52 protein-coding genes, 1 tRNA gene and 1 riboswitch (2 of these 54 running past the window's edge) are annotated in these 57671 nt (G+C 65.2%); of the genes, 28 read left to right on the top strand and 25 right to left on the bottom strand.

All coding sequences use genetic code 11. From position 1 onward, the window contains the following. The 5 genes from C7453_RS05865 to C7453_RS05845 all read left to right on the top strand — a co-directional run. On the top strand, positions 1–235 hold the final stretch of the coding sequence (locus C7453_RS05865; RefSeq protein ID WP_114726565.1) for a hypothetical protein. 818 nt of this gene lie to the left of the window's left edge; the window shows 235 of its 1053 coding nt (coding positions 819–1053); its start codon lies beyond the left edge, outside the window; its stop codon occupies positions 233–235. Positions 236–358: 123 nt separating this feature from the next. Continuing rightward, the gene (locus tag C7453_RS05860) at positions 359–1492 is read left to right on the top strand and encodes an MlaE family ABC transporter permease (protein WP_245948831.1); all 1134 of its coding nucleotides are present in this window, start codon (positions 359–361) and stop codon (positions 1490–1492) included. Position 1493: 1 nt separating this feature from the next. Next, positions 1494–2291 (top strand): ABC transporter ATP-binding protein, encoded by a 798-nt coding sequence (locus C7453_RS05855; protein WP_114726563.1) that lies wholly within the window; start codon positions 1494–1496, stop codon positions 2289–2291. A gap of 3 nt (positions 2292–2294) precedes the next feature. Then, positions 2295–3269, top strand: coding sequence for an MlaD family protein (locus tag C7453_RS05850; RefSeq protein ID WP_114726562.1), 975 nt, complete (start codon positions 2295–2297; stop codon positions 3267–3269). Further along, on the top strand, positions 3266–4018 hold the full coding sequence (locus C7453_RS05845) for a PqiC family protein (protein ID WP_245948829.1): 753 nt from the start codon (positions 3266–3268) through the stop codon (positions 4016–4018). The genes C7453_RS05850 and C7453_RS05845 overlap by 4 nt, the downstream gene beginning before the upstream one ends. Positions 4019–4022: 4 nt before the next feature. On the opposite strand, the gene C7453_RS05840 is transcribed toward C7453_RS05845, so the two are convergent. The 3 genes from C7453_RS05840 to C7453_RS05830 form a co-directional block, all read right to left on the bottom strand. Next, complete coding sequence (locus tag C7453_RS05840) at positions 4023–5075, bottom strand: purine nucleoside permease (protein ID WP_114726694.1); 1053 nt, start codon at positions 5073–5075, stop codon at positions 4023–4025. A gap of 62 nt (positions 5076–5137) precedes the next feature. Beyond that, entirely contained in the window at positions 5138–6739 is a 1602-nt protein-coding gene (locus tag C7453_RS05835) for an adenosine deaminase family protein (protein ID WP_114726560.1), read from the bottom strand. A gap of 48 nt (positions 6740–6787) precedes the next feature. After that, the gene (locus C7453_RS05830; RefSeq protein WP_114726559.1) at positions 6788–7006 is read right to left on the bottom strand and encodes a DUF1653 domain-containing protein; all 219 of its coding nucleotides are present in this window, start codon (positions 7004–7006) and stop codon (positions 6788–6790) included. A gap of 96 nt (positions 7007–7102) precedes the next feature. On the opposite strand from C7453_RS05830, the gene C7453_RS05825 reads away from it, so the two are divergent. Beyond that, positions 7103–7678: a hypothetical protein gene (locus C7453_RS05825; protein ID WP_114726558.1), complete on the top strand. Its 576-nt coding sequence runs from the start codon at positions 7103–7105 to the stop codon at positions 7676–7678. A 33-nt stretch (positions 7679–7711) separates the two neighbouring features. Here the strand turns inward: C7453_RS05825 and C7453_RS05820 are convergent, their stop codons facing one another. Both C7453_RS05820 and C7453_RS05815 read right to left on the bottom strand, forming a co-directional pair. Continuing rightward, positions 7712–8407, bottom strand: coding sequence for a creatininase family protein (locus C7453_RS05820; RefSeq protein ID WP_114726557.1), 696 nt, complete (start codon positions 8405–8407; stop codon positions 7712–7714). A 24-nt stretch (positions 8408–8431) separates the two neighbouring features. Beyond that, on the bottom strand, positions 8432–9493 hold the full coding sequence (locus C7453_RS05815) for a GntR family transcriptional regulator (RefSeq protein ID WP_170143138.1): 1062 nt from the start codon (positions 9491–9493) through the stop codon (positions 8432–8434). Between the two features lie 228 nt (positions 9494–9721). Here C7453_RS05815 and C7453_RS05810 point away from each other — a divergent pair, with 228 nt between their 5' ends. Genes C7453_RS05810 through C7453_RS05795 form a run of 4 tightly spaced genes read left to right on the top strand, consistent with a single transcriptional unit; the run spans position 9722 to position 15372 of the window. After that, complete coding sequence (locus tag C7453_RS05810) at positions 9722–12046, top strand: TonB-dependent receptor domain-containing protein (RefSeq protein WP_245948828.1); 2325 nt, start codon at positions 9722–9724, stop codon at positions 12044–12046. A gap of 4 nt (positions 12047–12050) precedes the next feature. Beyond that, positions 12051–13520, top strand: coding sequence for a peptide MFS transporter (locus C7453_RS05805; RefSeq protein ID WP_114726555.1), 1470 nt, complete (start codon positions 12051–12053; stop codon positions 13518–13520). Further along, the gene (locus C7453_RS05800; RefSeq protein ID WP_114726554.1) at positions 13517–14434 is read left to right on the top strand and encodes a polysaccharide deacetylase family protein; all 918 of its coding nucleotides are present in this window, start codon (positions 13517–13519) and stop codon (positions 14432–14434) included. Before C7453_RS05805 ends, C7453_RS05800 begins: the two co-directional genes overlap by 4 nt. Further along, positions 14431–15372, top strand: coding sequence for an isoaspartyl peptidase/L-asparaginase family protein (locus C7453_RS05795; protein ID WP_114726553.1), 942 nt, complete (start codon positions 14431–14433; stop codon positions 15370–15372). Before C7453_RS05800 ends, C7453_RS05795 begins: the two co-directional genes overlap by 4 nt. Before the next feature lie 96 nt (positions 15373–15468). Here the strand turns inward: C7453_RS05795 and C7453_RS05790 are convergent. Further along, a tRNA-Gly gene (locus C7453_RS05790) sits at positions 15469–15542 on the bottom strand. Between the two features lie 122 nt (positions 15543–15664). Continuing rightward, positions 15665–15745, top strand: a riboswitch (SAM riboswitch). A 122-nt stretch (positions 15746–15867) separates the two neighbouring features. On the opposite strand from C7453_RS05790, the gene metZ reads away from it, so the two are divergent. The 4 genes from metZ (at position 15868) to C7453_RS05770 (ending at position 19134) form a co-directional block, all read left to right on the top strand. Beyond that, positions 15868–17061 (top strand): O-succinylhomoserine sulfhydrylase, encoded by a 1194-nt coding sequence (metZ, locus tag C7453_RS05785; RefSeq protein WP_114726692.1) that lies wholly within the window; start codon positions 15868–15870, stop codon positions 17059–17061. Positions 17062–17142: 81 nt separating this feature from the next. Next, positions 17143–17553: a Co2+/Mg2+ efflux protein ApaG gene (apaG, locus tag C7453_RS05780; RefSeq protein ID WP_114726691.1), complete on the top strand. Its 411-nt coding sequence runs from the start codon at positions 17143–17145 to the stop codon at positions 17551–17553. A gap of 44 nt (positions 17554–17597) precedes the next feature. After that, positions 17598–18206, top strand: a complete 609-nt coding sequence (folE, locus tag C7453_RS05775) for a GTP cyclohydrolase I FolE (RefSeq protein ID WP_114726690.1) — start codon at positions 17598–17600, stop codon at positions 18204–18206. Positions 18207–18234: 28 nt separating this feature from the next. Then, positions 18235–19134, top strand: coding sequence for a dihydrodipicolinate synthase family protein (locus C7453_RS05770; protein ID WP_114726552.1), 900 nt, complete (start codon positions 18235–18237; stop codon positions 19132–19134). A gap of 24 nt (positions 19135–19158) precedes the next feature. Here C7453_RS05770 and C7453_RS05765 read toward each other — a convergent pair whose 3' ends face one another. Then, positions 19159–21489, bottom strand: coding sequence for a TonB-dependent receptor (locus C7453_RS05765; RefSeq protein WP_245948824.1), 2331 nt, complete (start codon positions 21487–21489; stop codon positions 19159–19161). 332 nt (positions 21490–21821) lie between these two features. Between C7453_RS05765 and C7453_RS05760 the strand changes: the two genes are divergently transcribed. Next, complete coding sequence (locus C7453_RS05760) at positions 21822–23945, top strand: M3 family metallopeptidase (protein WP_114726551.1); 2124 nt, start codon at positions 21822–21824, stop codon at positions 23943–23945. Between the two features lie 119 nt (positions 23946–24064). Here C7453_RS05760 and C7453_RS05755 read toward each other — a convergent pair whose 3' ends face one another. The 5 genes from C7453_RS05755 to C7453_RS19600 all read right to left on the bottom strand — a co-directional run bounded on the left by C7453_RS05755 (position 24065) and on the right by C7453_RS19600 (position 30779). Then, positions 24065–25006 carry a metallophosphoesterase family protein gene (locus tag C7453_RS05755; RefSeq protein ID WP_114726550.1) on the bottom strand — a complete coding sequence of 314 codons (942 nt, stop codon included), beginning with the start codon at positions 25004–25006 and terminating at the stop codon, positions 24065–24067. Between the two features lie 216 nt (positions 25007–25222). Further along, a complete protein-coding gene (locus C7453_RS05750) occupies positions 25223–25834 on the bottom strand; it encodes a POTRA domain-containing protein (RefSeq protein WP_114726549.1) in 612 nt (203 codons plus the stop codon). Positions 25835–25949: 115 nt separating this feature from the next. After that, positions 25950–26525 carry a DJ-1/PfpI family protein gene (locus C7453_RS05745; RefSeq protein ID WP_114726548.1) on the bottom strand — a complete coding sequence of 192 codons (576 nt, stop codon included), beginning with the start codon at positions 26523–26525 and terminating at the stop codon, positions 25950–25952. A 34-nt stretch (positions 26526–26559) separates the two neighbouring features. Next, entirely contained in the window at positions 26560–27108 is a 549-nt protein-coding gene (gene moaB / locus C7453_RS05740) for a molybdenum cofactor biosynthesis protein B (protein ID WP_114726689.1), read from the bottom strand. Positions 27109–27140: 32 nt separating this feature from the next. Further along, a complete protein-coding gene (locus C7453_RS19600) occupies positions 27141–30779 on the bottom strand; it encodes a metallophosphoesterase (protein ID WP_114726547.1) in 3639 nt (1212 codons plus the stop codon). Positions 30780–31041: 262 nt separating this feature from the next. Between C7453_RS19600 and C7453_RS05730 the strand changes: the two genes are divergently transcribed. From C7453_RS05730 to C7453_RS05715, 4 genes are read left to right on the top strand one after another with little or no spacing between them, the layout of a single operon-like run. Continuing rightward, a complete protein-coding gene (locus C7453_RS05730; protein WP_114726546.1) occupies positions 31042–33120 on the top strand; it encodes an FUSC family protein in 2079 nt (692 codons plus the stop codon). Further along, positions 33117–33311 carry a DUF1656 domain-containing protein gene (locus C7453_RS05725; protein WP_114726545.1) on the top strand — a complete coding sequence of 65 codons (195 nt, stop codon included), beginning with the start codon at positions 33117–33119 and terminating at the stop codon, positions 33309–33311. Before C7453_RS05730 ends, C7453_RS05725 begins: the two co-directional genes overlap by 4 nt. Positions 33312–33323: 12 nt before the next feature. Continuing rightward, positions 33324–34328, top strand: coding sequence for a biotin/lipoyl-binding protein (locus tag C7453_RS05720; RefSeq protein ID WP_174787912.1), 1005 nt, complete (start codon positions 33324–33326; stop codon positions 34326–34328). Positions 34329–34366: 38 nt separating this feature from the next. After that, entirely contained in the window at positions 34367–34723 is a 357-nt protein-coding gene (locus C7453_RS05715) for a hypothetical protein (protein WP_114726543.1), read from the top strand. Between the two features lie 104 nt (positions 34724–34827). Here the strand turns inward: C7453_RS05715 and C7453_RS05710 are convergent, their stop codons facing one another. Together C7453_RS05710 and C7453_RS05705 are read right to left on the bottom strand one after the other, a co-directional pair. Then, entirely contained in the window at positions 34828–35166 is a 339-nt protein-coding gene (locus tag C7453_RS05710; RefSeq protein WP_114726542.1) for a chaperone modulator CbpM, read from the bottom strand. Further along, the gene (locus tag C7453_RS05705) at positions 35163–36083 is read right to left on the bottom strand and encodes a DnaJ C-terminal domain-containing protein (protein WP_114726541.1); all 921 of its coding nucleotides are present in this window, start codon (positions 36081–36083) and stop codon (positions 35163–35165) included. The genes C7453_RS05710 and C7453_RS05705 overlap by 4 nt, the downstream gene beginning before the upstream one ends. Before the next feature lie 240 nt (positions 36084–36323). Here C7453_RS05705 and C7453_RS05700 point away from each other — a divergent pair, with 240 nt between their 5' ends. The 4 genes from C7453_RS05700 to C7453_RS05685 all read left to right on the top strand — a co-directional run bounded on the left by C7453_RS05700 (position 36324) and on the right by C7453_RS05685 (position 39582). Beyond that, positions 36324–36683 (top strand): hypothetical protein, encoded by a 360-nt coding sequence (locus C7453_RS05700; protein WP_114726540.1) that lies wholly within the window; start codon positions 36324–36326, stop codon positions 36681–36683. A gap of 147 nt (positions 36684–36830) precedes the next feature. After that, positions 36831–37574: a (Fe-S)-binding protein gene (locus C7453_RS05695; protein ID WP_114726688.1), complete on the top strand. Its 744-nt coding sequence runs from the start codon at positions 36831–36833 to the stop codon at positions 37572–37574. Continuing rightward, positions 37571–38995 carry a lactate utilization protein B gene (locus C7453_RS05690; RefSeq protein ID WP_114726539.1) on the top strand — a complete coding sequence of 475 codons (1425 nt, stop codon included), beginning with the start codon at positions 37571–37573 and terminating at the stop codon, positions 38993–38995. The genes C7453_RS05695 and C7453_RS05690 overlap by 4 nt, the downstream gene beginning before the upstream one ends. Further along, on the top strand, positions 38992–39582 hold the full coding sequence (locus C7453_RS05685) for a LutC/YkgG family protein (RefSeq protein WP_114726538.1): 591 nt from the start codon (positions 38992–38994) through the stop codon (positions 39580–39582). The genes C7453_RS05690 and C7453_RS05685 overlap by 4 nt, the downstream gene beginning before the upstream one ends. A 288-nt stretch (positions 39583–39870) precedes the next feature. Here the strand turns inward: C7453_RS05685 and C7453_RS19315 are convergent, their stop codons facing one another. Beyond that, positions 39871–40017 carry a hypothetical protein gene (locus C7453_RS19315; protein WP_245948823.1) on the bottom strand — a complete coding sequence of 49 codons (147 nt, stop codon included), beginning with the start codon at positions 40015–40017 and terminating at the stop codon, positions 39871–39873. On the opposite strand from C7453_RS19315, the gene C7453_RS05680 reads away from it, so the two are divergent. Genes C7453_RS05680 through C7453_RS05675 form a run of 3 tightly spaced genes read left to right on the top strand, consistent with a single transcriptional unit; the run spans position 40006 to position 42006 of the window. Next, a complete protein-coding gene (locus C7453_RS05680; protein WP_245948821.1) occupies positions 40006–40617 on the top strand; it encodes a winged helix-turn-helix domain-containing protein in 612 nt (203 codons plus the stop codon). The genes C7453_RS19315 and C7453_RS05680 overlap by 12 nt on opposite strands. A gap of 1 nt (position 40618) precedes the next feature. Next, positions 40619–41026: a hypothetical protein gene (locus tag C7453_RS19310; protein ID WP_245948820.1), complete on the top strand. Its 408-nt coding sequence runs from the start codon at positions 40619–40621 to the stop codon at positions 41024–41026. Then, positions 41023–42006, top strand: coding sequence for a sensor histidine kinase (locus C7453_RS05675; RefSeq protein WP_245948819.1), 984 nt, complete (start codon positions 41023–41025; stop codon positions 42004–42006). The genes C7453_RS19310 and C7453_RS05675 overlap by 4 nt, the downstream gene beginning before the upstream one ends. Here the strand turns inward: C7453_RS05675 and C7453_RS05670 are convergent. After that, positions 41996–44278: a TonB-dependent receptor gene (locus tag C7453_RS05670; protein ID WP_114726537.1), complete on the bottom strand. Its 2283-nt coding sequence runs from the start codon at positions 44276–44278 to the stop codon at positions 41996–41998. The genes C7453_RS05675 and C7453_RS05670 overlap by 11 nt on opposite strands. Positions 44279–44688: 410 nt before the next feature. Here C7453_RS05670 and C7453_RS05665 point away from each other — a divergent pair, with 410 nt between their 5' ends. Next, positions 44689–45123, top strand: coding sequence for a Fur family transcriptional regulator (locus tag C7453_RS05665; RefSeq protein WP_245948817.1), 435 nt, complete (start codon positions 44689–44691; stop codon positions 45121–45123). A gap of 35 nt (positions 45124–45158) precedes the next feature. Here the strand turns inward: C7453_RS05665 and C7453_RS05660 are convergent, their stop codons facing one another. After that, positions 45159–46142, bottom strand: coding sequence for an aldo/keto reductase (locus C7453_RS05660; RefSeq protein ID WP_114726535.1), 984 nt, complete (start codon positions 46140–46142; stop codon positions 45159–45161). 328 nt (positions 46143–46470) lie between these two features. Between C7453_RS05660 and C7453_RS05655 the strand changes: the two genes are divergently transcribed. Next, entirely contained in the window at positions 46471–47388 is a 918-nt protein-coding gene (locus tag C7453_RS05655; protein ID WP_174787909.1) for a DUF2272 domain-containing protein, read from the top strand. 50 nt (positions 47389–47438) lie between these two features. Here the strand turns inward: C7453_RS05655 and C7453_RS05650 are convergent, their stop codons facing one another. The 8 genes from C7453_RS05650 to C7453_RS05615 form a co-directional block, all read right to left on the bottom strand. After that, entirely contained in the window at positions 47439–47882 is a 444-nt protein-coding gene (locus C7453_RS05650; RefSeq protein WP_114726534.1) for a SufE family protein, read from the bottom strand. Between the two features lie 250 nt (positions 47883–48132). After that, the gene (hslU, locus tag C7453_RS05645) at positions 48133–49449 is read right to left on the bottom strand and encodes an ATP-dependent protease ATPase subunit HslU (protein WP_114726533.1); all 1317 of its coding nucleotides are present in this window, start codon (positions 49447–49449) and stop codon (positions 48133–48135) included. After that, positions 49449–50039, bottom strand: coding sequence for an ATP-dependent protease subunit HslV (gene hslV / locus C7453_RS05640; protein ID WP_114726532.1), 591 nt, complete (start codon positions 50037–50039; stop codon positions 49449–49451). The genes hslU and hslV overlap by 1 nt, the downstream gene beginning before the upstream one ends. Before the next feature lie 47 nt (positions 50040–50086). Further along, the gene (locus C7453_RS05635) at positions 50087–52024 is read right to left on the bottom strand and encodes a response regulator (RefSeq protein WP_114726531.1); all 1938 of its coding nucleotides are present in this window, start codon (positions 52022–52024) and stop codon (positions 50087–50089) included. Next, complete coding sequence (locus C7453_RS05630) at positions 52021–53904, bottom strand: response regulator (RefSeq protein WP_114726530.1); 1884 nt, start codon at positions 53902–53904, stop codon at positions 52021–52023. Before C7453_RS05630 ends, C7453_RS05635 begins: the two co-directional genes overlap by 4 nt. Further along, positions 53904–54992: a chemotaxis protein CheB gene (locus C7453_RS05625; protein ID WP_114726529.1), complete on the bottom strand. Its 1089-nt coding sequence runs from the start codon at positions 54990–54992 to the stop codon at positions 53904–53906. The genes C7453_RS05630 and C7453_RS05625 overlap by 1 nt, the downstream gene beginning before the upstream one ends. Beyond that, positions 54989–57088 (bottom strand): hybrid sensor histidine kinase/response regulator, encoded by a 2100-nt coding sequence (locus tag C7453_RS05620; RefSeq protein ID WP_114726528.1) that lies wholly within the window; start codon positions 57086–57088, stop codon positions 54989–54991. Before C7453_RS05620 ends, C7453_RS05625 begins: the two co-directional genes overlap by 4 nt. 9 nt (positions 57089–57097) lie before the next feature. Then, a protein-coding gene (locus C7453_RS05615; protein WP_114726527.1) for a methyl-accepting chemotaxis protein crosses the window boundary here: on the bottom strand, positions 57098–57671 show its 3' end. 1109 nt of this gene lie beyond the right edge of the window; only the last 574 of its 1683 coding nucleotides appear in the window; its start codon lies off the right edge, out of view; it ends in the stop codon at positions 57098–57100.

Raw genomic sequence — 57671 nt, 5'->3', positions numbered from 1 at the left:
AACCCGCGCCGCCTGCCGCACCGCCATGGCCGCCATCGCCCGCACGACCCCGCACACCATGGCGGTCGATTTCGAAATCCCCGGCCCCATCGCCAACAGCCGCGCCAGCTTCTGGGATCCGATCCATTACCGCCAGGCGGTCGCCCACATGGTGATGGACGACCTGGCGGCCGCCGCCATGGGTCGAGACGTGCCCTCCACGCAGGGCAGGGTTCTGGTGCCGCCCCATCCGTGAGGCCGCCCCCCTTGCCGGACGGCTTCCATCTGATAAGGAGACAGAACCCGTCCACGGGCGCTCCGTCGCCTGCCCACCTTTTTCCAGCCCCCATCTCGGGACATGCTGCGATATGGAGAGGCTGTGAACAGTACCGATCGCGGTCCGGAATGGTCCCTGCAGACCAGTGACAATACCAACGTGATCGTCCTGTCCGGCGACTGGATCGCCCAGCAGGGTCACGTCCCCGATTTTCCGTCCGACGGGCTTCGCCAGGCGCAGCCGGACCTGAAACTGACCTTCCGCACAGACGGGCTGGGCCGCTGGGATACAGGGCTGATCGGCTTCCTGTGGGCGCTCAAGCAGGCTGCGGCGCAGGCCCATCTCGAGATGGACGCCGACACCCTGCCCGACGCGGCACATAAACTGCTCGACCTGCTGCCCGACAGGCCGGCCCCCGCGCCCCCCATCCCCCGCCGTCGCTTCGCACCCCTCTCCACGATCGGCAGCCTGACGATCGACAGCCTGACCGAAATCGGCACCGTCACCGAGCTGGGCCTCGAGACCGCAAAAGGCGGCGTCGCCAGCCTGACCGGGCGCGGCCGGATGCGCCTGACCGACCTGATGTCGAACATCCGCGACGCCGGCCCCTCGGCGCTGCTGATCGTCAGCGTCGTGAACTTTCTCGTCGGCGCGATCCTGGCCTTCGTCGGCGCGGTACAGTTGCGCAAATTCGCGGCTGATATCTACGTCGCCAGCCTGGTCGGCATCGCAATGGTGCGCGAGATGTCGGCCGTGATGACGGCGATCATCATGGCCGGCCGTACCGGCGGTGCGTATGCCGCGCGTATCGCCACCATGCAGGGCAACGAGGAAATCGACGCGCTGACCGTCTTCGGCATCCCGGTCTCCAGCTATATCATCCTGCCGTCCATCCTCAGCCTCACCGCCACCATGCCGTTCCTGTATCTGTACGGCTCGCTGGTCGGCATGCTGGGCGGCTTCACGGTGGCGATCGGCATGCTGTCCGTCACCGGGGCCGGCTATTTCCACCAGACGCTCAATGCCGTGGCGCTGAACCAGTTCGGGTTCGGGTTCGTCAAGAGCATCTTCTTCGCCATCCTGATCGGGCTGACCAGTTGCCGCATCGGCCTGCAGGCCGGCCGCAGCGCCGCCGATGTCGGCGTGGCGGCAACCCGCGCGGTGGTGGTTGGCATCGTGGGCGTCATCGCGCTGGACGCGATCTTCGCCGTCATCGCGACGACGATCGGACTCTGACATGGCGCCCCAAACCCCCGACACCGACAGCCGCGAAACCCTGATGTCCCTCCAGGACGTCACCCTCGCATTCGGGCCGAAAGTGATCCAGAAGGGCATCTCCTTCGACATCAAGCGCGGCAGCATCTTCGCCGTCATGGGCGGATCGGGCTGCGGCAAGAGCACCGTCCTCAAAAGCATGATCGGCCTGCTGAAGCCCGCCGCCGGTCATTACCTGGTCGATGGCGAGGATTACTGGACATCCGACCCGGCCCACCGCCAGACGGTCAGCCGGCGCTTCGGCGTGCTGTTCCAGAGCGCAGCGTTGTGGAGTTCGCTCACCGTCGGCGAAAACGTCGCCCTGCCGATGCAAATGCTCACGAAAATGGACGCCGCCACCATCCGCAACCAGGTGGAACTCAAGCTGGGGCTGGTCGGCATGCTGCATGCCATCGACCAGTACCCGTCGGAAGTCAGCGGCGGCATGAAAAAGCGCGCCGGTCTGGCCCGCGCCATGGCGCTGGACCCGGACATCCTGTTCTTCGACGAACCCTCTGCCGGGCTCGACCCGATCACCTCTGCCCGGCTCGACGACCTGATCCTGAACCTGCGCGACGGGCTGGGTGCCACCATCGTCATCGTCAGCCACGAACTGCCCAGCCTGTTCAAGATCGCCGATGACGGGATCTTCCTCGACGCCAAGACCAAGACCCCGATCGCCCATGGCGCACCGTCCTGGCTCCACGATCACTGCGACGAACCGCAGGTCCACGCCTTCATGCACCGCGAACGCGAAACCGAGTCCGGGAGGACCGACTGACCCATGGCAAATCGAGAAACGATCGTTGGCGCCTTTGTCGTCGGAGGCGTGGCCCTGGGCATGGGGGCCCTGGTCTTCTTCGGCAATTTCAATCTCTTCTCGCCCACGCGGGAAGCGACCGTGGTCTTTCAGGGCTCGACGTCGGGCCTGAGCATCGGCGCGCCGGTCACGTTCCGCGGGGTCCGGGTCGGCGCGGTCGATGCTATCTCGATCACCTATGATGCCCGGACCCACGCCGCCTATATCCCCGTGTCGGTCCAGCTCCAGCCCAACAACATCTCCATCGCCGGCGCCTCGGGCACGCACCGCAGCCTGAGCCTGCAGAACATGATCGACCACGGGCTGCGCGCCTCGCTCAACATGCAGAGCTTCGTCACCGGCCAGTCCGAAATCGATCTCGATTTCGACCCCTCAGCTCCCGCCGTGCTGCACCCCGATATCGTGACCGGCAAGGATATCGAAATTCCCACCCGCCAGTCCGCGATCCAGAAGGTGCAGGAAACCCTGACCCAACTGCCTCTGAAGGAACTGGCCGACAACGCCCAGGCCGCTCTGGCCAGCATCAAGCAATTGAGCGAACGACTGGATCAGGACCTGCCCCCGCTGGTCGACAGCATAAAAGAGACGTCCGACCATTCACGCATCGCCGTCGACAGCGCGACCCACGCCATCCAGAGTCTGGAGCAGCGGCTGGACACGACGCTGACGGCCATCGACCGCCTGGCCAACACCGGCACCCAGCAGCTCGACGCCCGAGGCGCCGACCTGCACCAATTGCTACATAGCGCCAACGATACGGTGATCCAGGCCCGCGACAGTCTGTCCGCCCTGCATGACATGACGTCACCCCGCTCGGCCGATCGCGCGAACATCGACTCCACCCTGCGCGACCTGTCCGCCGCCGCCGCCGCCCTGCGTGGCTTCGCCAGCGACGTCGAGCGTAATCCGCAACTCCTCCTAATGGGACGCCGCCCATGAAAAACCGCTCTGCCAGCCGGGCTGCCGGCGATCCGACGCGCGTCCGCTGCGCTTCGCTGCTCACGGCCATCAAGGCCGCTCCGCTGCGATGCTCGCGGACACACGCTGGGCGTGCCGCTACGCGGGACTCTCGCTCGGCAGCCCGGCTGGCAGAGCGGTTTTTGTCACCTCATGCTTCAGCGCGCCTGCTCGCCCTGCTGCTACCGGCCATGCTCGCGGCGTGCGCTTCTCCGCCGGTGCGGTTCTACACGCTGGGCGCGCCGGCCATCGCCACGGGCGCGGTGCCGGTCGGCAGCGTCACCCCGACGACGCCGGTGGTCACGGTCGCCCGCGTCACCCTGCCCGATTATCTCGATGGCCAGGACCTGATCGCCCGCGACGGCAACCGGATCGAACGCAGCGCCACCGGCCGCTGGGCCAGCCGCCTGTCGCTCGGCGCCACCGACCTGATTACCGCGCGACTGGCCGAGAGCCGCACCGACCTGTTCGTGACCGACCAGCCGCAGGTTCTACCCGCGGCCTGGCGCCTGGCAGTGAATATCAGCCGGCTCGACATCGCACATGACGGCACGGCGTCACTGGCTGCCGACTGGTCGATCATCCCACGGGACGAACACCAGCCCCTGCTGCACCAGCGCGCCGTCCTCACCCGCCAGGGCTCGGCCGCCACCGACGATCAGGTCGCGGCCCTCACCCAGGCGATCCTCGACGACCTGGCAGCCCACATCGCAGCGGGCTGGCCGCAATAAGGGGCTATTTGCCCTGCGCGACCGGCGTCCCCGGCACATGGTCGGCATAGCGGTCCCAATGCAGCGCCAGCTCGCGCACCACGACGCTGCCCACCTGATAGGCGGCGGCGATCGAGGGCAGATAGCCTGAATATCCGCCCTCGCTGGCCTCGGATTTCAGCAGTTCGGCTGCACTTTCCCCCGGCGGCGGCATATCGAAATTGCTGCCCGTCCGCAGCACCAGCACCCGGTCGGGGTCCACGCGCCCGGCCTGCGCCTGTAGCGTCAGCGCCTGCATCAGGCCGATTTCCTCCTCGGCGGTCGTCGCAAAGGTGCCCTTGCCCTGCGTCCAGTAGCCGACCCACCGCTCAGCCCAGCGATTCATCCGCTCGCCGACCCAGAACGTCTCGCTGGAGAGCGTATCGCCCATCAGCACGGCAGGCGGCTTCTGCGCCTGCGGGTACCCCACATAACGCCCCCGGATCGCCTTCAGCCCCGCCGAATCCGGCAGCTTCAGCGAGCGCGTCAGATTATAGGCCCAGCTCACCAGCGCGGGATTGAGCGTATAGGCCATGTCGCCCGAGAGCGAATGCAAAGGAGGTACCGGGCTGTCGGTCGGCGTGCTGCCTTGCACCGGCGTGTATCCGTCCGGCCAATCGGCAGGAATCTCCCGCGCATCGACTGCATGCGCCAGTCCGCCATTGATAACGCGCGGTGCCCACACCGCCCCGCCGATCGACGCGACATTTGGATTGATTCCGGCGATCCCGGCCAGCACGAAGTAAGCACGCCGCAGATCAAAACGCGGGTCCAGCACCAGGGCAGTGATGGCCGATGCCATGTGCTCCGGCCCCTCACCGGCGGAAATACCCAGCACCTGGAGGTCCGGATTGTAGCGCATCACCCCATGGTAAGTGCCCGGTGCCGCCAGTTCCTGCTTCAGCGGCAGTTTCTCCACCCAGGTCTGGAACTCGCCCGGCACGTCACCGGTATCCTTGCCGATCTCGAAGGTGGTCACCACGACCACACGCACGGGAATCTGCTCGGCATGGGCAGCAGCCCCGCCGCCGGCAACCATCCCGGCCAGCAGACAGGCCCCCGCCAGCCGCAGCGCCGATCGTTTCCGCAACATGTGTGTCCTCATGCCGGTCCATGCCCTTTCGCACGCGCGGCTGTGGGCGACGCACCCAGTCCCGCCGCGCGGATCATCGTGGTTTCGAAATCATGCAGACGCGCTTCCAGCGTCCATTGCAGCCGCGCCTTCTCGCTCGTAGCCAGAAAATCATGGCACGCCCCCGCTTCAGGCACCGCCCCTGCCGGGACAGGGGCACAGGCCGCGACCATGCGGAACGGCGTCACCCCGCGCCACAGACTGTCACCGGGGACGAAGGCATATTCCAGCCCGGAACGTGAAAGGTCGCGCAACGCGGCATAATCCAGCGCATAGACCGTCGCCGCCCGTGCATATTCATGCGTCAGGTCGATGCGCGACACGCCCTCGTCATCGGTCGACAGCGCCACCGGCACCCCCGCCGCGCGATAGGCGTTGAACGGATGCCCCGCCCCGGCAATGCCGAGAATGACGTCATTGCTGGTCAGGTTGATCTCCACCATCACCCGGCGCCGCGCCATTTCCGCCATCAGCCCGTCCGGATCGTCTTCATGCAGAATATCGACCCCATGCCCGATCCGCCGCGCGCCCGCGATCTCCACCGCCTGCCGGATATGGTCCCGCAACCCTTCGGGCGGCACCAGCCCCGGCGCCAGTTCCCCGGCATGAAGCGACAGCTTCACCCCCGGATCACGCGCCGCCAGCCAACCGAACATCCGCATGTGCAGGCCATAATCCCGCATCGCCACCGCATCGTCCTCCGGCGCCACGATATTCACGCCGACAAAGCGCGGATCGGCCTTGACCAAGGCGTAGCCGAAATCAAGCTGCGGAAAGACCATGGCCGGCGGCATGGTGCGGATGGTCTGGTACAGATAGCGCACCGCCACCCCGCATCCCGGCGCGGCCTGCGCGGTCCCGCAATGCAGCACGGCCCGCATCCGCGCCTCCATCGCATCGACCTCCTGCTGCGCCGCCCCGACCAGCGCCGGCAATTCGGCGACAATGGCGCGATCGGCCTCGGCAAAAGCCTCCCCCTGCAAGGGGTGCCGCACTCCCAGCCCCGCCACCGGGCCAAGCTGGGGCGAGATCATCAATTCCAGATACAGCACATGATCGCCGGCCGCGTGCGTCACCGCTTCGGCCAGCATGTCGCCGCCATGGGTCGCCTGCACGGCCGTGAAACGCCCGAAGGTCGCGAAGAAATGGTCATGGCCCGACCGGTCCGAGGCCGTCGGCACGAAATCACGCATCGACAGCGCATCGATCATGTCGGCCCGCACATCCGGCTTGCCGGCAAGTTCGGCGGCCCGAACCCGCCCGGTATCACCCGGCGCACAGGCGCCCTTGAGAATCCGCCCCTGCGCGGGCGACACGCACAGCCCATCCTGCGCCGCCCAATCCAGCATGTTCTCGGCATAAATCGCGCCGGCCAGATGATTATGCAGGTCCGCCCCCTTGGGCATGGCGCGCAGCAATTCTTCCAGCCGGGCCGGATCGCGATCCAGCAGCACGAACGCGCGCGACGCGGCATCGGACGAGGGCGCGGCGGCAGCGGCGGCAGCGGCGGCGGCCGCACCAGACACAAGCAGGCCGGCGGCCAGACCAGAGACAATGAAGAATCGTGACATCAGGCGATGGTGCGGCGATCGATTCCAAAACGCAACAGGCCGCACCCGTCAGCCTTCCACACCATGAACGGGGCTGAAACGGGGTACTCCCGCCACATCCTCAACCCACATGGCCAGCGGCCGTACCCAGTAATCGCCGCGCGCCTCGCTGCGGTAGGTCACCAGCCATTCCTCGGTCTCGGAATGACGGCCGACACAGATCAGGGTGTATAGTCCGCCCTTATAATGACGGTACAGGCCCGGCCGTGTCCTTTCGGTCTCGTTCATGCGTTACTACCCTCACGGGGCTCCGGATCGCGGTCCGGAGCCAGCCTCTCCCCAGGCAGCCCACAAGGCCGCCCGCGAACCGACGGACCTCATCGCATGATTCGCCCACCCCGTCATACCCGCCTCCTCGCCCCGCTGGCCGCCGCCATGGCGCTGGCCCACGCGCCCGCTGCCCTCTCGGCCCCCCGCCACCAGCCATCCGGCACAACCGAAAGCGGCGACCCGGTCATCCTGGCCCAGCAACCCGGCGGCGCGCTGGACCAGACCGCCCGCACCCTGAACCAGTCCGACCTCGCGGCGGCGGTAAAGAAGGGCGATACCCCCGTAGTCCTGGTCGGCTCCGCCCCGCTCTCGACCCACGCCGGAGACACGGCATTGTTCGTGCAATTGCAATCGGCCAATCTCTGCGGCTCGGCCGGCTGCGCCACCTCGGTCTATCTGCGGCGCGAACGGAAGGACTGGGTCAAGGTGCTGGATTCGGTCAGCGGCCCGATCGCCCTGTCCCACCGCAGCCACGGCGGCATGCGCGACCTGATCGTGGACAGTACCGACCGCTGGGTCTGGAACGGTACCACCTACCACGACACGATGCCCGCCGCCCCCGATGCCGGCCTGCGCCAGTCGATCGAACGTTTCCAGGCCCGGCATCACGAGCAAACGCCGCAACAATAGTTTTGCCGCGGTGGCACCGATGCTGGCCGACGTTCAGACCGCAGCAACGATCCGCCGCGTCTCCTCGACCGCAACGCTCCATATGGCGTGCATTTCAGCGTCCGCACGCTCGTAACGCCCGCCAAAATTACCGTCACCGAGGCAGTCCCGGACCATTTCCGGCGTCGCGTCATGCAATTGCTCCGGCTTGATGGCCGGTTTTTCGCCGTCGGGCTGGGCAATGCCGGCAATACGCGTCCACGGAAAATTCTCCATCCAGGACGCATGCATCGCCACCGGATCGGTCTCCATGACGAGACGCCAGGTTTCTGAAGACCGCCACCAGTCATGAAACAAAGCTCTGCAATCATGCTTTTCTTCAAACCACAAGGAAAGCGTCGACCAGATTGGGGTATTGCCGCCATGACCATTCACGAACACGAAACGCCGGAATCCCTGGCCATACAGACTGGCAAGCAGGTCCTCAAGGAGAGCAAGGTAGGTTTCGCTGCGAAGGGAAATCGTACCGGGATAAGCCAGAAAGCGCGGTGTCATGCCATACGGAACGACAGGGCAGACCGGTACGCCCAGTGGCGCACACGCTTCAAGCGCCACACGCTCGGCCAAGATCGCATCCGTGAACAGGCTTAGATAAGCATGCTGCTCGGTCGAACCGAGCGGAACAACGATGCGGTCATCCTCCTCCAGATAGGCCTCGACCTGCATCCAGTTCATCTCGCGTAAATTCATGATTTTTCCTGTAACAGGCGCCCTTCATGGCAGCCGTGTGGTCAACTCAGCGATCAGGCGGCTGACATCATGGGGGTTAGGCGTGTGCTGATACTCGAAATAGACCGATTCATCGGGAAATTTCAGCCCGAGATCATCCGCGCCTGTCGCATAGACAATCACGTCGGCATTCTTCATCAGGTCCTGGCATTCCGGCGCATCAATCAGGACGACGGCAGGCTCCGTGATATGGGGAGCGAACTGCTCGACGCCCGCTTTCATCGACCCAGCAAATTCCGGATTGATGACGACGAGAACAACGCGACTCCCGGGATCGATCTGTGCCAACTTCATCCGAGTCTCCATTGACGGAATGAAGGTAATGACCGCCACACCCAACCCGGGCAGCATACGCGCGACTTCCGCACGCCGGTGAGCAAATGTCACAGCCATCTGACACAAGTCAACACGTTGCCGTTCCGAAGGATTAGTCTGCAACTGGGTGACGGTCGTCGGCAGAAAACGCACTTTTCCTTCGCTTAGCCGTTCCATCTGCCGACAATAGGCAATCGTGGTCTGCATGAAATTGCCGACGACCATCACCGATGGTGGCGGCACGCCCAAGCCACCGCCCTCCATCCGCGCGCTGACCAGGCCCAGAACCTCGCTCGTACTCAACCCCAGCGCTCGGGCACGGGTTACCAGCGCATCGATGGATGACTGAATCTCCGAACCACGCCCACCGCGCGTGGGCCATCCGGCCATCAGGTCGGCAACGAAAGTCCCCGCCCCCGTCCGTCCGCGCAACACACCGCCACGCTTGAGTTCGGCATAGACCTGCCCCACCGTCACCGGGGAAATGCCCAGCCGCTCGGCCAGCTCACGTACCGGAGGCAACCTCTGGCCCGGCCGGATGACGCCCAGGCCGATGCCATATTCGATCTGCCCCTTGAGCTGCGTTCCAATGGGCAACTCGAGTGTCCTGTCGATCCGGAAAAGGGTCACGTCCAGACGTTCGAGTTTTTCCTGCCCTCGCGCGTCGAGGTTGGCGCTGTCCTGTCGAATGACCCGATCCTCCCCGTTGCCGGCCGACAACCGGGCCGTCACGACGGCATTCCGGCAGGGCCCGATCTGCACGAACATATTAGAATGGAAATTTGTTACATACAATGATGCTAAAATCGCCAATTTTGGTCATCTTGTATCATTGAAGAGTAACATATTGTGTGCTTAATCCGATAACGGTTCGTTCCGGTCAATAAATGACCAGCCAGCGGACCCGACGACCCGACATGACGCAACGGAGACGCAGGCACGCATATGTTCACCAGAAAGATGAACCCCCTTAGCGCCGCAGCCTTCATGCTGCTGTCCTCGACCGCCCTGGCCGCAACGCCACCGGATGCCCACCCCCGCCAGAAGCCGCATGCCGGCCCGGAGCATCCGCACGCCGCTTCCGCAGCAAAGAACGAAAGCGTTATGGTCACCGCCGCCCTGCGGGCCGCCCACAGCGCAATCACCGACGTGTCCCGCAAAGACATGGAAAGATTCGTCGCCGGCACCAGCCCACTCAAGATTCTTGGTAGCCTGACGGGTGCGAACTTCGTGTCGAACGATCCGCTCGGACTCGATATCTATTCCAAATCGTTCTACGTACGAGGCTTCAACCAGAGCCAGCTCGGCGCCACCCTCGATGGCATTCCACTCGGCGATCAGTCGTACAACAAATATAACGGCCTCGACGTCAACTCGGCGATCACGCAGGACAATATCGCCCGCATGAATCTCAGCCAGGGCGGCGGAGACGTCACGCTTCCATCGACCAGTGAACTCGGCGGCGCGATGGAATTCTACTCCGCCGATCCGGCCGACAAGGCTGGCGGCGCCATTTCTCAGATGTTCGGCAGCTACAACAGCTATCGCACTTATGTAAAAGGCGATACCGGCACATTCACCCGTTTCGGCACGAAGGCCTACATCTCCTACATGCGCGTCGATGGCGACAAGTGGAAGGGCTACGGCGATCAGTTCACCCAGCAGGTCAACGCCAAGATCGTCCAGCCGATCGGCGACAACAGCAGCATCAAGGCCTTTTTCAACTGGAGCGACCTCGCACAGTACGAGTATCAGGACCTGTCGCTCGAACTGCTGCACAAGGTCGGCCAACGTCTGGACAATTACGCACCCGACTATCGCACCGCCTACCTGGCCGCCCAGGGTATCTATCCTTCGTCCTTCGCGTCGCTGTCCGATCCCGCCGATGCCGCCTATTACAATGGCGGACAGGCCGAACGCGACTATCTGGGCGGCCTGACGCTCGATTTCGACATGGGCCACCATATCCGCTGGAAGACCCTGTTCTATGGCCATGGCAGCCAGGAATATTCGACCTGGGCCAACCCTTACGTCGCCTCACCGACTGGCGCTCCGCTGTCGTTCATGGCCATCCCCGAGCAGGTCCGGCGCCTCGGCTTCACAACCGAGATGACACACACTTACGGAAACAACGTTCTGCGCACAGGCGTATGGTTCGAGAACAACGCATACAATATCGGTAAATATTATTATTCCGAGCCCGTTCTGGGTCAGGGTGCCCCGATCGGTGCCATCGGTCCGTTCAACACCTATGGTGGCCCGTTCGCCCAAGTCTGGGGAATGGGTTTCAACACCAACACGGTCCAGTATCACCTCACCGACACATATCACGTCCTGCCCGGCCTCGCGATCACGGGTGGTTTCAAATCACTGATCGTCACAACAGCCGGCGGCGCGAACGAAAACAACACCACCTATACCCACGTCGATCAGTTGCCGAACGGCAGCGTCACCTCGTCGGCTGCATTCCTGCCGCACGTCAACATCGACTGGCATTTTCTCAAGAATCACGAAATCTATTTCGACGTTGCGGAAAATATGCGCGCCTTCACTTACGAAGGCTACCAATCAGGCAGCGTGCCCTCGCTATGGGGCGTCAAGAACCAGGCGGCATTCGACGTCGCGCGCCGGACACTGCATCCTGAACGGAACTGGACTTACGTCGTCGGCTATCATTATTACGGCAAGGTCGTATCGGCCTCGGTCGACGCCTACCGCTCCAACTTTACCAACCGCCTGGGTCTTATGGCCTCCGGCTCGCTGGTCAATCCAACCTCGACCGTCGGCAATCTCGGCGGCGTGACCATGAACGGCGTAGATGCCGACGTCGTGATCCGTCCGATCCGCCACCTCGCGATCGACAACAGCATCAGTTATAATCACTCGACCTACGACAACAACATCACCTCCGCGGGCGTGCTCTATCACCTGCAAAGCAAGAAAGTTCCCGCCTATCCCCAGTTCATGTATAAAACGAGCCTGATCTACAGCTCCCAGGGGCTCTCCGCGCATTTTGATGCAAACTACATCTCGCGGCGCTATCTCAGTTACACGAACGACACCAGCGTACCCGGCTTCTGGATGACCAATATCGGCGCACGCTACAGCTTCGGCCAGCAGAGCATTTTCCACGACCTCTCAGTCTCGTTCGATGTCTACAACCTACTGAACACACCATACATCTCCACGGTGGGCGAACAGGGCTTCCCCCTGGAGGGCGACCGCCAATCCCTGCTGGCAGGCTCCCCCCGCCAGTTTTTCGGCTCCGTCAGCGCCAAGTTCTGACGTGATGGAATCCCGCCGACGCATTTTCCTGCGGATCGCGACACTCGAACTGTGCGAACGGTTCGGTTTCTATGGCCTGCAAAGTGTCTCGGTCCTGTATTTCGTCAAGACCATGGGCCTATCGGAACAGGGCGCCATCATGCTGTGGGGCGCGTTCAGCGCCCTCATGTTCGGCGTACCCGTTCTGGGCGGCTGGCTCGGCGACAGGATCCTGGGCGCCCGGCGCACCGTCGCGGTGGCGCTCGCGCTTCTGGCCACCGGTTATACGGGGCTAGCCAGCGGCATGGGTGGCGCGGCTGGCATCTCCCTCGTATTGGCCGTCCTGGTCTGCGGCGGCGGCATCTTCAAGCCCAACATCACCAGCCTGCTGCGTCATGCCTTCAGCGACGGCGACGACCGGCTCGATATCGTGTTCACCATCTATTACATGTCCATCAATATCGGGGCGACGATCGCAGCTCTCGCCATCCCCTTCCTCGCCGTGCACATCGGCTGGCGGGCGAGCTTCGGCGTCTCCGCCGCCGTGCTCTGGGCAGGCTTCGCCGTCTCGCTGACACTGCCGGCCACTACGCCCGCGCCGGCCGGCGCAACAGATCGCCGCCTGTGGCTGCTGCTCGCCGCCGGCATCGGCGCCGCGTTCACGCTGCTGCATTACCCGACCCTGGCCAGAACCTGCATCTGGATCGCCGCCACCGCCATTCTTCTGATCTGGATCGTACTTTACCGGCGCTCGGCACCGGCCTGGCGCGCGGGTCTCAAGCTGTCCTTTGCCCTCCAGGCCGAAGCCATCCTGTTCTTCCTGTTCAATCAGCAGATCGCAACGTCCCTGACCGGCTTCGCGCGCGACCATGTCGCAGGCACCATCCACATGGCGGGCATGGACTGGATCGTGCAGCCCGGCCAGTTCCAGTCGCTGAACAATCTCTGGATCCTCATCTTCGCCCCCTGCCTTGCTGCGCTGTACCATAGCGCGGCGCGAAAAGGGCGCCCTATTTCCGTTCCCATCCGCTTCCTGTGCGGCTTCGTGCTGCTGACGGGCTCTTTCATCCTGTGGCGCACGGCCGCCCTGGCAGGAGCGGCTGGCCCGGTCTCTCCCTGGTGGATGGTTGCGGGATATGCGCTGTTCTCTCTGGGCGAACTCCTGATCGCGGCCCTCGGCCTCGCCGTCATCGCCCGCTACGCGCCACCCGATGCGGTCGGTCGACTGATGGGCTGCTTTTCCGTCCTCGGCGGTCTTGCAAGCTATCTCGGCAGCCTCGTCGCCACCGATGCCACCTACGGAGCAGCGGGCACCGGCACAGCTTCAACCGCCGGCTATGCCCACCTGTTCGGAAATCTCGCCGCACTCGCGGCCATCGTCGCGCTCGCCTCCGCGCTGTTCATCCCCTTCGCCCGCAGGATGGACGCATATTGGCGCCGTGCCCTTCTCACCTCCCCCTCCACCGACGAAACGCCTCCGGAAATCCTGCCATGACAACACCTCCCGAGGTGCCCCTCCCTCCCTGGCGATGGCCCGAAAGCCGCTGGCGCGCGGCCGTCGGGCGTGCCCGGGCCGGGCGCTCACTGCATCCCACGACATGGCCGGGCGGCGCACGTTGCGCCTTCGCCATCTCTTTCGATGCGGACCACGACACGATCCCCCTCCGCGATGGCGACGAAAGCCCGATGAGGATCAGCCAGGGCCATTACGGCAACCGTCGCGGCGTGCCACGCATCCGAGCGATGCTGCAACGCCACGGCGTTCCGGCAACTTTTTTCTACCCGGCCGTTTCAGCCCTCCTCTACCCCGAGGAATTGCGCGGCATCGTCGCCGACGGGCATGAAATCGGTATCCATTCATGGATTCACGAGCGCAATACCCACCTAGATGCCGAAACCGAGATGGATCTGACATCCCGCGCGCGTGATGTACTGCAGGATATCAGCCGCAGCCCGGTCGTCGGCATCCGCACGGCAAGCTGGGATTTCTCGGTCGCTACCCTATCCATCATCCGTCAGATGGGCCTGCTGTACGACAGCAGCCTGATGGCCGATGACGATCCATACGAACTGCTGCAGGACGGAGAAGCCACCGGCATCGTCGAACTGCCGCCCGAATGGATCAGGGACGACGCCGTCTATTTCAATTTCGACCGCTTCTCGGCCTTACGTCCATACACGGCCCCTCGCGATGTGCTGGACATCTTCATGGCCGAATTCCAGGGCGCTCATGATGAGGGCGGCCTGTTTCTGCTGACGCTGCACCCACACATCAGCGGTCACCGTAGCCGCATAGGCGTCATCGCCTCCTTGCTCGAAGCCGCCCGGCGGAAAGGCGACGTCTGGTTCGCCACGCACGAACAAGTGGCCACCTGGTGCGTGGCCCAATCGAACGGAAAGACATCATGACCACGACATCACCCAGTCGCCCCGTCATCGCCCTCCATGGCGGGTGCGGCGTCATGTCCCGCGCCCTCCTGTCCGAGGCGGAATGGGCCAACGCACGCGCAGACATCCGCAAGGCTCTTGAAGTCGGATACACGATTCTGTCCGAAGGCGGCTCCGCCGTCTCGGCCGTCGAGGCCTGCGTGACGGTCCTGGAGGATTCCCCGCATTTCAACGCCGGACACGGCGCCGCGCTGAACGCCGCTGGACAACATGAACTGGACGCTTCGATCATGGACGGGGCAACTGCTCAGGCAGGCGCCGTCGCGGGCGCCCAGGCGGTACGAAACCCTGTGCGTCTGGCCCGACAACTCATGGAGCAGAACATTCCCATGATGCTCGCCGGCCCGGCCGCCGACGCGTACGCCGCAGCCCACGGGTTGGAAACAATGCCCCAATCCTATTTCACCACGCCGCGCCGGGCAGAAGCCCTGGCAACAATGCGCGCGCACGATCGGCTGGGCACCTTCGCCAGCGAAAGCGAGAAGCACGGCACGGTCGGCGCGGTCGCACTGGATTGCAACGGGAATCTGGCAGCCGCCACATCCACCGGTGGCTTTACCAACAAGGCGGTCGGTCGTGTGGGCGACAGCGCCATCATCGGCGCCGGCACCTACGCACGGAACGGCGTCTGCGCCGTATCCTGCACCGGACAGGGCGAACAGTTCATGCGCCATGTCGTGGCACACGAAATCGCGGCGCGAATGCGTTACGAGCACCGCCCGCTCGCCGACGTCACCAGCGCAATCCTGAAGGAGGCCTTCACGCCATATGGAATCGGCGGCGGCATCATCGCCATCGACCAGGCGGGTACGATCAACGCGGAGTTCAATACCGAAGGCATGTTTCGCGGCTGGATCGACGCCAACGGCACACTCTTCGTCGCCACCCACAAGGACTGAGCCGCAAGCCCGACAGCATCGAAGCGGAGGGACCCGGTCGGGCCGCGCGTAGAAAACAGAGAGATGACTGTATCAGCGCGTATTTTTTAGAGATTCTGGAGCGGGTGAAGGGAATCGAACCCTCGTATGCAGCTTGGGAAGCTGCCGTTCTACCATTGAACTACACCCGCGTCGCGACCAGCCCTATACCGCACCGCACGCCCCGATGCAATCCACTGCCTCTGCCCCACGATGGTTGACGAGCAGCCTCCCGATCCGCAATAACCCTGTCGTTCATCGGCTCTCAAGCGGGCCGACGGACCCTCGGGATTTGGATCGGCCGGCTTGCGACGAGGTTAAACAGACGCGCTAAAGAGGCCTGACACCGCCAGACTCCGCGGGCGTCATGGTTTCCACGGTCGGATTTCCGCGTCAGGGCGCGGGGCCATGGAGCCTATCCGTCACCCGGATGCTCCCAGCCTCGGCCTCCTGACGGTTTTGTTCCGGGAACTGACGATGAGCAACGACTCCACCTACCGCCCCGCCACCCGCCTGCTGCATGCGGGCATCGAGCGCACGCCCTTCGGCGAGACGAGCGAGGCGATGTTCCTCACATCCGGCTTCGTCTACGACAATGCCGAGCAGGCCGAGGCCACCTTCACCGGCGATGTCGTCCATTACCAGTACAGCCGTTTCGGCAATCCCACCGTCGCGGCGCTGGAATCCCGCCTGGCGGACCTCGAGGGCGCCGAAGCCTGTATCGCGACATCCACCGGCATGGGCGCCGTCTCCTCAGCGCTGCTGTCGCACGTCAAGGCCGGCGACCGGGTCGTGGCGTCGCGCGCGCTGTTCGGCTCGTGCCACTGGATCGTCGCAAACCTGCTGCCGCGCTACGGCGTGGAGACCGAATTCGTCGACGGGCACGACCTGGACGCCTGGGCCGCCGCCCTGTCCCGCCCGACCGCGGCAGTGCTGCTGGAGAGCCCGTCCAACCCGATGCTCGATATCCTGGATATCGGTGCGATCTCCGACCTCGCACACAAGGCCGGTGCGCTGGTGGTGGTCGATAACGTCTTCGCCACCCCGCTCTACCAGAAGCCGCTGGAACTGGGCGCCGACGTGGTCGTCTATTCCTGCACCAAGCATATCGACGGCCAGGGCCGCGTACTGGGCGGCGCAGTGCTGGGCCGTCGCGACTGGATCACCGAAACGCTGCAACCCTTCACCCGCAACACCGGCAACGCCCTCTCGCCGTTCAATGCGTGGGTAATGCTGAAGGGCCTGGAAACACTGCCGCTGCGCGTACGCGCAATGACCGAAAATGCCTCAGCAGTCGCCGACCATCTGGCTGCCGCCGAAGGCGTGACTCGCGTCTTCTACCCCGGTCGCACCGACCACCCGCAATACGAACTGGCCAGACGCCAGATGAGCGACGCCTCCACGCTAGTGGCGTTCGAGGTCGCGGGCGGCAAGGAAGGCGCATTCGCCTTCATGAACGCCCTGCGCCTGATCGCGATCTCCAACAATCTGGGCGACGCCCGCTCGATGGTCACCCACCCGGCCACCACCACGCACATGAAGATCGGCCCCGAGGAGCGCGCGCGCCTGGGCATCAGCGACGGCGCAATCCGCTTCTCCGTCGGCCTGGAAGATATCGCCGACCTGAAAGACGACCTCGATCGCGGCCTCGCGGCCCTGCGGTCGCGCTGAACCAACGGGAACCACGCCATGGCCATTGACAGACCGCCGCCGGGAATGCCCTCGGACCCGGATGCCGCTCTGGCGGAGGCCATGGAAGGCGCCCCCTGTTACGAGGCGACCACCAACGCCATCCGCGTGGTCGTGCAGACCTTCTGGCTGGACGACCAGTCCACACCCGAGGAACACCGCTTCGCCTGGGCCTATCGCATCCGGATCGAGAATCTGGGCAGCGAGACGGTCCAGCTCCTGCGCCGTACATGGGAAATCATGGACGGCACCGGCCGGATGGAGCATGTCCACGGCGACGGCGTGGTCGGCGAACAGCCGGTGCTGGAACCCGGCCAGGTCTTCGAATACACGTCCGGCACCGGCTTGCAGACGCCGACCGGTTTCATGCGCGGCCGCTACCACATGATCGACGCCCGCTCACACCAGCCGTTCGACGTCCAGGTTCCCCCCTTCAGCCTGGATTGCCCCTACCACCCCACCATCATCCACTAACGCGCCGCGCACACTTCTCCGCGAAGACAGGATTCATGACCGAAATGTCCCAGGCCCCCCTTCTCCGCCCCTCCCGCGAGGAGGCGGAAGATGCGATCCGCACCCTGCTGCGCTGGGCAGGCGAGGACCCGTCGCGCGAAGGCCTGCTGGACACGCCCGGCCGCGTCGTGCGCTCCTACGAGGAATTCTTCGAAGGCTATGGCGAGGACCCGTCGGCCATCCTGTCTCGCACCTTCTCCGAGGTCGATGATTACGACGAGATCGTCCTGCTGCGCGACATCCGCTTCGAAAGCCATTGCGAACACCACATGGTGCCGATCATCGGCGTCGCCCATGTCGCCTACCTGCCCAGCAAGCGGGTGGTCGGCATCTCGAAACTGGCCCGCGTCGTCGACGCCTTCGCCCGCCGTCTGCAGATCCAGGAACGCCTGACGGCACAGATCGCCAACACGATCAACGACGTGCTGCAACCGCATGGCGTCGCCGTGATCCTGGAAGCCGGCCACCAGTGCATGACCACGCGCGGCGTCCACCGCCCCGGCGTCTCGATGGTCACCAGCCGCATGCTGGGCGTCTTCCGCAGCAATTCCGATACAAGGCGCGAGCTGATGTCCATGCTCAACCGTCCCTCGGTCGCCACCGCCCACCTGTAATATCCCCTCTCCGACACCGAGTCCGCGCATGTCGATCTTCCACGGCCTGTCCGCCTTCCCGATCACTCCGGCCGACGTGCACGGAACCGTGGATGTCGAAGGCGTCGCCCGCCTGACGGCGTATCTCTCGGCGGCTGGTGTCGATTCCATCGGCCTGCTCGGCAGCACCGGCACCTATGCCTATCTCACGCGCGCCGAACGGCGGCGGGCCATCGCTGCCGCGGTCGAAAGCGTCGGCGGCCGCACGCCCCTGATCGTGGGCATCGGTACATTGCGCACCGACGACGCCCAGGCCCTCGCGCGCGACGCCGAGGCCGAAGGCGCCGACGGCCTGCTGATGGCCCCGGTTTCCTACACGCCCCTGACGCAGGAAGAGGCGTACCAGCACTATGTGGCGGTCGCCGGCGCCACCGGCCTGAAGCTGTGCATCTACAACAACCCCAGCACCACCCATTTCACCTTCGGCACGGAACTGCTCGAACGGCTGGCGGGCGTCCCCAACATCGCCGCAGTCAAGATGCCGCCCCCACCCGAAGGCACCCTCGCAGACGAACTCTCCCGGCTCCGGGCCGGCCCGGTGGGCAAACTGGCGATCGGCTGTAGCGGCGACTGGATCGCCGCCGAAGCCCTGCTGGCGGGATACGACGGCTGGTTCAGCGTCCTCGGCGGCTTTCTGCCGCACCTAGCGCGCACCCTGACCACCGCCGCGCAAAACGGCGATCACGCCACGGTTCTGCATTACAGCCAGAAACTCCGGCCATTATGGGCGCTTTTCCGTGCGTTCGGCAGCCTCCGCGTCGCCTACGCCGCACTCAATCACCTGGGACTGTCCGAGGCCACCCCGCCCAGGCCGATCCTTCCCCTGCCCGAGCCCGACCAGCAGCGTGTGGCCGAGGCCCTCCGCGCGTGCTGCGAAAACACGCCCTGAGGGCCATTCAGCCGTCGAAAATGATCAGAATTCCGTAACGACCGAGAAATACGTACCCCGCCGCTGCCCGTATTGCGCCTGATAGATCCCGACACCGCTACCGTTCCGGAGCTGGTAGCGCTTGTCGAACAGATTGACGACATCGGCACGGACCCTGACGTCATGCCCGAACGGCACCTTCGTGAAACGATGCTCGTAACCGATATTGAACACGTCGTATTCCGGCTCCTTCTCAAGGTTTGCGAAGCCGCTGCGCAGGCCGTAGCCGTAAACGAAATCAACGTAAGCCATGTCATGCGCCGTGGTCCAAGAGGCACCGGCCGTCGCCGTATACTCCCCCTGATGATCCAGCTGGATCGCATGGCGTTTTATGTAAGCCAGTTCCGCCATGTCGAACTGGTATTGCGCCGAATTGATGTCCCGCGCTGATGTTTTCACATAAGAGAAATTCCCGAACACCGACCACGGACCATGCCGCCATGAACTCCCGAATTCCGCGCCATAGACGCGCCCGCGCCTGTAGCTGAACGGCGCCAGGATCACCGCGCGACCGAACTGCCCAAGGTCGGTCAGGTCATGCGCCCATTTGGCATAGGCATCGAGCGTGATCTGAAAGTCCGGCGTGATCTTCTGAAGAATGCCCCCGTCCACATAATGCGATTTTTCAACTTTCGTCGCATCGTCGATCATGTTCGCCGCCGCATTGGTCGTCCCTGCGAAACGCGCCAGCGTCGAGGGATAGACATATTGCGGCGAAGGCGGCGCGAAATAGCGCGAATAACCAATATGCAGGGTCGTACCGTCAGCCGGCTTCCAGACCATGTTTGCACGCGGGCTCAACTGGCCTTCATTGCCGAAGGACGACGCAAACCGATCGTAGCGAATCCCGTAATTGAATGTCAGGTTACGGGCAATCTTGTACTCGTCCTGAATATACGCCCCCGCCTCCACCGACCAGTTCCCCGTATTATCAATCAGGCGCATCGGCACGTCGGAAGTCTGCGTCCCCTGCGCATCGACGGGAAAGGCAAGCGTATTCGTATCCAGCCGTTCGGACGTATATTGCCCCAGAACGCCTGCCCTCACGGTGTGACGGGGTGCGATCTCGTAAGACAGATCGAACTGCATGCCGCCGGTCGTGAAGTCATTAACCTCATGTTCCGAAACCCCCTGATAAATCAGGTCACGATCCCGATCCGGCGTATAATCTATGCGGCCATACCGGAAATACGGCGATACCTGGACATTCATCTTGTCCGTGCTCCGTTGATAGGAGAGCACCGCGTAATAATTCTGCTCCGTCTGGCTGTCATCCAGTTTGGCCCAGTTCATGGCCGGATCGTGCCGATCCACGCCGGCCACATCATAAATGGTCGTGTAATCGGGACTGTTCACATCGAACGTCTTGAACGAATTTGGAATTTCGAAATCGGCATAGGACGCACTGGTCAGCAGCGTCACCCGGCTGGCCTCGTCGATATGGTAGGACAGATAGGAAAAAGCCTTTTCCTGCTCGGTCACATCATGAACAGCACGAAATGTGTCACTCGGGTTTTCAATCCCGATCGCATTGCGCGTAAACGACAGCGTCGTGAAATAATCCAGCCTGCCGCTCTGCCCACCGAGCTGGAGCGACGGAACGAAACTGTTGTAACTCCCCCCGTAAAGCGAAACCTGATTATGCTTCAGGCTCTCGCCGGTCTTGGTCGTGACATCCACCACCCCGGCGGTGCGAAAGCCGAATTGCGCAGGCAACGTGCCGGTCAGCAGGTCGAGCGACTGGATGATACGGGTATCCAGTTCCTGCCCGAACCCGTTGAGCCCTTCCGGCAGCAGCACGCCATTCACGCGATAGGTCAGGCCACCATGCTCGCCGCGCACATGCACCTCTCCGTAACTGTCCAGCACGACGCCCGGCACACGCAACAGGATCTGATTGAACGCCGCATTCTGCCCCTGAGGCGTGGCCGCGATCTGGCGCTGATCGATCCTGTAATCGACGGCCCCCAACCCTGGGAAGATGCGGGCACGCTCCCGATTGAGGTACCCTACGACATTGACCCTCTCACCACCGTCCGACGGTGCCGACTTAGCAACCGGCACCTTTCCGGTGCCACGCCCCCGCACACTCTTCCCAGACCAATCCGGGGCGACATCGGCGACTTTTTGCCGCGCATCTCCCTCCCGCACGGCATCTACGGCCGCGAGCGCAGGCGCGATTCCCTTCGCCGGTGCCGCCGATGCGTTGCCCTTGCCCGGCCAACCCGTTCCGACCACCAGGCAGGCAAGGACCGCCCGCCACCCTCCCGCTCGCAGCCGAAGATGCGCGCTCCCCAACCCGCCACGAAAATGCATACACTCATAAATATAGCATTTGCTATATACATGGCCTGACCTGGGAAACATGCGTCCTCCAAAAGAAATTCCAAAAACCATCCAAGGGCCGGATGGACCGAACGCAGCTCCGGCTGAAACCCCGAGCGACGGAACGCCACACGGCACTCAATCGTACCGAACCAAAATATGCAATATGCTATATTAAATAGCACAACCAAACGAGCCCGCACCCGTCGCCCCGCTCGGGTTCCCACACCGGTCCGGCCTGCCTATAAATACCCATCGGCCGGATCATCCGGCTTTCGCCAGCGGTACCGTCCGGCGCCGCCTGGGTTCCAAGGGCTTACCGAATGACACGATTTTTCCGCATCGGCGCGCTGGTCGCCACGACCGCTCTCGCCGGTCTTTCCGGTGCTGCAATAGCTGCACCCAATCCGTTTGCAAGTCCCAGCACGCTTCCGCTCCAGGCACCGCGTTTCGACGTGATCCATGACAGCGACTACAAGCCGGCCTTCCTCCAGGCCATGGCGATCCAGAAAGGCGAGATGCGCCGGATCGCAAGCAACCACGCCGCCCCGACTTTCGACAACACGATCGCGGCAATGGAACGCTCGGGTCGCATGCTCGATCGCGTGTCGATGACCTTCTATGGCGTCTACCAGGCCAACACCAACCCGACGCTGGACAAGACCCAGAGCGACATCGCCCCGCTGCTCTCGCAACATCAGGATTCGATCTATCTCAATGCGAAGCTCTTCAAACGTGTCGAAACCCTGTACAATGACCGCGCGCATCTGGACCTGACTCCGGAACAGGCACACGTTCTCAGCCTGTACTACCAGCAGTTCGTTCATGCCGGCGCGAAACTCTCCCCCGCCGACCAAGTCAGGCTGCGCGCCCTGAATACGCAGATCTCCACGCTGGAAACGGCGTTCCAGCAGAAACTGCTTGCCGCCACGCGCGACGGCGCGCTGGTCGTCGACAACAAGGCCGCCCTCGCCGGCCTTGATGACAGCACCATCACCGCCTTCGCGAAAAATGCCGCCGACCGCAAGCTGCCGGGCAAATGGGTCATCCCGCTGCAAAACACGACGCAGCAGCCCGATCTCCAGGATATGACCGATCGCGCCACGCGCGAGGCCCTGTTCCAGCAGAGTTGGACGCGCGCCGAAAAAGGCGACGCCAACGACACCCGCGCCACGATCGCAACCCTGGCCCACGCCCGGGCCCAGAAAGCGGCCCTGTTCGGCTACCCCGATTTCGCATCCTACGTGCTGTACGACCAGATGGCCGACACACCGGCCGCCGTGCAGCGTTTCATCGCCGAACTGGCCCCGGCCACCCGCACGCAGCAGGACCACGAAGCCGCCCGCATCCAGGACATGATCCGCAAGGACGGCCAGACCTTCACCCTGCAGCCCTGGGACTGGTCGCATTACGCCGAGCAGGTGCGCAAACAGGATTACGCCCTCGACGAAAATCAGGTGAAGCCCTATTTCGAGCTCAACACGGTCCTGCGCGACGGCGTCTTCTTCGCGGCCACCCAACTCTACGGCATCACCTTCAAGCAGCGGACCGACATCCCGGTCTACAACCCCGACATGATGGTGTTCGAAGTCTTAGACAAGGACGGCTCGACGCTCGGTCTGATGTATTTCGATTATTTCAAGCGCGACAACAAGAATGGCGGCGCGTGGATGTCGAACTTCGTCGGCCAGTCCAAGCTGCTGGGCACGAAGCCGGTCATCTATAACGTCGCCAATTTCGCCAAACCGGCGGCCGGCCAGCCCGACCTGATCAGTTTCGAAGACGTGGTCACCATGTTCCACGAATTCGGCCACGCCCTGCACGGCCTGTTCGCCAACCAGACCTACCCGATGGTCTCAGGCACCCAGGTCGCGCGCGACTTCGTCGAATTCCCCTCGCAGTTCAACGAGCACTGGGCGCTCGACCCGGCCGTCTTCGCCCACTATGCCCGGCACTACAAGACCGGCGCCGCAATGCCCCAAGCGCTCGTCGACAAGATCAAGAAAGCCGCCACCTTCAATCGCGGCTATAACATGGGCGAACTCATCGCGGCGGCCCAACTCGACATGGCCTGGCACGCCCTCCCCGCCAGCGCGCCCCAGCAGGATGTCGATGCCTTCGAAAAAGCGGCGCTGGACAAGACCGGCCTCAACACCGCGCTCGTTCCCACCCGCTACCGCACCAGCTATTTCCTGCATATCTGGTCCAACGGCTATTCCGCCGGTTACTACGCCTATCTGTGGACACAGATGCTGGCCGACGATTCCTTCGCCTGGTTCCGCGAACATGGCGGCCTCACCCGCGAAAACGGCCAGCATTTCCGCGACCTGATCCTCTCCCAGGGCCACACGCAGGATTACGGCCCCATGTTCCGCGCCTTCTACGGCAAGGACCCCGACATCACCCCCATGCTGAACCACCGCATCCTGGGCACCGACCCGAACTGACCCCACTCCCAGACGCACGCCGGCACCAGTCCCGGCGTGCGTTCACCATACCGCTCTCTCGCGAAGAGCGCGGGTGGACCGGCAAGGCGGTCAGACCTCAGCCCATAAGCCAGCTTTCCTCAGGTATTCTTCGGATCGACCGTCCGAAACCCATAGGTCTCATACCGCGTCGTCACGGCCCCGTTGGCAACGTCCACGACCATGAATCCTTCCGGGGTTCCGTAGCGCGTGCCATGCCACCAGTTACCCGAGACCGCGCCGCCGGTAATATACGGCACACCGTGCCAGTCGATCCGCTCCAGAACATGCGTATGTCCCTGAAACACACCAATGACATTATAACGGTCGAACAGGGGAATAACCTCGTAGGCATTCACGACACTCATCCCATGATGCTTGGGCGGCGTCTCCGGCGGAGCCGCATAATCCTGGATGGCCGTCACCAGCGGGATATGCGTCACCACGATAATCGGCATCCCTTCAGGCTGGGCGGCAAGATCATTGGCCAGCCACGCGATCTGTGGCGCGTCGATCCGCCCCTCATACATGCGGTCCTCCGTAATCCCGATGGAATCGAGCACGACCACATGCACGCCCTTATGGTCGAATGAGTAATAAAGACGCCCGAAATTATCCTCGAAATATTTCTTGCCATACATCGGGTCGGTCGGCTGCGCCCCGCTCTTGGTATAGACACCGAAGCAATCGTGATTCCCGATCGTATGATGGACCGGCAGCGTCAGATCGTCGGCCGTGCGTTTGTAAAGGTCCAGCAGCATCGTGGCACGCGCGGCATTGACGCCGAGCGCATCGAAGACATGGTCGCCACCCTGAATGGCGAAATCCGCAGGCACACTGCGCGCCTTGACAAACGCCGCGTGGCACCCGACCCGCGCGTTCAGTTCCGGCTGAAGATGCGTGTCGGTAATGAACAGAAAGGTGAACGGCTCATGCGCGCGCATCGGCGGCCGGTTCGGCACCGCCGCCCGCGCGCCGCTGGCACCCGCCAGCGCAAATCCACCCGTCAGGGAAAGAAAGGAACGTCGATTGATCTGAAACATGGCAGAAATGCTCCGGGCCACGATGAACGATCCCGACAGTTTCGCATTCCCGCGCACGAAACGAAGCGGCAGACAGCCAATGTCATAAAGGATTCATATGACGGGTCTTCCAGCGCCCCCGCCGTCTGAATGGTCCCGATCAACGCGGCTGCCACAGCGGCCACGGTTCAAAGAGGGCGAGGCACGGCCAACAGCCGTCCCCCGCCCACAGGCTTATTATTTCTCGCTGATCTGATAGGTCAGCACGACATGATTGCTCCCGGCGGTCTGCGACGGCACCACCTGGATCGCCGCACCGACACCATGCGCCTGATAAGCCTTCTGCACCGCCGCCTGGTCGGCCGCCATCGCCGCCTGATCGATCGTCGATCCGGGGCGCAGCTTCGTCGCATTGGTCAGGTCGGCGGCAGACAGCTTCTTGTTGCCCTCGAAGACGATCTGGTCGACCACCAGCGCGGTCTGCACCACCTCCGGCGCCTGCTCTTCGATCGTCCACTCGACATAGACGGCGGCCCCGGCAAACTTCATCTTCTGGCCGAATTTCAGACCCACATTCTTCTTCTGATACACGCCCATCACGTCCTGCGCGCCGGCGGAGATCTGGTCGCGGGTCACGGTATCACCCTGATGGAACGGCAGCGCCGCCAGGATCTCGTCGGTCGAGACCTGCTTGTTCCCAGTAATGACCAGCGATTTCAGCTTCAGCGGCGCATTGGCCGCCGGCGGCGAGGCGGCAAGGGCCTGCGGGCCGGAGAACGAGGCGGAGGCAAAGCCGGTAGCGATCGCAACGGCCAGCGCCGAGCGGGCCAGAAGATGACGGGTGCGCAAGACGGAATTCTCCCAAGCATGACCGGGCGACCGAAACGCCGCCCTTGCCCGTCCATGATGCACAGCTATCCGCCCATGCCAATGCCGGGGCACGACATGGGCGGTCCCGAACCGATCAGATCGCCACCTGTACGCCCAGCACGGCGATGAACTGCGCCAGCCAGCGCGGATGCGCGGGCCACGCCGGCGCCGTCACCAGCCACCCATCGGTCACCGCATCGTCAACCGCGATATCGGCATAGATCCCGCCTGCCAGTTCCACCTCCGGCCGACAGGCCGGATAAGCTGACACGGTGCGCCCCTCGATCACGCGGGCAGCCGCCAGCACCTGTGCCCCATGGCACACGGCGGCGACCGGCCGACCGGCAAAAGCCCGGACCAGATCGATCACCCGCTGATCAAGCCGCAGATATTCCGGTGCCCGGCCCCCCGGAATCACCAGCCCGGCATAATCCGCCGCATCGACCCCCTCGAAATCCGCCGTCAGCGCAAAACGATGGCCCGGCTTCTCGCTATAGGTTTGCGCCCCTTCGAAATCATGGATCGCCGTCAGCACATGCTCGCCCGCCTTCTTGCCCGGACAGACGGCATCGACCGTAAATCCCAGCATCGACAGCGCCTGATACGGCACCATGATCTCGTAATCTTCGACATAATCGCCGGCCAGCAGCAGCAGTTTCTTCGCGCTCATGGTCGCTGTTCCCTCTCTTCTGTCGTGGCGTCGTTCAGTCGTGCGACGCCGGCAGGTGCTCGCGCAGACGCGGCATCAGTTCCACGAAATTGCAGGGCCGATGCCGGCTGTCGAGCTGCCAGATCAGGATATCGTCCCACCCGTCCTTCACGGCCCCGCTCGACCCCGGCAGCGCGAACAGATAAGTGCCCCGCGCCACCCCGGCGAGCGCGCGCGACTGGATCGTGGAGGTCCCGATCTTCTGGTACGACAGCATGCGGAACAGTTCGCCGAACCCCTCGATGCGCTTCTCCAGCACCTGCTCATAGGCCTCCGGCGTCACGTCACGGCCAGTCACGCCGGTGCCGCCGGTCGAGATGATCACATCGATATCGGGATCGGCGATCCATTCCTTCAGGCAACCGGTGATATGGTCCACATCATCCGGCTCGATACTGCGCGCCGCCAGTTCATGGCCGGCGGCTACGATCCGCTCGGCCAGCAGGCCACCGGACGTGTCGGTTTCGAGGGTGCGCGTGTCCGATACGGTCATCACCGCGATACGAACAGGCAGGAAGGGGCGGGTAAGATCCAGCTTTGACATGCCACCATGTTTCCCCATCGCCGGAAACGGCGTCAATGGCCTTCCGCTGCGTCGCCACCCACCGGCTCCACCGCCAACCGCCTCGCCCCCAGCCCCGTGAACAGTTCCGTCCGACAGGTCAGGATCAGAATCTGCATCCGTCCGGATGCTTCGGTCAGAATGTCGAACATCCGGTCCAGCCGCCCCGAATCGGCATAGGTCAGGGCATCATCCAGCACCAGCATCGCCGGCCGTCCCCGCGCCCGCATCAGGTCGGCCAGTCCCAGCCGCGCCAGTACCGCGATCTGCTCCCGTGTCCCGTCCGACAGAGTCCCGAACGGCTCGTCGATCCGTCGCGACAGCGCCGAGATGCTGAAATCCGGTTCCACCGTGGCCACGGCGCGCGGAAACAGCGCGCTCAACGCCGGCTGCATCGCGCGGGCCAGCGGCGCCAGATAGCGTTCGGTCGCCGCCCGCTCCGCCGCCGCCACCGCATCGCGCAGGCACTTCAGAATCGCTACTTCGCGTTCGCAGGCCGCATCCTCGGCGGCATGGGCCGCGCGCAGGCGCTCCTGCGCCGCAATCCGCTCGTCCAGCCCATCCCCCTCAGCCGCGCGGATACGGGCCTCGCGTGCCGCCATCTCCTGCCGCAGCGCCGCCAGACGGGCATGCCCATCCTGAATCGTGCGCTCCAATCGCAGGATCGTAGCATCGGCCAAAGCCTCGGTCCCGTCGGGCCGCGTCTCCTCGATGCGCAGCAACGCCTGCTCCGCCACCCCGGCAGCGTCCTGGCCGGCCGCCAGCCGGGCCGACAGCGCGTCATCCGCCTCCACCGCCCGCGCCGCCTCCAGGTCCCGCGCCAACTGGGCCACGCCATCACGCGCCACCTGCGCTTCCGCCCGCAGGCGCGCCAGATCCTCCGCTGCCCGACGCATCGTCCCGTCAGGGGCCAGCAGCGCCCGCTGCGCGGCGGCATACGCATCCTCGGCCACCTGCATCGCCTCGCGCGCCGCATCCAGCAGTTCCAGCGGGTCGCCCGCCGCGCCGTCCGCCTCGGCCTCACCGATCCGGGCAATCCGCACATCCAGGTCCGCCAGCCGCTGCCGGGCGGCCTCCGTCGCCGTCGCCGGCACCTGGCCGGCAGCGGCCAACAAGCCGCCCAACACCGTCTGCGCCGCCTGAAAGACCAGTTCGGTCTGCCGCCGTATGGCCAGCGCCGCCTCGGCACCGGCAAGATCAACGCAACCAGCCGCCTCCAGCGCCCGACGCAGCCCCTCTCCCGCCCTCACCAATTCCGCGCGCAACGCATCGCGCCCATGGCTGGCCGGTGCGATGGTGATGGTACCGATGCCCTCAATCCGCAGCACCGCATTATCCGTCACCACAATGCGGCCGTCTTCCAACGCCTGCCCATCCAGCATCAGGCGCCCGCGCGCACCATCGGCCAATGCCACGTCCAGCGTCGTCGCCTGCGCCCGGCCGGCGGCACGCGCCGCATCCAGCGCCCGCTCCGCCTTGCGGATCGTCCCCATCCGCGCATCGTCGATCGTGCAGGCATCCAGTTCCGCGCGCGCCCGCGTCACCGCCTGCGCCGCCTGCTCCAGCCGATCCAGCGCCGCCGCCGCTTCGCGCCGCTCATGCGCCAGCCGCGCCCGTTCCACCCTGCCGGCGGCCCGATCCAGCGCCTCGCGTGCGGCGCGACGTGCGGCATCAGCCACCTGCACCGCCTCCAGCCGCCCGGCATGCGCCGCTGCCGCCGCATCCTGCACCGCCTGCGCGGCAGCCAACGCCGCGTCCAGTTCCGCTATCCGTGCCACGCCGATCGCCAGATCGCTCTCCCAGGCTGCGCGAACAGCCAGATCCTGTCGCACGGCCACCAGTTGCGCCGCGGCGTGGTCGCGCACGGCACGCGCGGTCCGATACCGGGCATCATAGTCCCGCAACCGATCGCGCACCCGGCCGGCCTCGGCCAGATCGGCACGTTCCTTCTCACGACGGTCGGCGTCATCTTCGTGCGCCAGGCGGCGGCGCAAATCCGCCATGGCGCTCAAATCATCCTCCAGCGCCTGCCGACGACTTTCCAGCCGCGCCAGTTCGGCCGCGGCCTCCTGCCCGCCTTCCTTCGCCGCACGAAAGCGGCCACGCGGATTGTCACGTTTATCGACCAGCACAGCCAGGTCGGCGTCCACCCGCGACAATACCCGCCCGGCGGCATCCCCCCCCGTCATGGCGTCCAGATCCGCTTCCAGGCACGAGCGGATGGTCGTCCGCGCCGGGTCCGAAAAATCCGGCTGCACCAGACTGTGTCCCTGCGTCACCCACAGCGCATTCAACAGGCCCATCGCCTCGGTGCCGCGCCGGCCCGCTTCCACGCCCAGCAGATCGTGCAGCCGCGCCTCCGCCGCGTCACCATCCAGCCGTTCGCTCCCGCCCTCCAACCGAACGAAAGCACGCTGCATGAAGCGCTTTTCCAACCGCCAGTCGCACCCGTCGAGCGTGAAATCCACGGCGATACGCGGCGCCCCCCGCCCCCCATAAGGTTGCAGGGCAGCGACCGGCCCCGCCTTGGACCCATGAGCAAGGAGAAACACCGCCCGCAACGCCGCGGCCGCGATCGCCCGCGCCGCATCGTCCCCCTCGCCAGCCTGCCGCGCCAGAGTCTCGGCGGCGGCCCGCACCGCCCCCCCCGGCCCGAACGCCTCCAGATCGTCCGATGACGCCGCCAGCCCCGGCACGCCATCGATCCGCAGCAGCCGCAATGCCGACCCCAGCCCGTCCACGATCCGCGCCTGCCAGCCCTCCAGGTCCGGCAGCCCCAACGCCCCGCTGACCGCCAGCCACACCAGCACCCGGCTGGGGTCGTCGGGATCAAGCGCGCGCAGCCGGCCCTCCAGCGCCGCGATGTCATCGGCACAGGTCAGCACCGCCTGCGCGCGCTCCCAGCGAAAACGCCCCACGGCATGGGGCTCCACCACCGGCTCGGCCCGCGGCCCGTCCAGCGTCACCAGCAGCGCCTGGCCGCCCCCCGCCCCGCCGACATCGAACCCGTCGATCTCCGGCGTGCCCGAATACCAGGTCCGGGCATCGATCTTCACGGCGCCATGCCAGTCGCCCAGCGCCAGGTAGGAAAGCCCCGCCTGCCGCGCCCGATCGATGGCGAGCAGATTATGCCCCGGCGCATCCTCACCGAAACTGCGCACCGACCCATGCGCCAACCCGATGCGAATCGCCCCCTCCGGCGTCGTCGCCCCCTCCATCCACGCGGTCGGGTCGCCGATCACATGCCGATGCCCCAGCCCGGCGGGCAACAGCCACGCCGTGGCCCCGGCATCCAGCGGCACCGGCGCATGGGCCAGATGCGGTACGATATGATCCGGCAACCCGGTCCGCACCAGCCGGTCCCACAGCCCATCCCGCTCGTTGAAATCATGATTACCGGGGATCAGATGCCAGCGCAGGTCAGGAAACTGGCGCATCCGCTCGACCGGCTGGCGCAACGTGCGTTCGGACGGGCGCAGATGGTCGTAGATATCCCCCGCCACCACCACGCATTCAGCCCCCTGTGCACGGGCCAGACGGCCGATCCGGCCGATCGCTTCCAGCCGTTCCTGTTGCAGGACGGGCAGGATATCGTCGTCAGCGAAGCGGAAGACCTTACCGATCTGCCAGTCAGACGTATGAAGCAGGCGCATGTCCTCTTATCGCCCGATCCGGCGACAACGGCCAGAGGGACGACAGGACATGCCCCCTCTGCATACCAGCCATCATCATTCCGGAACAAAACCCACCCCATACAGGCAACAAGAGATCTTTCTTTATCCAATCTCTCATTTTCCAATCCATTCTTTTCCGATCCCCGGAACCTCCGGCATCTGATACGGTTTGTCGCAAGCCGGACATATACGGCTCGCCCACAGCCGCCATAGTCCGCGGCTTACGAGCAGATGGAGAACCATGAAGGCGATGGAACAGGGCGGCGGAACGGCCAGGGCGGCGGCGCTCACGCGCTGGCTCTGGCTACCGGCGGTACGCCCGTCCTGGCTGCCGCCTGGCAGCGTCGCCTTCTGCCTGCGCAGTTGGGCCGCCGTCATGCTGGCGCTGGGCGCGGCCTTCTGGCTGCAGATCGATTCGCCGGCCAGCGCGGGCGTCACGGTCATGATCCTCAGCCAGCCCCTGCGCGGGCAGATCCTGTCCAAGGCCCTGTACCGCATGGCCGGCACCCTGGCCGGCGCGGCGGTCGCCATCGGCCTGATCGCCACCTTCGGGCAGGACCGGCTGATGTTCCTGGGCGGTGTCGGGCTGTGGCTGGGGCTCTGCGTGGTGCTGGGCACGCTGGCACGCGATTTCCGGGCCTATGGCGCGCTGCTGGCGGGCTACACGGTCGCCATCATCGGCATCGGCTGCATCGACCACCCGCAGAACGTCTTCGACGTCGCGATCTTCCGCGTATCCGCCATCATGATCGGCATCGTCTCGGTCGCCATCGTCAATGACGTGACGGGCTCGCCCTCCGCCTGGCACCGGCTGGCCGCCGGCCTGCGCCACGGCGCGACCCAGGTGCAGCAGATCGGACGCGACGCCGTCAACGGCCTCGCGGCACCCGACGACGTCACCTGGGTATCCCTGGCGGGGCGCATCATGGCGCTGACCAGCCAGGTCTCGTTCGCCCGCACCGAACTGGCCGACAGCGCCCTACGCATGACGGGCGCCCGCTCGGCAATGGTCGCGATGCTGGACATGATCTCATGCAGCCGCGCCATCAGCGGCATCCTGCGCATGGACGAGGAGGTCCGGCCCGCCCTCCTGGCCCGCGTGCGCCAGCGTTTCGACGACGGCACCCCCTTCGCCAATGAAGACGAAGCCAGCCAGGCGCTGAACGACCTGCTGCACCGCGAACCCGACGAGCCCCCCCTCACCCCGGCCGAGGCCTACCTGATCGAACGCACGATGGCCCTGCTCTCCTACGGGCGCTGGGTCCGCGACGGCATCCGCACGCTGGAGGAAGGCGGCACCGCCCCCCGCATCGCGCAGAAAGTCCAGATCGGCCGCCAGCAGGACCCGGTTCTGGCCCTGCTGAACGGCACGCGGGTCATGCTGGGCTTCACCGCCGCCGCCTTTATCTGCATCCTCAGTGGCCTGCCGGGCACGACGACCACCCTGTTGCAGGTCGCCACCATCCTCACCCTGTCGATCACGACCTTCGATACCCGTGCCTTCGGCATGGGCGCCCTGATCGGCGTGCCGCTGTCCACGGTCTGCGCGATGATCCTCGATACCCGCATCCTGCCTTACGGCTCGGGCATGGTCTTCTTCTCGCTGATGCTGGCCCCGATCATCTTCGCGAGTTGCCTGCTGCTGATCCATCCACGCCTGATGCCGATAGGGCTGAATTTCGGGGTCTTCTTCTTCATCGTGCTGGGCCTGGACAATGTCCATAATTACGATCCGACCCAGTTCGTCGACCGCAATCTCTATTATATGCTCTCCTCGATCATCCTGTATTTCGCGCTGACGCTGGCGCCACCCTCGGCCCGCCGCCGGCGGTTCCGCATCGTCATGGCGGTCTCCATGACCCTGCGGCGACAATTCACCGGACAGGGCGACATCGCCAGCCCCCTGCTGATCAGCCGGCAATATGACCGCCTGCTCCAGGCCCGTACCTGGACCGGCCACCTGCCGCAGAAGCCCATCACCCTGCGCGTGTTCGACCGCATCGTGTCCCTGGGCGACCTCAACGGCGCGCTGGCACGCGCCCGCCGCCACCTGATGCGCGCCGCCACCATCCCGGCGGTGGCCGAACCGGTCGCCCGCACGCAGGACATGCTGCGCACCCTCAACCTGTCCGAAGCCGGGGCGCCGATCATGCGCCACGCCACCCACCTGCTGGCGGCGGTCGACAGCCTGCCCCCTTCCGACCGCGAGACGCTGATCGGCGCGGTCTCCGGCCTGTTCGGCGCCGCCCGCCTGCTGGACCGCAACGCAAGCGCCTTGCGCCATTACGGTATCCTGCCCGTGCCGGAGGCCGCGCGATGACCCCGACCATCACCATCGCCGGGGTCGAAATCGCCTCCTTCCTGGTCGATGCCGGGCTGGCGGTCCTCACCCTGATGGCCCTGCGCCCGCTGCTGGCCAGCCGGATGGTGCAGAAACGGCTGTGGAACGTGCCGCTGGCCGAATTCGGCATCCTGATCTGCCTGGTCGGCCTCTATGTCTTTCTTCTTTAAAAGGGTCTGATGGTGTTCGAACGTGCCCGCATGGTCATGCGGATGACCACCACACTGGCCATCCTGGCCCTCGCCACGGTCATCCTGCTGGCGCTCTGGCAATATTACACGGCGGCGCCCTGGACCCGGAACGGCCAGGTGCGCGTCCAGGTGGCCAATATCGCACCCCGCGTCTCGGGCCAGATCATCGATATCAAGGTCACCGACAACCAGTACGTCCATCGCGGCGACGTGCTGTACACCATCGACCCGTTCGATTTCCGCATCGCGGTGGCGCAGGCGACGGCCCGCGTCAACGAACGCCAGGCCGACATGACCCTGCGCCTGGCCCAGCACCAGCGCCGCCAGCAACTCTCCTCGGCCTCCGCCTCCGCCGAGGAAAAACAGCAGTTCGAAGCCGTGGCGGAACAGGCCAAGGCCCAGTATGCCGAGGCCCTGGCCGCCCTGTCGCAGGCACGCATCAACCTGGAACGCACCGAAATCCACAGCACCGTCAACGGCTACGTCACCAACCTGACGATGCGCGTCGGCGATTTCGCAACAGCCGGCGTGGCCGACATCCAGGTCATCGACGCCGATTCCTTCTGGGTCGACGGCTATTTCGAGGAAACGCGGCTGCGCGGCCTCTATCGTGGTGCCCTGATGCGCATCGACCTGATGGGCGTGCCGACACCGCTGTGGGGCCATGTGGAAAGCATCACGCGCGGCATTTCCTCCACCAACGCCGAACGCTCCACCCAGGGCCTGCCCTCGGTCAATCCGGTCTATACATGGGTCAGGCTGGCCCAACGTATTCCGGTCCGCATCCATATCGACACCATCCCCGCCGGCCTCACGCTCTCGGCGGGCATGACGGCCAGCGTCGCGATGGTCATGCCGGACGGCCGGCGCCCCCACCTGTCATGGGCCAGCCTGTTCGACGGGGTGAACCGTTTCCTGATCCGCCCCAAACCACCCAACGCCGTGCTGCACAACCAGGCCAGCGCGCCTCTGTCGGACACGGACCGGAAGCGGTAAGGTCCGCCCGACAACGAGACAGACCCGGAGAGTACGCCATGCCCCGCCTTCATGCCCTTGCCGCCGCCGCGCTGCTGGCCTTCTCCGTCACCCAGGCCCATGCGGCAGGCACCGCCAGCCCCTTCACCGGCGAATGGGCCGCCATGGGTCTCTCTCCGGTCGTGGTCGGCGCGCCCGACGCCCATCATCAGGTGCAGGCCACCCTGCCCGACGAATTGCACAATTACGCCCCGCATCAGGTCACGCTGGCGCCTCACGGCAAGGATGGTTTGCAATCGCCGGGCCACGACCCGCAGGTCACGCTGCAACTTGTCTCGGCCAACAGCGCTACCCTGACGATCAAGGGCACCAAACCGGGGCAGACGGTCAGCCTCCCCCTGAGCCGCAACGACTAAAAGCCTGCGTGGACAGGCGGTCTGGCGGCGTGCTCGCGCACCAGCCCACTTGTCCACGCAGGCTTTGCGCGGCCACCGTCAGCTTCAATCTTCGATAAGGGAACCTACCCCCGCGCCTTTTCCTGCACGTCCAGCAACGTGAGTAGGCGCGTGCGCAGGTCGGCGGCCTGGGGGCTGTCCAGCGCCGCGCGCAGATGCAGCATCTGGCGCCGCGCGTCGTAAAGCTGGTCCAGCAGCGAGAGCACCACTGGCATCCCGTCTTCCCCGATCCCCAGTTCGCCGGTCAGTTCGGCGATCAGCCGCGCGCGGGCCACGTCGATGTCGTGAAAGACATACGCCCCCGGCTCACCCTCCGGCCGCAGCCATGCGCTGTCGATCCAATGCTGGACCTCGACCACGCTGACATTGCCCGCCTGAACGCACAGGGTTTCGATCGTGATCATGCGGCACCTCCCCCCTTCGCCTCGCCCGGCGGCGTCCAGGATTTCAGGAAGGTCTCCAGTGCCGCGTCCACAGGGCCGATCGTCACCTGCAACGTCACATACAGGTTCCCTGCTTCCTGCCCGCCATGGGCCTTCACGCCCTTGCCGCGCAGCCGCAGCACGCTGCCGGTGTCGGAATGGGCCGGCACGTTCATCGAAACCGACCCGCCCGGCGTCGGCACCTTGATCGGTCCCCCCAGCACGGCGGTCTTCACCCCCACCGGCAGGGTCATGCGCAGGTCGTTGCCGTCACGGGTATAGATCTCGCTGGGCGCGATGCTGATGGTGATCAGCGCATCACCGGCCGGCCCGCCCTGATGCCCCTCGCCGCCCTTGCCGCGCAGACGCATCATCTGCCCGTCCTCGATCCCCGGCGGAATCTTCACATCCAGCGTCCCGCCGCCCGGCAGCGTCACGCGCGACGTGCCGCCATTGACCGCATCCTCGAAACTGACGGTCAGCGAGAAATTCCGGTCATCCCCCCGGGCCGGCCCCTGCGGACGGCGGCGGAAGCCGCGCTGCTGGCCGAACATCGAGCCGAACATGTCGCCCAGATCGTCCTCGGAAAATCCACCAGCCGAATACCGGAAGCCCTGCGCGCCCTCGGCATGGTCGCGGTAACCACTGCCGCCGCCGCCCGCCCAGCCGCGCTCCTGGCCCGCGGCGTCAATCTCGCCCCGGTCGAAGCGCGCGCGCTGGTCGGCGTCCGACAGCAACGTGTGGGCCGAACCGATCGCCTTGAATTTCTCCTCGGCCACCTTGTCACCCGGATTGAGGTCCGGATGATATTTCTTGGCCAGCTTGCGATAGGCCTTGCGGATGTCGTCCTGGCTGGCCGTGCGCGACAGGCCCAGGATCTCGTACGGATCGGTACTCACGGTTATGCGTCTTCTCCCTGGCGGCACGCGATATCGAACAGATCGGGCGCAGCACCAAGCTCCGCCCCGGCGCGCCATCATCCGGACGCGCCCCTTGTCTGAAATAATGGGGAGCAGCCGCCGGTCGGTCAATGTAAGCCCGCACGCAAGGCAGCTATCCTGCGCGCGCCCTTCCCAACGGGCAGCTTCGCACCCGGCCTGCCGCGCGCTAGGCTGGGGCACGAAAAAGGGACCCCGACCATGACCATCCGCCTCAACGCCCGCCGCCTGCTCCTGCTGCTGGCCGGAACGGGCATGGCCCTCGCCGGCCCCGCGCAGGCACGCGCGCACAAGGAACATTCGATCTACGGCTCGATTGCCGGCTATCGCGCGATCCTCGATCGTGACAGCGACGCCTACCGGTCCGCCGACAGTTTCTGCCAGACCGACGCCTCGGTCAGCGCCGCGACCAGCGGCGCCGTGATGACCGGCAGCGGCGGCAACCAGTTCAAACGCCTGAAGACATATTACGCCCACTGCATGGAAAGCCGTGGCGCCTGGATACAGATCACCGGCAACGCCGCTGGCGATCGCCCGGACGACCAGCCGGGCGACCACTGACGCCGGCACGCCCCCTGCGAAATCCCCCGGTTGAGTCCGCCCGGCATCTTGTTATAACAAGATGCTGTCCGAAAACTCAGAAGACCGAATGGTCCGCACACAAGAGCCCGCACAAGCGGCGGCGCCGAGGGAAAAGACCCGATGGGAATGAAAATAGGCCTGTTCGTGCCGTGTTATATCGACGCCTTCTATCCCGGCGTCGGGATCGCGACACTCGAACTGCTGGAACGGCTGGGGCAGGACGTCACCTACCCTACCGAGCAGACCTGCTGCGGCCAGCCGATGACCAACGCCGGCTGCGTGTCGGATTCGGCGGCGGCCGAAGCCCTGTTCGTCAAGTTGTTCTCGGGTTTCGACGCCATCGTGATGCCGTCGGGAAGCTGCACCCATCACGTCCGCTCGCATTTCGACGCGATCGAACAGACCGACGCGGTACGCCATGTCCGCGCCAACACCTACGAACTGGTCGAATTCCTGCACGACGTGCTGAAGGTGCGCGATTTCCCGTGGGCGGAATTTCCCCACACGGTCGGCCTGCATAACAGTTGCTCGTCCCTGCGCGCGCTCCGCACCGCCAGCATGTCGGAACTGGGCGAACCCGCCTTCTCCAAGCCCATGACCCTCCTCTCGGGCGTCAAGGGCATCCGCTTCGCCACCCCGGCAAGGCCCGACGAATGCTGCGGCTTCGGCGGCACCTTCTCGGTCACGGAAGAAGCCGTGTCCGCCCGCATGGGCCTGGACAAGGTCCGCGATCATTTCCACGCGGGCGCCGAATATATCGTCTCGGCCGATTCCTCATGCATGATGCACCAGCAGGGCTGCGCCGAACGCAACCGGGTCGACATCCGCTTCATTCACATCGCTGAAATCCTGAACGGAGCCCGGCAATGAAGGAAAAGCCCGTCAACCACGCCGCTGCCGCCGTCGCCTTCATCGCCGACAAGCCGCATCTGGACTTCCACGATGCCAGGCTGTGGGACATGCGCCAGAAGCGCGACGCCCAGATGCACCTTCTGCCCGAATGGCAGGACCTGCGCAGCCGCGCCTCCGCCATCAAGGAACACGCGCTGGCGAACCTCGCCGATTATCTCGAGGAATTCGAGCGCAACGCCAAAAGCAACGGCATCCACGTCCACTGGGCGGCCGACGGCGCCGACCATAACCGCATCGTCGGCGAAATCCTGGAAGCACGCGGCGCCAAGACGCTCATCAAGAGCAAGTCGATGGTCACCGAGGAATGCGACCTCCGCCCCTACCTGGCGGCGCGCGGCGTCACAGTCACCGAGACCGACCTCGGCGAGCGCATCCAGCAGCTCGACGACCAGTTGCCCAGCCACATCGTCGTGCCTTCGGTCCACAAGCTGACCAGCGACGTGGCGCGCATCTTCGCCCGCTCCTACGGCACCGACCCCAACGCCGACGACCCGCACCAGTTGGCCGAGGCGCAGCGCCTGGCCGCCCGCCCGGTCATCCTGCATGCCGACGCGGGCATGACCGGCGGCAATTTCTTCGTGGCCGAAACCGGCACCTTCGTCGTCTGCACCAACGAGGGCAATGCGGACCTCAGCGCGACCGTGCCGGGCGTGCATATCGCCACCATCGGCATCGAGCGCGTCGTCCCCCGCATGGCAGACCTCGGTGTGTTCATCCGCCTGCTGTCGCGCAGCGCGCTCGGCTCGCCCATCACCCAATATACCAGCCATTTCCGCGGCCCGCAGGATGGCAGCGAGATGCATGTGGTGCTGGTCGATAACGGCCGCTCTGCCCGCCTGGGCATGGCGGATTTCTGGACCTCGCTCAAATGCATCCGCTGCGGCGCGTGCATGAACACCTGCCCGGTCTATCGCCGCTCGGGCGGCCTGTCCTACGGCGCGGTCTATTCCGGCCCGATCGGCGCGATCATCGACCCCACCTTCAACGAGCGCAAATACAGCACCCTGCCCTACGCCTCGACGATGAACGGCAGTTGCACCAATGTCTGCCCGGTCAAGATCAACATCCACGAGCAGCTCTACAAATGGCGCCAGGTGCTGGTCGAACACCACCAGATGCCGTTCGTGAAGCGCGAGATCATGCACATGGCCGGCAAGCTGATGGGCCAGCCCAAACTCTATCGCGCCGCCATCAACGGCACCGAAACCGCCCTGAGCACCCTGCCGCGCTTCGCGCTCTACAACTGGCTGAATCCCTGGGGCAAGAATCGCGAACTCCCCGCGCCCGTCAAGGAAACCTTCCATAGCTGGTATCGCCGCAACCGCCCGACAGCCGGAAGAGCGACGCCGGAAACCGTGAAGACGGAGACAAAGGCATGAGCGCCCGCGACAGCATTCTGGCAACCCTGCGCCGCAACAGCCCTCCTCCGGCCGACCACCCGCTCCCCGAGCCGGCCGTGCTCGGCGAGGCCGACGCCAGCCCGGAGCGATTCAGCGCCAGCCTGCTCCAGATGGGCGGGACGATGCTGGACCGCCAGCAGGGCGCAACGCTCGATCAGGCAATCGCCCTGCGCTTCCCCAAGCCGGGCCTGATGATCCGCTCCCTGGTGCCCGAGGCCACCGGTACGGTACGCATCGCGGACCTGCCCACCCCGCAGGCCGCCGAACCGGTCGACGTCACCATCGTCCGCGCCGCCTTCGGCATCGCGGAAACCGGCTCGATCTTCCTCAGCGAAGCCCAGCTTCACCTCAACGCCATTGCCCACCTGACCCAGCACATGGTGGTCCTGCTGGACCCGGCCCAGATCACGGCCAATATGCACACCGCCTACCTGCGGCCGGAATTCCACACCGCCCGCTACGGCGTCCTCATGAGCGGCCCATCCGCCACCGCCGACATCCAGGGCGTCCTGATCCGCGGCGCCCAGGGCGTCCGCAGCCTGACCGTCTGCTTCGCTCCCGAATAAGACGATCGTAACCGGCCGGGGCCTCAGAGCCTGACCGAAAATGCGCGCTGGCGGCAATCCAGCGCGCATTTCCTGCACTTCGGTGCTCATGGCCATCAAGGCCACTCCGCTCCGATGCTCGGAAACACATGTCGGGCGCGGCCCAGAACGGGCCGCTCTCGCTCGCCAGCCCACATTTTCGGTCAGGCTCTCAGACCGCCCCGGCCAGCCGGGCAGACACGCATCGTCCTCTGGCAGGGCTCCCTTCTCCGCACATATATGGAAACAAAGCCGGCTCTGCGTTAGAAATCAGGCTGGCAGAAACCACCAGTGCGGCAGGGGGGCGCGATGCATGCCATGATCGAAGAACATGGCCAGCCGCGCCCGCAGGTCCTGCTGGTCGAAGACGATCATGAAACCGCGCGTTACATCGCCGATGCTCCGATGCTGGCGCATATCGACCTCGCGATCGTCCACGACGGACAACAGGGACGCGACCGCGCATTGGCCCGCGACTGGGACTGCATCATTCTCGATCGCCGCCTGCCAGGCCTCGACGGCCTGTCCATTCTCGGTCACATGCGCGACACAGGCGTTCAGACGCCGGTCCTTTTTCTCACCACCATGGACGGCATCCACGACCGCGTGACCGGCCTGCGCAACGGCGCGGACGACTATCTGGTCAAACCCTTTTCGCTCTCCGAACTGACGGCCCGCCTCGACAATCTGCTACGCCGCACGAAGCACCCTCTTCGGACAACACGGCTGAGCTTCGCCGACGTCACGATCGACCTCCTGGCACGCGAGGTCCATCGCGCCGGAACCAAGCTCTACATTCAGGCTCAGGAACTCAAGCTCCTCGAGTATTTCATGCGCCATCCCGGCGTCATCATCTCGCAGGCAATGCTGCTGCAAGCCGTGTGGGATATCGATTTTCCACTTCGGACCAACCTGGTGGAATCGCATATCAGCCGCCTGCGGGTGCGCCTGGGCCGCGATGCTCCCCCCTTGATCCACACGATCAGGAATCGCGGCTACGTGCTGCGAAGGGAATAGAATGCCTCAAGGCACGCAGGCATCGTCACGGCTTACGGTCTTTCGAAGCTCATCCTTCCGCATCGTCGCCCTGTTCACCGGTTGTTTCTTTCTCAGCGGCATGACGGTCGCGGGCCTGTCCAACTATCACGGCATCCAGATCCTCAACCAGCAGATCCGGCAAAGCGTAGCCAATGAACGGGACGAAGCGATATCGAACGCCCATGGAGCGGACCTTTCCCACCTCCGCCCCGTGATCGAAGGCTTTGTCCAGAACGAGCCTGGCTTCTACTACCTCCTGCAGGATGCACGGCAGACAGTCATTGTCGGCAACATGCTGCACCTCCGCCCGGTCACCGGCTGGAGAAAACTGTCCTGGACACATCGCAGCCTCCCCCCACCCACCACCCGGTCATCGGATACGGGTTGAAGCTCGACGATGGCGGCTATCTGTTCGTCGGTATGGATGGGCGTCCGCTCGACGCCCTGTGGCACGACCTATGGCTGACGCTCACATGGAATGCGCTGCTCTTCATCCTGATCGGCCTGGCCGGCGGCCTCGTGCTCAGCCGCCTGGTCCTGGGCAGGATCGAGGCCATCAACCGTACCACCCGTCACATCATGCGCGGCGACATGTCCCAACGCATCCTCCGCAGCGGCGCGAATGACGAATTCGATCACCTTGCAAGCAGCCTCAACGCCATGCTGGACAGGAACGAGGTTCTGATCGCCGGCATCCGTCAGGTTACCGACGATATCGCCCACGACATGCGCCGCCCCCTCGCCCATCTCGGCCAGCATCTCGACGAAATCGCCCAGACCCCCCTCACGTTCCAGCAGGCCGAGACAGTCGCCCGCGCAAGGGACAATCTCGACACAGCCCTCGAAATCTTCTCGTCTCTCCTCAAACTCGCCCAGATCGAAGCGGATGACCGCGTTCCCGAAAGTCGTCTCCTTTCGGTGCATGCCCTGCTGACCACCATCACCGATCTTTACCGGCCCATTGCCGAAGACCGGGGACAGACACTTGTTCTCCATCCCCCCGAACGGAATATGACGCTGGAAGGCAACCAGGTCCTGATGACCCAGATGCTGGCCAACCTGGTCGAAAACGCGCTCAATCACACACCTGCCGGCACGACGGTCTCTCTTTCGGCAGAAACGCGGGACGCGGCAATCACCCTCGTCGTGGCGGACGACGGTCCAGGGATTCCGGCCCATGAGCGCGAACGCGTCTTCGGCAAGATGGTCCGCCTCGACGCGAGCCGCTCCGTCCCGGGCACCGGGCTCGGCCTCAGCATGGTCCGGGCCATCGTCCGGCTCCATGGGGGGCAGATCCGGCTGACCGACAACCACCCCGGACTACGCTGCGAAATCGGTTTGCCGACAGCACCCGGCGCTACATCTTGAAAGAGAGCTGGAACGTCACCGCACGGCCGGCCGCAATACGCGAGTAGTTCGTATAGATCCTGTCATAGTAGCGCTTGTTGGTAAGATTTTGCAGGTTCGCCTGCAAGTCCAGCATCCGCGTGATCTGATAGTCGGCCACCATGTCCAGGCGCACATATTCGGGCACCCAGGTCGCATTCGTCACATTCGTATAACGCTTGCTCATATAAGTCAGGCCGCCGCCAGCCTTGAAGTGCGGCAGGATTCGATACGTGCTCCACACCGAAACCGAGTTACCGGGAGTATACGGAAAACGCTTGCCGACATTGGCATGCGTAGGGCCGCCATCGAGCACGGTACTGTCCAGGTAGGTCCAGCCGCCGAACACCTCCCAGCGCGGCGTAATATATCCCGCCACATTGATCTCGGCGCCGCGTACCCGCTGCGTGCCGGCATCGATCTGGTTGCCGAACCCGTCGGAAACCTGCGCATTCGTCATGCGGCCATCGAACAGAGACCCCGTGACGGAAAAACGGCCGCCGAACAGTTCTGCCTTCGCCCCCACTTCGATATTTCTGCCGTTCTGCGGCGCAAGTTTGTTGTTGGCCGTCGAAAGGGCAATCTGGCCATCCGCCCCGGCATCGACCCCGACGGGATTGGACGCCGTGGCATAGGAAAAATAGAGGCTGACAGGCTTGATCGGCTTATAGACGGCACCGGCCTGGTAATTGATGAAACTCTGGTTATTGCTCAGCCCCAGATTGCCCTGCACCGCCGAGGTCATGAAACGGTCGAACCGCACCCCGCCATTGATCAGCAGATGATCGTTCAACATGCTCATCGTATCGAACGCATAGGCCGAACCCGTCGTCACGTTGGTATTTAGCGGGGCAATGCCCGGCTCGCCCAGCGAGTAGGAGCCGGTCCAAGGATTATGCGGGTTCCAACTCGCAAGATCCGACGCCGACACGCAGTTATAGGCTACGGCGCATGAGCCGCCATTGCGCAGGTTCCGCCCCGTCGAATCGACGACATAATATTCGTTGCGCGTCAGCCGCTCGCGTGAAACCTCGATGCCCGTATTGATCGCATGATGAACCGGCCCGGTGTCGAACGACCCCGATATCATCGCCTGTTCCTGAAAATTATCCGTATGGAACCTGCCCGATTTCGCTTCCAGCAGAATGTTCTGGTTGGCCGCCGACGTACTCTGCCATTGCGGATTGGTGGCAATGTAATCGAACTGGGTGCTGGTCCACTGAAGCGTGTTGCGAAACACGAAATCGTGCCACAGATCCCGCTCCAGAATGATCTGACCGAGATCCGTCGTACTCCGCTCGAAATCCCGGTCTTCCAGGCCCAGAACCTTGCCGCGCGGGATCGCAAGCGGCTCATGCGTGACTTTGCTGTAGGGAGCAGAATAATCCGGCATACCGAATGAATAGAGATGGTAATATCCCATCGTCAGCCGGGTCGACGTTCCAAGTCCGAAGGACACCGAGGGCGCCACACCCCATTTATGCTGCCCGATCGGACCGCGCCCGGCGGTATTCCCGTCATCCCCCATGGCATTAAGACGAAACGCGGTGCTCGATCCGATCTGACGGTTGATATCAACCGTCCCACGCTTGTACGCGGCAGTGCCGAAACCGATCTGCCCTGACGTCAGGTTTCCCAATTGCGCCTTCTTCGTCGTGATGTTGATCTGCCCGCCAAGGCCGCCACGACCACCATAGACCGACCCCGGCCCCTTGAGTACCTCCATCTCCTCCACATCGAACACTTCGCGCTGGCTCACCCCGCTATCACGCAACCCGTCGATGAACATGTTGCTGTACGAACCAAAGCCACGAATGACCGGATAATTTCCTCCAGGTATGGCATAAGCATCTCCACCCCGAAAACTCACCCCCGGCACCGTCCGCATGGCTTCTTCGAACGAGGTCGCGTTCACCAGCTTCATCTGCTCCTGGGTCACGACCGAGACCGAGCGCGGCGTATCGAGCAATGACGCCGTATATTTCCGGTTCGACGAACGACCCGTCAATTGTGCATGCGTCTTGCCCCAGACCATCAGATGTTCCTGGCCGTCCGGTCGCCGCCCCTGCACGCCGTCCACCACCGGTTTCGCCTTGGCACCTGCCCTCACCGTGGTTTTCTGTCCCGAAATCGGGGGGGGTTCCCGATCGTCCTGCGCCGCAGCGTAGGCACGCCCATCCAGCGCGGTACCCGCCAGGCAGGTAATGACGAACGAATACGACCACATGCGCCGAACGCGCCATGAACTCAACATGCTTTGCCTCGATATTGATAATGCTTCGCATTCCTATAATCGAGACATCACCGGGTAAACGCCTTTCATGCAACATTGGGAATTGTTAATTGCGCGACGCATTCGCATTTATAGGGTCACATGATAATGTCCGTGCATATGCAATACTTATGAGCATTCACCATGGGCTTGACCCAGGCGAACAATACGCATGATCTTTTCTCGCGTTCTTCGATAGTTCGGCAGAAGAACCCGCTCGGCTGCACGGCGTCCATCGCTTCATGCCTGTCCGGACCATACGCCATAGCGGCATCTCCGCATCCATGACGACAAGGACGGCCATTATGTCGCGCTTTCCCCAACATCGCCGCTCCGCGGCTGATATTCATCAGATCCGCCGCGGCATGGGGGCCAGCCACAGGCAGGTGTGCATGCTCGAACACCGCTGCCGCGAGGCCGGCATGAAGATGACGGATCTGCGCCGCGTCGTCTTGCATGGGGTGCTGGAGGCTGGAAGCAGCGCAACCGCCGTCGATATCTGGCGGACCCTTCTGGCCATGACGGAAGGTCATGCTCCCAGCCCGACATCCCTGCAGCGCACGCTAAACATGATGGTCGGTCTGGGCGTGCTACACCGCCATGTCGGCATCGACCGTGCCTGGCAGTACGACCTGGTACCGGCGCAGGACACATCGTCCGCAATTCTTTTTGTCGACGCCGACACCGGAACGGTCACACCATGCGACGATCCGGAAGTGACGGCCCTTCTCAGGCGCCTCGTCGCACGCCGAGGCTTCGCCATCCAGGAAGCCTCCATCACCGTCACGGCGCTCGCCGACCCGACCTCCCCTGCCCGTTCTGTCTGAACGGGCAGGTCAACCGGATCAGACGCCCCCCGATCTCAGCCGCCCGGTGGCGCCATGAATTCCGGGCCCACCGGATCGGTGATATGTGCCGCCAGAATACGGTCGATTTCCACCTTGTCCGCCGCCGACAGCGTCCACCCGCACGCCTGGTCGATCCCCGCGATCTGCTCGGGCTTGCGTGCGCCCCACAGCGCGATGGTCGGCCCCTGATCCAGCACCCAGCGGATCGCCAGCGCCAGCACCGAACGCCCGAACCGCTCCTTCGCGAACGCCTCCAGCGCCGCCACCGCCGCCAGATACTGCGCAAAGCGCGGCGCCTGGAATTTCGGATCGGCACTGCGCAGATCGTCGCTGCCGAAATGGCTCGCCGCAGTCATCCTGCCCGACAGCAGCCCCCGGCAAAGCGGTCCATAGGCCAGCACGGCCAGACCATGCGCGGCCGACCAGGGCAGGATATCGTCCTCGATCGCGCGCTCGAACAGGTTATAAGGCGGCTGCACGGCCGCCAGCGGCGCCACGGCGCTGAACTGCTCCATCTGCGCGACGGAAAAATTGCTCACCCCCAGCGCCAGCACCTTGCCCTCGCGGTGCAGGTCCTCCAGCACCCGAGCCGTCTCGTCCAGCGGCACGGCCGGGTCCGGCCAGTGGATCTGGTAGAGGTCGATCCGGTCGGTACGCAGCCGGCGCAGCGAATCCTCGATTTCCTGGCGGATACGCGCGGCGGAACTGTTGCGGAACGGCTTGCCATCCTTCCAGTCCAGCCCGACCTTGGTGGCAATGGCCACCTTGTCGCGCCGTCCAACCAGCGCCTCCCCCACAACTTCCTCGGAATGGCCGAACCCGTAGACCGGCGCGGTATCGATCAAGCTGATTCCCAGATCCAGCGCCTCATGGATCGTGGCAATGGCCTGGCGGTCGTCGGCCCCGCCCCACATCCACCCGCCGATCGCCCACGTACCCAGCGCAATGCGCGAGACCGGAAAGGGAATGCCCGAGACGGCAATGGTTTCCATCGGCATGAAATGCTCCTTCCTGCCCACCCTTTGGAGAGCGGACTCAGCAATCGGGAAAGCACGCAAAAAAGGACCGGAGCGCGCGAGCACCCCGGCCAAGTCTTTCCCTCGTATGCAAGCGACGGTCGAGCCGTCGCGTTCCATCCGGCACCCGAACCGATCGCAGGACAATGAAAAAGCATTTCATCTTGTTATCTTTGCCGTGAACGGAAGCGTCGCGCGGCCCCGCCCCGCAACGCCGCCTCTTTCCCCATCCTGCGTCGCGTCCTATGGGTAGGGTGCCGGCGTCTCGCGCGCGACACGACCGGCCCGCGCTGAATGGAGAAGCGAAGCAATGCCGTGCAAGGTCGCCCCGACGGTATCACGCACGATCACCCTGATGGCCCCCCTGGCGCTCCTCGCCGCCTGCGCCCCCCGTTATCCCTCCTCACAGCCGGCCCACACGCCATCGGCGCAATACGCCGCCGGCCAGGGCGCGCTGGTGGTGGACGACCACGTACCCGACTTCGCCAGCCGAAACTTCGAACCGTTCACCCGCCAGGACGTGGCGGCGATCGCGATGCGGGAATGGCGGCTGTTCGGCCAACCGGTGAATGACGACGACCCCGAACAGCGCCCCGAGGCCACCAGCGCGACCGTCAAGCCGGAACGCATGCCCGGCCTGTGGCAGCGCGTGGGCGAATATTGGTGGATCGGCCAGGACCCGGGCGAAAGCGAGGTCGCATGGACCGGCAAGCACAATACTGAAGGCGCGATCACCGACTACGTCCATGACGGCATGTTCGCCTGGTCGGCGGCCTTCATTTCCTACGTCATGCGGGTCGCGGGCGCGAACGGCCGCTTCGCCTATTCGCCGAATCATTCCACCTACATCAACGCCGCCGCCGCCGGCACCGAAAGCGGCGTCCGCGCCCGCGACCCAGCCTCCTACGCCCCGGCGCTGGGCGACCTGATCTGCGTCGGGCGGGGAGCGAGCAAATCGGTCCGCTTCGCCGACCTGCCGACCCGATATGGTTTCCCGGCCCATTGCGGCATCGTCGTCGCCACCAATCAGAACGGGCAGCCCTTCGGCCACCAGATCAGCATCATCGGCGGCAATGTCGACGACGCGGTGGCCCTCACCCACGTCCCGGTCGGCGCGGACGGCAAACTGGCCGACCCTACCGGGCACAGCTACGATCCACGCTACCCCTGGTGCGTGGTGCTGCAAGTGCTGTACGACGCCGACGCCGAATCAGCCGACCGCCAGTAAGGCTGTGCGCGAGACCCGGCCTCGACGCCGGGTCGCCAGACCCCTTCTGCTCAGGGAGCGACCTGCGCGGCCGCATGCCGGATGGCGCGCGCCATCGCCTCGACCCCGTTGCCACGATTGGTCGAAAGCGCCTGCACCAGCCCCAGATCACGCAGGAAGCCGGAATCGGTCGCCAGGATTTCCTCGGCACTCCGCCCCGAATAGACCCGCAGCAGCAGCGCCACCAGGCCCGAGACGATGGCGGCATCCGACGCACCGGCAAAGAACAGCACACCGTCGCGATCGGTCATTTCCAGCCATACCTGGCTCTGGCAACCCGGCACGCGATGGGCATCATTCGTCCATTCGGCGGGAAAGGGCGGCATCGTGCGGCCCAGTTCGATGATGTACTGGTAGCGTTGCATCCAGTCATCGAAGAGGTCCAGTTCCTCCCCGATCGCCGCAATCGCGGCAGCGGCGGTCGCATCCTGGGGGAGGACGAAAGGATCAGTCATCAAAGCTACCTGACAAGAATAAGCAAATGAACGGGCACAGACTAAAACACATCCTCACCTGCTAGAAGCCCACCCCTCCCGGCACCTGGTTTGTGGCCGGAAACGTGGGCTGGCGCGCGAGAGTGCCGCATAGCGGCACGCCCGGCCTGCGTTTCCGAGCACCGAAACGGAGCGGCCTTACCGGCCGTGAGCATCGCAGCACAGGAAACGCGCGCCGGATCGCCGCCAGCGCGCGTTTACGGCCACAAACTCAGAGGATGAAGCGGCTGAGGTCGCCCTTGCTGGCCAGCGGCTCCACCCGGTCGCGCACATCGGCGGCGGTGATCCGCACGGTCTGGCCGGAGCGATCCGCCGCCGTGAAGGACACCTCCTCCAGCAACTTCTCCAGCACCGTCGCCAGCCGCCGCGCACCGATATTCTCGACCCGCTCGTTGATGTCGGCAGCCAGTTCCGCCAACGCATCCACCGCGTCGTCCGAGAAATCGAGATCCAGCCCCTCGGTCCCCAGCAACGCCGTATATTGCTTCAGCAGCGAATGTTCCGGCTCGGTCAGGATACGCCGCAGATCCTCGCGCGTCAGCGGTGAAAGCTCCACGCGGATCGGCAACCGCCCCTGCAATTCCGGCAGCAGGTCCGACGGCTTGGCGATATGGAACGCGCCGGAGGCGATGAACAGGATATGGTCCGTCTTCACCGGCCCGTATTTGGTCGAAACCGTCGTCCCCTCGATCAGCGGCAGCAGATCGCGCTGCACCCCTTCGCGCGAGACATCTCCACCCCGGAACCCACTTTCCGACGACCGCGCACATACCTTGTCGATCTCGTCGAGAAACACGATGCCATGATCCTGAGCATGCGCCACGGCCTCGCCGACCAGGGCGTCGTTGTCCAGCATCTTGTCGGCTTCCTCGCGCGTCAGCGCCTCGCGCGCCGCCGCCACGGTCATCTTCCGGCGCTGCGGCACACGGTTCATCAACCCCTTCATCATGTCGGAGAAATTGATGACGGTACCAGGCTGCATGTTGGGCATCTCGCCCATGCTCGGGCCGCTCTGGGCATCGGCGACCGAAATCTCGACCTCCTTCTCCTCCAGTTCGCCGGCACGCAGCATGCGGCGGAACTTGCCCTTGGTGTCGGCGGATGCCCCCTCGCCCACCAGCGCATCGACCAGCCGGTTCTCCGCCGCCTGCTCGGCCCGCGCCTGCACGTCGCGCCGCCGCAGGTCGCGCAGCATGTTCAGCGATACCTCGACCAGATCGCGCACGATGCTCTCCACATCGCGGCCCACATACCCGACCTCGGTAAACTTGGTCGCCTCCACTTTCAGGAACGGCGCCTGGGCCAACCGTGCCAGCCGCCGGGCGATCTCGGTCTTGCCGCAGCCGGTCGGCCCGATCATCAGGATGTTCTTGGGCACCACCTCGTCGCGCATGCCGTCGGGCAACTGCGCCCGCCGCCAGCGATTGCGCAGCGCAATGGCCACCGCGCGCTTGGCATCGCCCTGGCCGATGATGAAGCGATCGAGTTCCGAGACGATCTCGCGCGGGGAATGGTTGGGAATATCCATCATGCGTTCTCCCCGCCCTTCTCGCCCAGCGTCTCCAGGATCACCGAATGGTTGGTATAGACACAGATCTCGCCGGCGATCTGCATCGCCCGCCGCGCGATCTCGGCAGCCGACAGACCGTCGACCCCCGCCAGCGCCCGCGCGGCCGACAGGGCGTAGTTACCGCCCGAACCGATGGCGATGATGCCATCCTCAGGTTCCAGCACGTCGCCATTGCCGGTCAGCGTAAAGGAACGCTCGATGTCGGCCACCGCCATCATCGCCTCCAGCCGGCGCAGGTAGCGGTCGGTTCGCCAATCCTTGGCCAGTTCGACACAGGCGCGCTCAAGCTGGTTGGGAAACCGCTCCAGCTTGGCCTCCAGCCGTTCCAGCAGGGTAAAGGCATCGGCGGTGGCGCCGGCAAACCCGGCCAGGATGGTGCCCGCCGGTCCGATCCGCCGCACCTTGCGCGCATTGCCCTTGATGACGGTGGCGCCCAGCGTCACCTGCCCGTCACCGGCCATTGCCACCTGCGCGCCGCGTCGCACGCACAGGATCGTCGTTCCATGCCAGCCGACTGGATCATGGGGGGTCGCGTGTAAGTTCTGCATGACTGACAGAAATAGGCCGTTCGCGCCTCAGGACAAGAGCCGCCCCATCATCCACCCATCGCGCGGGCGACATGCCCCGACAATTCCGCCTGCGTGAACGGCTTGCGCAGCACCAGCGCATCCTCGGGCAGCGCAGCCTTGTCGGCATACCCGGTCAGGAACAGGATCCGCGTGTCAGGACACAGCGCCCCGATCCGGCGCGCCGCCTCTTCGCCGCCCATTTTCGGCATCATGACGTCCAGCACCACCAGGTCGGGCTGATGCGGCGCCATCGCGCCGATCCGCGCCAGCGCCTCGTCCCCACCCGGCGCCTCGATCGCCTCATGCCCCATGCCGCGCAGAAAACCGGCCGTCACGGTCCTGACCGTATCCTCGTCATCCACCACCAGCACCCGCAACCCCTTGCGGACAGGCCGATGCACCAACACCTCCGGCCGGTCGAGTGCCGCCGCTGGGCACCGATGGACCGGCAGGTACAGATCCACCCGCGTCCCCTGCCCCGGCGCACTGGTCACCCGCACATCGCCCCCGGCATGCCGCACGAACCCATAGATCATCGACAGGCCGAGCCCGGTTCCTCGACCAACATCCTTGGTCGTGAAGAACGGCTCGAAGATCCGCGCCAGCGTCTCCGGCGCCATGCCGGTACCCTGGTCGGCCACTGACACCACCACATAGGTGCCTTCCGGCAGGTCATGCTGCGGCAGGTCGCCTTCCACCACAGGCGCTTCCAGCCGCGCAACATGCGTCGACAACATGATCATGCCGCCATCCGGCATGGCATCGCTGGCATTCAGGCACAGATTCAGCAGCGCCAGTTCCAGTTGCCCGGCATCGGTCCGCACCATCGGCACGTCCCCGGCCGGGTCCATCGCCTCGATCACGATCTCGACCGGCGCGCGCGACGCCGGCCCCTCGCGCCGACGCGCGGTCACCCCCTGCACCAGCAGGTCATGCAGGCCGCGCAACAGGGCGTTCACATCGACCGGCTGCAGGCTCAGATCCCGTGGGCGGCTGAAATTCAGCAGCCGCCGCGTCAGGTCGGCGCCGCGCCGTGCCGCGCCCATCGCATTGTCCAGCAGATGGGTCGTGCGGTCGTCCAGCCCCTCGCCCATATCGACGGCCAGTTCCAGAGACCCCAGCACCGCCGTCAGCAGATTATTGAAATCATGGGCGATTCCACCGGCCATGGTGCCAAGCGCCTGCATTTTTTCCGCCTGGCGCAGGCGGGCTTCCATCTCCCGCTGCCGGGTGATGTCCCGATTGATCAGGACCGAATAGGCCTCGCCCCGACTGTTCACCCCCAGTTGCGCACGGGTAAACTCCCGCCACGTCACGCTGCCGCCAGGACCGGGCACGGACATCACTTCCTCGTCCCGCCCCTCGGCCTCCAGCCTTACCTCGGCCGCACGCACCGCCGGCAGCAAAACGGGGTCGGAAAGGTCCTCCTCCCGCCGTCCAAGACAATCGGTCTCGTCCCGGCCATAGAAAGCGGCCGCCTTGCGATTGATGCGGATAAACCGCCCGTCCGGGTCCTTGAAGGCCAGCCCCGCGCGCAGGTTCCCCAGCAGCCCCCGCAACAGCATCCGCTCGGTCTGCAATTCGCCTTCCAGCTTGTGGCGATGCGCCGCCTGCACCACCATCGCGCGCAGCGCATCCCCATCCCAGGGCTTGTGCGAATAGAACGAGATCCGCCCCTGGTTCAGCGCGGCGGCCACCGCGCCGATATCGGCATACCCGGTCAGCAGGATCGCCTGCGCGTCGCACAACCCCCGCGCCCGCGCCAGCATCACGTCGCCCCCCATCTCGGGCATGCGCTGGTCCGACACGATAACGTCGACATCGCGCCGCCCGGCCAGGATATTCAGCGCCTCCACCGGCGAGGTGGTCGAGAGGATGGTAAAATCATCCTCCAGCAGATCGGTCAGTGCCACCAGGATCTCAGGCTCGTCATCCACCAGCAGCACAACGGGGCGATCGGTCACGCCTGCATCTCCGTCACGCCACGGGCAGGCTCGGCCATCGCCTCGAAATGCGGCTGCCACGGCACCGAAATGGTAAACACGCTTCCCCGTCCTCCATTGGCACCCCCGGTGCCCTGCACCGCATCGGCGATCGTAATCGTCCCATGATGGGCCTGCACCACACTATAGGCGATGGCCAGCCCCAGCCCCGTTCCCGCCCCGACCGGCTTGGTGGTGAAGAACGGCTCGAAGATCCGCTCCTTCACCTCAGGCGGAATGCCCGGTCCGTTATCCGTCACGATGAAGACATAGGATTGTTCGCCCGTCGCCTCGCTCACCCGCAATTCGGTACCGATCCTGATCACTCCCCGCGCCGGCCCCGCCGGATCGCCACCCTGCCCCGCCTCCTCTAGCATGGAATGGATCGCATCGGCCGCGTTGCTGATGATGTTCATCATCACCTGGTTCAGCAACGCGGACTGGCAGTACAGGCGCTCGGGCGCGCGATAATCCCGTTCCACCACGATCAGGTTGCCGAATTTCTGCGTCAGCAGCGCCAGCACCGTCTCCAGCGCCTCGGGCACGTCGATCACCTGGAACAGCCCCTCGTCGAGCCGCGAGAATTTCCGCAGGTTCAGCACCAGGTTCTGGATCCGCCGCAGCCCCAGACTCATCGAGCCGACGCGATCGCGGCACTTCATCAGCGTGGCATGCCGCTCGCCATCCGCGTCCCCGGCCACCTCATCCTCGGCAATCACCCGCGCCAGCAGCCGCGCCACCGTCTCCTTGTGCGCCAGGATAAAGGCCAGCGGATTGTTGATCTCATGCGCGATGCCCGCCACCAGTTCACCCAGCGAGGCCATCTTGGCGGTCTGCACCAGCTTGCCCTGGGTTTCGATCAGCCGGCGATTGGCATCGGCCAGTTCGGCATTCGCCTGCTCCAGCGCCTCGGCCAGCGAGGCTTTGGAGGCAATCGCCGCCGCCTCGGCCCGCGCGGCCTCCACCGCGATCTCGCGCGCCTGCCGGTCCAACTCGATGCGCCGCACATCGTCCTGCAACAGCTTGCGCCGCACCAGCGCACGAATCCGCAACGCCAGCACATCGGGCTCGATATCGTCGGCCACGATATCATCCACACCCGCCTCGAACGCCCGGGCAGGAAAAAACCCCCGCGCCGCGCCTGGCCCGCTCAGGCCCAGAATGCGCGGCGCCCCACCGCCCGCCACCACTACATCCTGCCGCAGATCGTCCAGCGCCTGGCAGAAGGCGATGCCGTCGAACCGGTCGGACACCAGATCGACCACCACGCAGTCCGGCGCGCGCACGGGGTCGAACCAGTCGTCCCGCACCATCGCGCCGGGCGACCCGATCACCGTCACATCATGCCCGTCGTTGCGCATCAGGGCGGCCAGCCCCGCCACCACGCCCTCGCGCGCGCCTTCGCCCCCAACGATCAGGATCCGCGCACGACGAAACAGCGGGCTGGCATCTCGCTGCCCGCCCCCCGTGCCCGCCCCCTCGCGCAGCAGCGCGCGGATGCGAAAGACGATCAGATCCGGCTCGGCCGATTTGGGCACATAGGCGTCGGCGCCGCTCTCCAGCCCCTCGCGCTCCAGACCCGGCTCGCCGCCCTCGGTCAGCATCAGCACCGGGATCATGCGGGTGGCGGCACTCATGCGGAGCTGGCGCGCCATCTGCCCGCCATTCATCCCCGGCAGATGGTAATCGGCCACTACCAGGTCCGGTATCCGCGTATCCAGCGTATCCAGCGCGGCCTCGCCGCTGGCCACCCGCGTCACCGCGAAGCCATGGCCTTCCAGCATCCGACGTATCCGCAACGCCTGGGTGTCGGAATCCTCGACCAGCAGCAGCGTCGGCGGCCCTTCGGAGGCGTCGTTCATCACGCCCGCCCTTCCATCCCGGCCACCGCCGGCAGGGGTGCTGCGGCCGACGCGACAGCAACCAGATGCGGCGCGATCTGCCCCAGCGGCAGGCTGATCGACACGCCACCCAGCCGCTCGGCCGCCCCCGGCATTCCATGCACGATCGACGTGCTCCGGTCCTCGGCGATGGTATATCCTCCCGCCCGGCGCAGATCGCGCAGCCCGATCGCCCCATCCTCACCCATGCCGGTCAGCAGGATGCCGATCGCCCCGGCCCCCACCCGCGCCATGGAGGTGAACAGAGCGGTCGCCGAAGGCCGCTGTCCGGCCACCGGCGGCGCATTCACCAACCGGACCTCGTCGCCAAGCCCGAGCGTCAGATGCGTTTCGGCCGGCGCGACATAAACATGCCCCGGCCGCATGATTTCCCCCTGCCGGGCCAGCCCGACCGACAGCTTCGTCTGGGTATCGAGCCAGGCGGCGAACCCTTCCATGAACCCCGTGCCCATATGCTGCACCAGCAGGATCGGCCAGGGGAACGTGGTCGGCAATGCCCCCATGATATGGGCAAAGGCCTGCGGCCCGCCGGTCGAGGCCGCCATGCCGACCAGACGCGGCCGCAGGCGCGGCGGCGGCAGCACATCCCCCTCAACCGGCGCGACCGTGCCATAACGCACCCGATGCCGGATCACCGGCACCTGGCTCATGATGTAAAGCTGGGTCGCGATCGCCGCCCCTCCGGCGGCGTCGACCGGCCAGCCGGCCGGCTTCTGCACCACCGACAGCGCGCCGGAGCGCAGCGCGTTCATCGAAATCCGCAACGCCGGATCGGTCGAGGAATCGCTGACGATCACGATCGGCGTCGGACACTCGGCCATGATGCGCCGCGTGGCTTCCAGCCCGTCCATGCCGGGCAGCCGCACGTCCATCGAAATCACGTCGGGCCGCAGCATCGGCACAAGGCGCAGCGCTTCCTCCGCCGTTTCCACCGCTTCCAGCAGTTCAAGCCGTGGATCATCGCGGATCAGCCGCACCAGCACATGCCGGACCACCGCCGAATCCTCCACGACCAACACCCGGACGCGCGGCCCGGCCCCGCCGGTCACAGTACGCCCCGGATGATGTCCAGCAATTCTCCCTGCTCGAATCCCTGCTTGGTCACGTAGGCCCGTGCTCCGCCTTCCAGTCCGCGCCGTATATCGGCTTCCTCATTGCGCGACGTCATCAGCACCACCGGAATCCGCGAAAGGCGCGGGTCGGACCTGACCGCGTCCAGCAATGCGAAACCATCCATCCGCGGCATCTCCACGTCCGTCACAATCACGTCGATCCGGCGCGACGACCGGTGCAGCAACGACAGCGCCTCGACGCCATCCGTCGCCAGCAGAACATCATAGCCGTGGGTCTGGAGGATCGTCTTCTGGAGAGTCCGTGTGGTAATCGAATCGTCAACCACCAGAACGGTCGGCACCTGCCGGGGCGCCAGCCCCCCGCCCTCCGGCACCGCATCGTCGGCCCCGGCGAAATGCCCGCCGGTCGCCCCCGCCTTCTGCCACCGCTCCAGCAGCGTATCGGGGCTGAGCACGAAGACTGGCCGATCGCCCCGCGGCCAGCCGACGCCGGGGATCAATTCACTGTCCAGCCCCACCGCCTCCGCGTCGGAAATATGCAGGGTCCGCACCTCCCGCATCCGATCGACGGCAAACCCGCAACACCCGCCATCCGCCATGCCCAGCACCACGACCGACAATGCCCCGTCATGCACCGGCAGCGCCGCATCCGGCTGCCCGAGGAAGGCAGCCAACGGTGCCACCGGCACCAGCACGGCCGCGCCGGCCCCGCCGCCCGCTGCAACCCGCCGCCGATCCAGGGCGAAACAGGCCCGGCCATCGACCATGCGCACATCGGCCTGCCGCACCCGCGTCAACCGCTCGATCACCCGACCCGGCAGCCCGACCGTCATCTCCCCGGCCTCGACCACCAGCGTCGTGCGCTGCCGGCGCGAGACCGGCACGGCCATCGTCACCACCGTCCCCCACGGGCTGCCCGCTTCCATGCGGACCGAGCCCTGCAAGGCCCGCGCGGCCTCCGCCACCACCGACAGGCCCATCCCCCGTCCCGCAATCCGGTCGGCCGCCACCCTGGTGGAAAAGCCGGGCGCGAACACCATGCCCAGCAATGTCTCGGGCAGGCGCGGATCATCCGGCTGCATCAAACCCTGGCGCACCGCCCGCGCGGCAATCGCCTCCAGGTCCGGCCCCCGCCCGTCATCGCTGACCGATACCAGCAGCCGCACGCCCAGCATCCGCACCGACAGCGTCAGCACCGGCTCCGCCGGCTTGCCCTCAGCCTGCCGCCGGGCCGGGCTTTCCAGCCCATGGATAATGGCATTGCGCAGCAGATGGATCACCGGGTCGCGCAGCGCCTGCATCACCCGCCGGTCGGCCCGCACCTCCATGCCCAGCAGGCGCACCGTCACCTCGCCGCCGCCATGCTCGCGCGCAATCTGCCGCACCATGCCGGTCAACGACCCGAAAACCGTCCCGGCCGGCACCAGCGTCACCGCCCGCACCTCCTCGTCCAACCGCATCATGGCCCGGTCGGCCTGCCCCGCGATCCGCCCGCGCTCGCGCGAAAGGGCGGACAGCGCACGGGTCAGCCGCGCCAGTTCCACCGCCGGATCGGTGGCCGGCCCCACCCGCCGCGCGGCTGTGGCGGTCAGATCCTCCAGATCCGCCCACAACCGCTCCTGCCGCTCGGCGATGCCCATCATGTCGTGCACCACGCCGACCAGCGCATCGAGGCGCGATACCGGCACCTGCACATAGCTGTCGGCCGGCTCCTCGCGCGCCGGCGGGCTCACCGCCCCCGGCTCAGGCTCGGCCGGAGGCTCCCCGACATCCTGCATGCGGGCGTCGATCTGGTCCATCGCCGTGCCGATGGCCGTCAGATCCTCCGCCGTCACCGACTGCTGCCCGTCCAGCAGCCCGAACAGCCGGCTCTCAAGCGCGTGGGCGATGGTCTCGATATCTGCGCGCTCGACGACGCGGGCCGCCCCCTTCAGCGAATGCACGCGCCGGAAAATCTCGCTGATCCCGCGCCCATCCAGCGGGCCCGCAGCCAGAATATCGCGCACCACCCGCAGATGGTCGCGATATTCGGCATCGAAGACCGCCAGAAGTTCCTGTCGCAGAGCCTCCACGGCCGGCCGTCAGGTCCGGTAACGGGCGGAAATGGCCAGAAGCTGGTGCGAGAGACTGCCCAGATTGCTGGCCGAGGCTTCCAGGTTGCGGGTTCCCGCCGCCGTCTGCTGGCTGGCCTGGCGGATGCTCTGCAACGCGGTCATCACCTGCTCGATGCCGATCTGTTGCTGGTTGGTCGAGGCGACGATCTGCTGGAAGGCATTCACCCCTTCCTCGATGCCACCCGTCATCCGCTCGATGGTGCGATAGGCGATATCCGTCCGCTCCTTGCCGGCCGAAACGCGCTTCACCGCCTCTTCCGTCAGCATCACCGAGGTGTTGATGCCGCGCTGGATGTCGCCCAGGATCGAACGCACATGCTGGGTGGCATCGCGCGACTGGTCCGCCAGAATCTTCATCTCGGCCGCCACCACGGCGAACGACCGCCCGTGCTCGCCCGCGGCGGCGGCCTCGATGGCCGCATTCAGCGCCAGCAGGTGCGAGCGTTCCGAAAGATCGTTGACGGCGGTGATGATTTCGCTGATCGCATCCGTCCGCTCCGACAGCGCGACGATGTTCGACGCCACGGCCTCGGCGCCTTCC

It is taken from the genome of Gluconacetobacter liquefaciens, from assembly GCF_003350405.1.
Taxonomy (GTDB): Bacteria; Pseudomonadota; Alphaproteobacteria; order Acetobacterales; family Acetobacteraceae; genus Gluconacetobacter; species Gluconacetobacter liquefaciens.
Note: the sequence above shows the minus strand (reverse complement) of the source record. Positions and strands in the feature narration are given on the sequence as shown.

Coding starts and splice junctions, on each gene's coding strand:
- C7453_RS05855 (WP_114726563.1), top strand. CDS start 1,494: ATGGCGCCCCAAACCCCCGACACCGACAGCCGCGAAACCCTGATGTCC.
- C7453_RS05850 (WP_114726562.1), top strand. CDS start 2,295: ATGGCAAATCGAGAAACGATCGTTGGCGCCTTTGTCGTCGGAGGCGTG.
- C7453_RS05845 (WP_245948829.1), top strand. CDS start 3,266: ATGAAAAACCGCTCTGCCAGCCGGGCTGCCGGCGATCCGACGCGCGTC.
- C7453_RS05840 (WP_114726694.1), bottom strand. CDS start 5,075: ATGGTTGCCGGCGGCGGGGCTGCTGCCCATGCCGAGCAGATTCCCGTG.
- C7453_RS05835 (WP_114726560.1), bottom strand. CDS start 6,739: ATGTCACGATTCTTCATTGTCTCTGGTCTGGCCGCCGGCCTGCTTGTG.
- C7453_RS05830 (WP_114726559.1), bottom strand. CDS start 7,006: ATGAACGAGACCGAAAGGACACGGCCGGGCCTGTACCGTCATTATAAG.
- C7453_RS05825 (WP_114726558.1), top strand. CDS start 7,103: ATGATTCGCCCACCCCGTCATACCCGCCTCCTCGCCCCGCTGGCCGCC.
- C7453_RS05820 (WP_114726557.1), bottom strand. CDS start 8,407: ATGAATTTACGCGAGATGAACTGGATGCAGGTCGAGGCCTATCTGGAG.
- C7453_RS05810 (WP_245948828.1), top strand. CDS start 9,722: ATGAACCCCCTTAGCGCCGCAGCCTTCATGCTGCTGTCCTCGACCGCC.
- C7453_RS05805 (WP_114726555.1), top strand. CDS start 12,051: ATGGAATCCCGCCGACGCATTTTCCTGCGGATCGCGACACTCGAACTG.
- C7453_RS05800 (WP_114726554.1), top strand. CDS start 13,517: ATGACAACACCTCCCGAGGTGCCCCTCCCTCCCTGGCGATGGCCCGAA.
- C7453_RS05795 (WP_114726553.1), top strand. CDS start 14,431: ATGACCACGACATCACCCAGTCGCCCCGTCATCGCCCTCCATGGCGGG.
- metZ (WP_114726692.1), top strand. CDS start 15,868: ATGAGCAACGACTCCACCTACCGCCCCGCCACCCGCCTGCTGCATGCG.
- apaG (WP_114726691.1), top strand. CDS start 17,143: ATGGAAGGCGCCCCCTGTTACGAGGCGACCACCAACGCCATCCGCGTG.
- folE (WP_114726690.1), top strand. CDS start 17,598: ATGTCCCAGGCCCCCCTTCTCCGCCCCTCCCGCGAGGAGGCGGAAGAT.
- C7453_RS05770 (WP_114726552.1), top strand. CDS start 18,235: ATGTCGATCTTCCACGGCCTGTCCGCCTTCCCGATCACTCCGGCCGAC.
- C7453_RS05765 (WP_245948824.1), bottom strand. CDS start 21,489: ATGCATTTTCGTGGCGGGTTGGGGAGCGCGCATCTTCGGCTGCGAGCG.
- C7453_RS05760 (WP_114726551.1), top strand. CDS start 21,822: ATGACACGATTTTTCCGCATCGGCGCGCTGGTCGCCACGACCGCTCTC.
- C7453_RS05755 (WP_114726550.1), bottom strand. CDS start 25,006: ATGTTTCAGATCAATCGACGTTCCTTTCTTTCCCTGACGGGTGGATTT.
- C7453_RS05745 (WP_114726548.1), bottom strand. CDS start 26,525: ATGAGCGCGAAGAAACTGCTGCTGCTGGCCGGCGATTATGTCGAAGAT.
- moaB (WP_114726689.1), bottom strand. CDS start 27,108: ATGTCAAAGCTGGATCTTACCCGCCCCTTCCTGCCTGTTCGTATCGCG.
- C7453_RS19600 (WP_114726547.1), bottom strand. CDS start 30,779: ATGCGCCTGCTTCATACGTCTGACTGGCAGATCGGTAAGGTCTTCCGC.
- C7453_RS05730 (WP_114726546.1), top strand. CDS start 31,042: ATGAAGGCGATGGAACAGGGCGGCGGAACGGCCAGGGCGGCGGCGCTC.
- C7453_RS05725 (WP_114726545.1), top strand. CDS start 33,117: ATGACCCCGACCATCACCATCGCCGGGGTCGAAATCGCCTCCTTCCTG.
- C7453_RS05715 (WP_114726543.1), top strand. CDS start 34,367: ATGCCCCGCCTTCATGCCCTTGCCGCCGCCGCGCTGCTGGCCTTCTCC.
- C7453_RS05710 (WP_114726542.1), bottom strand. CDS start 35,166: ATGATCACGATCGAAACCCTGTGCGTTCAGGCGGGCAATGTCAGCGTG.
- C7453_RS05700 (WP_114726540.1), top strand. CDS start 36,324: ATGACCATCCGCCTCAACGCCCGCCGCCTGCTCCTGCTGCTGGCCGGA.
- C7453_RS05695 (WP_114726688.1), top strand. CDS start 36,831: ATGAAAATAGGCCTGTTCGTGCCGTGTTATATCGACGCCTTCTATCCC.
- C7453_RS05690 (WP_114726539.1), top strand. CDS start 37,571: ATGAAGGAAAAGCCCGTCAACCACGCCGCTGCCGCCGTCGCCTTCATC.
- C7453_RS05685 (WP_114726538.1), top strand. CDS start 38,992: ATGAGCGCCCGCGACAGCATTCTGGCAACCCTGCGCCGCAACAGCCCT.
- C7453_RS05680 (WP_245948821.1), top strand. CDS start 40,006: ATGCTGGCGCATATCGACCTCGCGATCGTCCACGACGGACAACAGGGA.
- C7453_RS19315 (WP_245948823.1), bottom strand. CDS start 40,017: ATGCGCCAGCATCGGAGCATCGGCGATGTAACGCGCGGTTTCATGATC.
- C7453_RS19310 (WP_245948820.1), top strand. CDS start 40,619: ATGCCTCAAGGCACGCAGGCATCGTCACGGCTTACGGTCTTTCGAAGC.
- C7453_RS05670 (WP_114726537.1), bottom strand. CDS start 44,278: ATGTTGAGTTCATGGCGCGTTCGGCGCATGTGGTCGTATTCGTTCGTC.
- C7453_RS05665 (WP_245948817.1), top strand. CDS start 44,689: ATGCTCGAACACCGCTGCCGCGAGGCCGGCATGAAGATGACGGATCTG.
- C7453_RS05660 (WP_114726535.1), bottom strand. CDS start 46,142: ATGCCGATGGAAACCATTGCCGTCTCGGGCATTCCCTTTCCGGTCTCG.
- C7453_RS05655 (WP_174787909.1), top strand. CDS start 46,471: ATGCCGTGCAAGGTCGCCCCGACGGTATCACGCACGATCACCCTGATG.
- C7453_RS05650 (WP_114726534.1), bottom strand. CDS start 47,882: ATGACTGATCCTTTCGTCCTCCCCCAGGATGCGACCGCCGCTGCCGCG.
- hslU (WP_114726533.1), bottom strand. CDS start 49,449: ATGGATATTCCCAACCATTCCCCGCGCGAGATCGTCTCGGAACTCGAT.
- hslV (WP_114726532.1), bottom strand. CDS start 50,039: ATGCAGAACTTACACGCGACCCCCCATGATCCAGTCGGCTGGCATGGA.
- C7453_RS05630 (WP_114726530.1), bottom strand. CDS start 53,904: ATGAACGACGCCTCCGAAGGGCCGCCGACGCTGCTGCTGGTCGAGGAT.